The organism is Clostridium sp. SGI.024 (genome assembly GCF_050315195.1).
Lineage (GTDB): Bacteria > Bacillota > Clostridia > Clostridiales > Clostridiaceae > Clostridium.
Genome location: NZ_JBNPON010000005.1, coordinates 1 through 57671, shown reverse-complemented (window position 1 = coordinate 57671; position 57671 = coordinate 1). Strand labels below are relative to the sequence as shown.

54 protein-coding genes, 1 tRNA gene and 2 pseudogenes (1 of these 57 running past the window's edge) are annotated in these 57671 nt (G+C 26.5%); 41 read left to right on the top strand and 16 right to left on the bottom strand.

Features of this window, described 5'->3' with window-relative positions; all coding sequences use genetic code 11:
* Positions 1-232 carry the 5' portion of a PHP domain-containing protein gene (locus ACQRD5_RS02945; RefSeq protein WP_291625703.1) on the bottom strand. The gene continues 605 nt to the left of window position 1, outside the view, so 232 of the gene's 837 nt are visible here — the first part of the coding sequence; it begins with the start codon at positions 230-232; its stop codon lies off the left edge, out of view.
* A gap of 102 nt (positions 233-334) precedes the next feature.
* Between ACQRD5_RS02945 and ACQRD5_RS02940 the strand changes: the two genes are divergently transcribed.
* The 7 genes from ACQRD5_RS02940 to folK are packed head-to-tail and all read left to right on the top strand — an operon-like array spanning position 335 to position 5726.
* On the top strand, positions 335-928 hold the full coding sequence (locus tag ACQRD5_RS02940; RefSeq protein WP_291625705.1) for an anthranilate synthase component II: 594 nt from the start codon (positions 335-337) through the stop codon (positions 926-928).
* The gene (gene pabB / locus ACQRD5_RS02935) at positions 921-2264 is read left to right on the top strand and encodes an aminodeoxychorismate synthase component I (RefSeq protein ID WP_414600962.1); all 1344 of its coding nucleotides are present in this window, start codon (positions 921-923) and stop codon (positions 2262-2264) included. The genes ACQRD5_RS02940 and pabB overlap by 8 nt, the downstream gene beginning before the upstream one ends.
* Positions 2264-3007: an aminotransferase class IV gene (locus ACQRD5_RS02930; RefSeq protein ID WP_291625707.1), complete on the top strand. Its 744-nt coding sequence runs from the start codon at positions 2264-2266 to the stop codon at positions 3005-3007. The genes pabB and ACQRD5_RS02930 overlap by 1 nt, the downstream gene beginning before the upstream one ends.
* 11 nt (positions 3008-3018) lie before the next feature.
* The gene (gene folE, locus ACQRD5_RS02925; protein ID WP_291625708.1) at positions 3019-3573 is read left to right on the top strand and encodes a GTP cyclohydrolase I FolE; all 555 of its coding nucleotides are present in this window, start codon (positions 3019-3021) and stop codon (positions 3571-3573) included.
* Between the two features lie 24 nt (positions 3574-3597).
* On the top strand, positions 3598-4071 hold the full coding sequence (locus ACQRD5_RS02920) for an HD domain-containing protein (RefSeq protein WP_294169291.1): 474 nt from the start codon (positions 3598-3600) through the stop codon (positions 4069-4071).
* Between the two features lie 16 nt (positions 4072-4087).
* Positions 4088-4897: a dihydropteroate synthase gene (folP, locus tag ACQRD5_RS02915; protein ID WP_291625713.1), complete on the top strand. Its 810-nt coding sequence runs from the start codon at positions 4088-4090 to the stop codon at positions 4895-4897.
* 10 nt (positions 4898-4907) lie between these two features.
* Positions 4908-5726 (top strand): 2-amino-4-hydroxy-6-hydroxymethyldihydropteridine diphosphokinase, encoded by an 819-nt coding sequence (folK, locus tag ACQRD5_RS02910; protein WP_291625715.1) that lies wholly within the window; start codon positions 4908-4910, stop codon positions 5724-5726.
* 197 nt (positions 5727-5923) lie between these two features.
* Here folK and ACQRD5_RS02905 read toward each other — a convergent pair whose 3' ends face one another.
* Positions 5924-6412 (bottom strand): DUF4883 family protein, encoded by a 489-nt coding sequence (locus ACQRD5_RS02905; protein ID WP_291625717.1) that lies wholly within the window; start codon positions 6410-6412, stop codon positions 5924-5926.
* Between the two features lie 116 nt (positions 6413-6528).
* On the opposite strand from ACQRD5_RS02905, the gene ACQRD5_RS02900 reads away from it, so the two are divergent.
* Together ACQRD5_RS02900 and ACQRD5_RS02895 are read left to right on the top strand one after the other, a co-directional pair.
* Positions 6529-6972 carry a hypothetical protein gene (locus ACQRD5_RS02900; RefSeq protein WP_291625719.1) on the top strand — a complete coding sequence of 148 codons (444 nt, stop codon included), beginning with the start codon at positions 6529-6531 and terminating at the stop codon, positions 6970-6972.
* A gap of 106 nt (positions 6973-7078) precedes the next feature.
* Entirely contained in the window at positions 7079-8107 is a 1029-nt protein-coding gene (locus tag ACQRD5_RS02895) for a pyruvate kinase (protein ID WP_294363422.1), read from the top strand.
* A gap of 247 nt (positions 8108-8354) precedes the next feature.
* Here ACQRD5_RS02895 and ACQRD5_RS02890 read toward each other — a convergent pair whose 3' ends face one another.
* From ACQRD5_RS02890 to ACQRD5_RS02880, 3 genes are all read right to left on the bottom strand, one after another.
* Positions 8355-8675 carry a DUF1540 domain-containing protein gene (locus ACQRD5_RS02890; protein WP_291625723.1) on the bottom strand — a complete coding sequence of 107 codons (321 nt, stop codon included), beginning with the start codon at positions 8673-8675 and terminating at the stop codon, positions 8355-8357.
* Positions 8676-8688: 13 nt separating this feature from the next.
* A complete protein-coding gene (locus ACQRD5_RS02885; RefSeq protein ID WP_294170442.1) occupies positions 8689-9231 on the bottom strand; it encodes an NADH peroxidase in 543 nt (180 codons plus the stop codon).
* Positions 9232-9358: 127 nt separating this feature from the next.
* The gene (locus ACQRD5_RS02880; protein ID WP_427746505.1) at positions 9359-11110 is read right to left on the bottom strand and encodes an ATP-binding protein; all 1752 of its coding nucleotides are present in this window, start codon (positions 11108-11110) and stop codon (positions 9359-9361) included.
* A gap of 403 nt (positions 11111-11513) precedes the next feature.
* Between ACQRD5_RS02880 and ACQRD5_RS02875 the strand changes: the two genes are divergently transcribed.
* Together ACQRD5_RS02875 and ACQRD5_RS02870 are read left to right on the top strand one after the other, a co-directional pair.
* A complete protein-coding gene (locus ACQRD5_RS02875) occupies positions 11514-12245 on the top strand; it encodes a hypothetical protein (protein ID WP_320900776.1) in 732 nt (243 codons plus the stop codon).
* 208 nt (positions 12246-12453) lie between these two features.
* Positions 12454-12852 (top strand): annotated as a pseudogene (locus ACQRD5_RS02870) (transposase); the annotation flags it as partial.
* Between the two features lie 171 nt (positions 12853-13023).
* Here ACQRD5_RS02870 and ACQRD5_RS02865 read toward each other — a convergent pair.
* Positions 13024-13548, bottom strand: a complete 525-nt coding sequence (locus ACQRD5_RS02865) for a hypothetical protein (RefSeq protein ID WP_320901794.1) — start codon at positions 13546-13548, stop codon at positions 13024-13026.
* Positions 13549-13923: 375 nt separating this feature from the next.
* Positions 13924-14145: a hypothetical protein gene (locus ACQRD5_RS02860; protein ID WP_291625732.1), complete on the bottom strand. Its 222-nt coding sequence runs from the start codon at positions 14143-14145 to the stop codon at positions 13924-13926.
* A gap of 861 nt (positions 14146-15006) precedes the next feature.
* Between ACQRD5_RS02860 and ACQRD5_RS02855 the strand changes: the two genes are divergently transcribed.
* The 4 genes and pseudogenes from ACQRD5_RS02855 to ACQRD5_RS02840 all read left to right on the top strand — a co-directional run bounded on the left by ACQRD5_RS02855 (position 15007) and on the right by ACQRD5_RS02840 (position 19205).
* Positions 15007-15225, top strand: a complete 219-nt coding sequence (locus ACQRD5_RS02855) for a restriction endonuclease subunit S (protein ID WP_367244093.1) — start codon at positions 15007-15009, stop codon at positions 15223-15225.
* A gap of 267 nt (positions 15226-15492) precedes the next feature.
* On the top strand, positions 15493-17154 hold the full coding sequence (locus ACQRD5_RS02850) for a DUF4365 domain-containing protein (RefSeq protein ID WP_291625734.1): 1662 nt from the start codon (positions 15493-15495) through the stop codon (positions 17152-17154).
* 145 nt (positions 17155-17299) lie between these two features.
* Positions 17300-18397 (top strand): annotated as a pseudogene (locus ACQRD5_RS02845) (IS3 family transposase).
* Positions 18398-18554: 157 nt separating this feature from the next.
* Complete coding sequence (locus ACQRD5_RS02840; RefSeq protein ID WP_291625736.1) at positions 18555-19205, top strand: hypothetical protein; 651 nt, start codon at positions 18555-18557, stop codon at positions 19203-19205.
* Between the two features lie 119 nt (positions 19206-19324).
* On the opposite strand, the gene ACQRD5_RS02835 is transcribed toward ACQRD5_RS02840, so the two are convergent.
* Positions 19325-19407: transfer RNA gene (locus tag ACQRD5_RS02835), tRNA-Leu, on the bottom strand.
* Positions 19408-19644: 237 nt separating this feature from the next.
* On the opposite strand from ACQRD5_RS02835, the gene ACQRD5_RS02830 reads away from it, so the two are divergent.
* From ACQRD5_RS02830 to ACQRD5_RS02765, 14 genes are all read left to right on the top strand, one after another.
* Positions 19645-20337, top strand: coding sequence for a hypothetical protein (locus ACQRD5_RS02830; protein WP_320901799.1), 693 nt, complete (start codon positions 19645-19647; stop codon positions 20335-20337).
* Positions 20338-20357: 20 nt separating this feature from the next.
* The gene (locus tag ACQRD5_RS02825; RefSeq protein WP_291625738.1) at positions 20358-21356 is read left to right on the top strand and encodes a GGGtGRT protein; all 999 of its coding nucleotides are present in this window, start codon (positions 20358-20360) and stop codon (positions 21354-21356) included.
* A 668-nt stretch (positions 21357-22024) separates the two neighbouring features.
* The gene (locus ACQRD5_RS02820; protein ID WP_291625739.1) at positions 22025-23725 is read left to right on the top strand and encodes an ABC transporter substrate-binding protein; all 1701 of its coding nucleotides are present in this window, start codon (positions 22025-22027) and stop codon (positions 23723-23725) included.
* 59 nt (positions 23726-23784) lie between these two features.
* Entirely contained in the window at positions 23785-24747 is a 963-nt protein-coding gene (locus ACQRD5_RS02815; RefSeq protein ID WP_320901802.1) for an ABC transporter permease, read from the top strand.
* Positions 24748-24759: 12 nt separating this feature from the next.
* Entirely contained in the window at positions 24760-25686 is a 927-nt protein-coding gene (gene opp4C, locus ACQRD5_RS02810) for an oligopeptide ABC transporter permease (protein WP_291625742.1), read from the top strand.
* A 9-nt stretch (positions 25687-25695) separates the two neighbouring features.
* Positions 25696-26667 carry an ABC transporter ATP-binding protein gene (locus ACQRD5_RS02805; protein WP_291625789.1) on the top strand — a complete coding sequence of 324 codons (972 nt, stop codon included), beginning with the start codon at positions 25696-25698 and terminating at the stop codon, positions 26665-26667.
* A 2-nt stretch (positions 26668-26669) separates the two neighbouring features.
* Entirely contained in the window at positions 26670-27635 is a 966-nt protein-coding gene (locus ACQRD5_RS02800; protein ID WP_308780401.1) for an ABC transporter ATP-binding protein, read from the top strand.
* 14 nt (positions 27636-27649) lie between these two features.
* Complete coding sequence (locus ACQRD5_RS02795) at positions 27650-27853, top strand: hypothetical protein (RefSeq protein ID WP_320628310.1); 204 nt, start codon at positions 27650-27652, stop codon at positions 27851-27853.
* A gap of 133 nt (positions 27854-27986) precedes the next feature.
* Complete coding sequence (locus ACQRD5_RS02790) at positions 27987-28268, top strand: hypothetical protein (RefSeq protein ID WP_291625746.1); 282 nt, start codon at positions 27987-27989, stop codon at positions 28266-28268.
* Between the two features lie 66 nt (positions 28269-28334).
* The gene (locus ACQRD5_RS02785; RefSeq protein WP_291625747.1) at positions 28335-29222 is read left to right on the top strand and encodes a LysR substrate-binding domain-containing protein; all 888 of its coding nucleotides are present in this window, start codon (positions 28335-28337) and stop codon (positions 29220-29222) included.
* Positions 29223-29318: 96 nt separating this feature from the next.
* Positions 29319-30329: a YeiH family protein gene (locus ACQRD5_RS02780; protein WP_291625748.1), complete on the top strand. Its 1011-nt coding sequence runs from the start codon at positions 29319-29321 to the stop codon at positions 30327-30329.
* A gap of 78 nt (positions 30330-30407) precedes the next feature.
* A complete protein-coding gene (locus tag ACQRD5_RS02775) occupies positions 30408-31622 on the top strand; it encodes an NADP-dependent isocitrate dehydrogenase (RefSeq protein ID WP_291625749.1) in 1215 nt (404 codons plus the stop codon).
* 80 nt (positions 31623-31702) lie between these two features.
* Positions 31703-31864, top strand: coding sequence for a small, acid-soluble spore protein, alpha/beta type (locus ACQRD5_RS02770; RefSeq protein ID WP_291625751.1), 162 nt, complete (start codon positions 31703-31705; stop codon positions 31862-31864).
* Between the two features lie 182 nt (positions 31865-32046).
* Positions 32047-32442: an RrF2 family transcriptional regulator gene (locus ACQRD5_RS02765; protein WP_291625756.1), complete on the top strand. Its 396-nt coding sequence runs from the start codon at positions 32047-32049 to the stop codon at positions 32440-32442.
* 130 nt (positions 32443-32572) lie between these two features.
* On the opposite strand, the gene ACQRD5_RS02760 is transcribed toward ACQRD5_RS02765, so the two are convergent.
* Positions 32573-33805 carry an aminopeptidase gene (locus ACQRD5_RS02760; RefSeq protein WP_427746504.1) on the bottom strand — a complete coding sequence of 411 codons (1233 nt, stop codon included), beginning with the start codon at positions 33803-33805 and terminating at the stop codon, positions 32573-32575.
* Between the two features lie 177 nt (positions 33806-33982).
* Here ACQRD5_RS02760 and glsA point away from each other — a divergent pair, with 177 nt between their 5' ends.
* The 4 genes from glsA (at position 33983) to ACQRD5_RS02740 (ending at position 38808) form a co-directional block, all read left to right on the top strand.
* Entirely contained in the window at positions 33983-34900 is a 918-nt protein-coding gene (gene glsA, locus ACQRD5_RS02755) for a glutaminase A (protein WP_291625758.1), read from the top strand.
* Between the two features lie 119 nt (positions 34901-35019).
* Positions 35020-37632, top strand: a complete 2613-nt coding sequence (polA, locus tag ACQRD5_RS02750; protein ID WP_291625760.1) for a DNA polymerase I — start codon at positions 35020-35022, stop codon at positions 37630-37632.
* Positions 37633-37646: 14 nt separating this feature from the next.
* Positions 37647-38249 (top strand): dephospho-CoA kinase, encoded by a 603-nt coding sequence (coaE, locus tag ACQRD5_RS02745; protein WP_291625762.1) that lies wholly within the window; start codon positions 37647-37649, stop codon positions 38247-38249.
* A 10-nt stretch (positions 38250-38259) separates the two neighbouring features.
* Positions 38260-38808, top strand: a complete 549-nt coding sequence (locus tag ACQRD5_RS02740) for a lytic transglycosylase domain-containing protein (RefSeq protein ID WP_291625764.1) — start codon at positions 38260-38262, stop codon at positions 38806-38808.
* A gap of 37 nt (positions 38809-38845) precedes the next feature.
* Here ACQRD5_RS02740 and ACQRD5_RS02735 read toward each other — a convergent pair whose 3' ends face one another.
* The 5 genes from ACQRD5_RS02735 to ACQRD5_RS02715 all read right to left on the bottom strand — a co-directional run bounded on the left by ACQRD5_RS02735 (position 38846) and on the right by ACQRD5_RS02715 (position 43944).
* On the bottom strand, positions 38846-39712 hold the full coding sequence (locus ACQRD5_RS02735; RefSeq protein ID WP_291625766.1) for a 50S ribosomal protein L11 methyltransferase: 867 nt from the start codon (positions 39710-39712) through the stop codon (positions 38846-38848).
* Between the two features lie 79 nt (positions 39713-39791).
* A complete protein-coding gene (locus ACQRD5_RS02730; RefSeq protein ID WP_291625768.1) occupies positions 39792-40370 on the bottom strand; it encodes a flavin reductase family protein in 579 nt (192 codons plus the stop codon).
* Positions 40371-40522: 152 nt separating this feature from the next.
* Entirely contained in the window at positions 40523-41821 is a 1299-nt protein-coding gene (locus tag ACQRD5_RS02725; protein WP_294167252.1) for a D-alanyl-D-alanine carboxypeptidase family protein, read from the bottom strand.
* A 19-nt stretch (positions 41822-41840) separates the two neighbouring features.
* Positions 41841-42569, bottom strand: a complete 729-nt coding sequence (locus ACQRD5_RS02720) for a type 1 glutamine amidotransferase (RefSeq protein ID WP_291625772.1) — start codon at positions 42567-42569, stop codon at positions 41841-41843.
* A 16-nt stretch (positions 42570-42585) separates the two neighbouring features.
* Entirely contained in the window at positions 42586-43944 is a 1359-nt protein-coding gene (locus ACQRD5_RS02715) for a Mur ligase family protein (protein WP_294167254.1), read from the bottom strand.
* 165 nt (positions 43945-44109) lie between these two features.
* Between ACQRD5_RS02715 and ACQRD5_RS02710 the strand changes: the two genes are divergently transcribed.
* The 7 genes from ACQRD5_RS02710 (at position 44110) to ACQRD5_RS02680 (ending at position 54770) form a co-directional block, all read left to right on the top strand.
* Positions 44110-45033, top strand: a complete 924-nt coding sequence (locus ACQRD5_RS02710; protein ID WP_291625774.1) for an alpha/beta fold hydrolase — start codon at positions 44110-44112, stop codon at positions 45031-45033.
* A gap of 382 nt (positions 45034-45415) precedes the next feature.
* Positions 45416-46321 carry an NUDIX hydrolase gene (locus ACQRD5_RS02705; RefSeq protein ID WP_291625775.1) on the top strand — a complete coding sequence of 302 codons (906 nt, stop codon included), beginning with the start codon at positions 45416-45418 and terminating at the stop codon, positions 46319-46321.
* Positions 46322-46599: 278 nt separating this feature from the next.
* A complete protein-coding gene (locus ACQRD5_RS02700) occupies positions 46600-48063 on the top strand; it encodes a nicotinate phosphoribosyltransferase (RefSeq protein ID WP_294362780.1) in 1464 nt (487 codons plus the stop codon).
* 820 nt (positions 48064-48883) lie between these two features.
* A complete protein-coding gene (locus ACQRD5_RS02695; protein WP_320628313.1) occupies positions 48884-50161 on the top strand; it encodes a HAMP domain-containing sensor histidine kinase in 1278 nt (425 codons plus the stop codon).
* Positions 50162-50168: 7 nt separating this feature from the next.
* The gene (locus ACQRD5_RS02690; protein WP_427746503.1) at positions 50169-52181 is read left to right on the top strand and encodes a sensor histidine kinase; all 2013 of its coding nucleotides are present in this window, start codon (positions 50169-50171) and stop codon (positions 52179-52181) included.
* A 62-nt stretch (positions 52182-52243) separates the two neighbouring features.
* Entirely contained in the window at positions 52244-52741 is a 498-nt protein-coding gene (locus ACQRD5_RS02685) for a TspO/MBR family protein (protein WP_294169838.1), read from the top strand.
* A gap of 67 nt (positions 52742-52808) precedes the next feature.
* On the top strand, positions 52809-54770 hold the full coding sequence (locus ACQRD5_RS02680) for a DNA topoisomerase (protein ID WP_291625780.1): 1962 nt from the start codon (positions 52809-52811) through the stop codon (positions 54768-54770).
* A gap of 65 nt (positions 54771-54835) precedes the next feature.
* Here ACQRD5_RS02680 and ACQRD5_RS02675 read toward each other — a convergent pair whose 3' ends face one another.
* Positions 54836-55540 (bottom strand): LrgB family protein, encoded by a 705-nt coding sequence (locus ACQRD5_RS02675; protein ID WP_291625781.1) that lies wholly within the window; start codon positions 55538-55540, stop codon positions 54836-54838.
* Positions 55540-55917, bottom strand: coding sequence for a CidA/LrgA family protein (locus tag ACQRD5_RS02670; protein WP_291625795.1), 378 nt, complete (start codon positions 55915-55917; stop codon positions 55540-55542). Before ACQRD5_RS02670 ends, ACQRD5_RS02675 begins: the two co-directional genes overlap by 1 nt.
* Positions 55918-56249: 332 nt before the next feature.
* On the opposite strand from ACQRD5_RS02670, the gene ACQRD5_RS02665 reads away from it, so the two are divergent.
* Positions 56250-57542 (top strand): GntP family permease, encoded by a 1293-nt coding sequence (locus tag ACQRD5_RS02665; protein ID WP_308779567.1) that lies wholly within the window; start codon positions 56250-56252, stop codon positions 57540-57542.
* The last annotated feature ends 129 nt before the right edge of the window (positions 57543-57671 follow it).

The following is a 57671-nucleotide window of genomic DNA, read 5'->3' as shown; positions in this document are numbered from 1 at the left end:
CTAAAACATGAATTGACTCTCCATTATATTCTGTAGATAATTCAATTCCAGGAATAAAGTTTATATTAATTTTTTTTGCTTCTAAGATTGCTTCATTTATACCAGTTAAGGTATCGTGATCTGTTAGAGAAATATAGTCAAGATTTCTTTTTTCAGCCATTTTAATTATTTCTTTAGGGGTAAATCTCCCATCAGAGCAAATTGAATGAGTATGGAAATCACATTTAAACATTCTTATCTCCTTTCAAAAAAATAAAATATTATGATATAATTTATACATTAAAATTATTTTAACACATATATATTATTTTTAACACAAAACCTGGAGGTAAAAATGCTTTTAATGATAGACAATTATGATTCATTTGTGTTTAATTTAGTAAGATATATTGAAGAATTGGGTGAAAAAGTATTAGTTTACAGAAATGATAAAATAACAATTGATGAAATTAAAGATTTGGAAATAGATGGAATTATAATTTCACCAGGACCAAAATCTCCTAAAGAAGCAGGAATATCATTAGATATTATACATAATTTTAAGGGAATAAAACCAATACTCGGCATATGTTTAGGACATCAATGTATAGGTCATTATTTTGGAAGTAAAATTATAAAAGGAAAAGAACCAGTACATGGTAAAATAAGTTACATAAATCATACAAATAAAGATTTATTTGAAGGGATTAATAATCCATTAAGGGTTACAAGATATCATTCACTTATAATCGATAAAGCAAATATTAACGAGGATTTAGAAGTAACTAGCTATACTAAAGATGATGTTATTATGGGAGTTAGACATAAAAAATATCCTATTTTTGGAGTGCAATTTCACCCTGAAGCTGAAATGACTGAGGATGGACATAAGCTTTTAAAGAACTTTATTGATATAACTAAAAAGTTTAAGGGGGATGGAAATGATTAAAGTTAGAGAAGTAAAAATAAATTTTAATCCTCTTGAAGTATATAATATGTTTAAGGATGAAGTAGACACTATATTATTAGATTCCTCAAAGGAAGATAAAAATTTATCAAAGTTTTCTTTTATAGGAATAAATCCTTTTATGACTTTTGAAGCTAGAGGTAATAATAGTTTTATAGACAATGTAGAAGTTTCAGGAGAACCCTTTGATGTTTTAGAAAAGCTTATTGAAGAATACAAGATTCCACAAGAAATTTATAGTAATATTCCATTTATATCAGGTGCTATAGGATATATATCTTATGATGTATGTAGAATATTAGAAGATATACCAGATACAAGTCTTGATGATTTTAATATTAGTGATATAAAATTTATTTTTTACAATAATATTATTATTTTTGATTTACATAATAATAAGCAATATATAACTTCTTTAAAGGGTAGTGAAGAAGAAATTGACTTAATTATGGACAAAATAAAGAATAGTATAAAAATAGAAGAAAATAAAGTAGAAGGTATAAAAAAGGAGTTTGTCTCTAATTTTAATAAAATAGATTATAAATCAGCTATAACTAAATTGAAAAATTATATAATAAGTGGAGATGTTTATATAGCAAATATGACTCAAAGATTTTATACAGAAAGCACTGAAGATTCCTTTGAAATATATAAGAAGCTTAGAAGCATAAATAAAGCACCATTTTCTGCGTATATGAATTTTAATGATTTTCAAATAATAAGCTCTTCGCCTGAAAGATTTCTTGAAGTTAATAATAGAAAGGTTGTAACAAGACCAATTAAAGGTACAAGACCTAGAGGGCAAACTAAGGAAGAGGATATTAAAAATAGTTTAGAGCTTTTAAATAGCGAAAAAGATAAGGCAGAGTTATTAATGGTAGTTGATTTAGAAAGAAATGATTTAAGTAAGGTTTGTAAACATCATTCTGTTAAAGTAACAGAGCTTTTTAAACTTGAAACTTATGCTACAGTATTTCATTTAGTTTCAACAGTTGAAGGTGAACTTAAGGATGAAGTATCTGCTATAAAATGTATTAAGGAATGTTTCCCAGGAGGATCTATAACTGGAACCCCTAAAATTAGAGCTATGGAAATTATAGAAGAACTAGAAGCTTTGAAAAGAAACATATATACCGGATCTATTGGATACTTTGATTTTAGAGGAAATGCTGATTTTAATATTGCAATTAGAACAATAATTAAAAAAGATAATAAAGCTTATTTTGGAGTGGGTGGAGGCATTACATATGACTCTAATGAAGAAGATGAATATAATGAAACTTTAGATAAAGCAAAGGCTTTAATGAGGGTGCTATAATGAGAAATATTATTTTTAATGAAGAAAAAATAACTTTAGATGATGGATACTTTTTTGGAAGAGGAGTATTCGAAACAATTTTAGTTAAAAGTAAGCCTATATTTTTAAAAGAACATATTGAAAGATTAAATAAAGGTATCAGAATTTTAGAGTTAGGTGATGAAATTTTAATTGAGGATATATTAAATTTAATAGAAAAATATTCAATAAAGAATTGTGTACTAAAAATAGTTGTGTCTAAAAGAAATTTGGTATTAGAAGTACGTGAAAATAAATATAAATCAGGAGATTATTTGAAGGGTTTTTCCTTAAAGCTTTCTAATGTATATAGAAATTCAAAGTCTAAATTAACTTATATAAAGTCAATTAATTATTTGGAAAATATTATTGAAAGAGAAAATATTACAAAACAGGGATATGATGAGGTATTATTTTTAAACGAAAAGGGACTTGTAACAGAAGGAAGTGCATCAAATATATTTATTATAAAAGAAAACAAAATATATACACCAAAGGTTGAAAGTGGATTACTTCCAGGAGTAGTTAGAAAGTTTATTATAAATGAATTTGATGTAATTGAAAAAGAAATTACTTTAGAGGATGTATTAAATGCTGATGAAGTATTTGTTACAAATAGTTTATTAGGTATAATGGGAATAAGTAAAATTGAAGATAAAATTTTTTCGGAAAAGAAACTAACTATAAGCATAAGAGAAAAATATGAATTAGTAATTGGTGATTAGGAGGAACATAAATGATAGATAAAGATAAGATACAAGAAGGTGTAAGACTTATAATTGAGGGAATAGGGGAAGATCCAAATAGAGAAGGATTATTAGAAACTCCTGATAGAATAGCAAGAATGTATGAAGAAATATTTTCTGGAATAGGTAAAAATGCTGAAAGTGATTTATCTAAAACATTTACTGTTGAAGGAAATGATTTAGTTCTAGAAAAAGATATTACTTTTTACTCAATGTGTGAGCATCACCTTGTACCTTTTTATGGTAAAGCCCATATAGCATATATACCAAATGGAAAAGTTGCAGGATTATCAAAATTAGCTAGATGTGTTGAAGTATATTCAAAGAAACCACAGCTTCAGGAAAGGCTTACAGCGGAGATAGCAGATGCAATAATGAAATATTTAGATGCTAAAGGTGTTATGGTGGTTATTGAAGGTGAGCATATGTGTATGACTATGAGAGGGGTTAAGAAGCCAGGAGCAAAAACTGTAACTACAACTTATAGAGGGTGTTTTATAGATGATTATACTTTAAGGAAAGAAGTTATAAGTTTTATTAAGTAATCTAAGTATATAGAAGGTGAAAAATTGGAAAATGTAAATATAATTTTAAATCATCCTAAGTATAAAGCTTTGTTAGAAGAACTTAACTATTTAGAAAAGGATAGAAAGTTTTGTAACCATACTTTAGAGCATTTCTTAGATGTAGCTAGGATAGCTTATATTATGGTTTTAGAAAATAAATTAAATTATAATAAAGAAATAATTTATGCAATTGCATTATTACATGACATAGGAAGAGTTTTAGAGTATAATAATGGAGTAGATCACCATATAGGAAGTGCAAAAATAGCAGAAGAATTATTGCAGTTTACATCTTTTAATAAGGAAGAAAGGACACTAATAATAAAGTCTGTAAAAGAACATAGAAGAGAAAGTGAAGATGAATTATCTAAGATAATACACAAAAGTGATAAACTTTCAAGAAACTGTTTTAATTGCAAGGCATATAGAGATTGTTATTGGAAGGAAGATAAAAAAAATAATGACATAAAGATTTAGCAAAAGGGAGAGAAATATGAAGATAGGAAATAAAATAATTAACTTAGAAGAAAGAACATATGTTATGGGGATATTAAACGTAACACCAGACTCATTTTCTGATGGGGGAAATTATAATAATATTGAAGCAGCAGTTAAAAGAGCTAAAGAGATGGTAGAAGAAGGTGCTGATATTATTGATATCGGTGGAGAGTCTACAAGACCAGGGGCAAATTATGTATCAGAAGAAGAAGAGATAAAAAGAGTTATTCCAATAATAAAAGCTATAAAAAATGAATTAGATGTTTTAGTTTCTGTAGATACTTATAAAAGTAAAACAGCAGAAGAGGCAATTAAAGCTGGTGCAGATATAATTAATGATGTTTGGGGATTTAAAAAAGATAGAAATATGGCTAAGGTTGCAGCAAAATATGATGTGCCATGTATTTTAATGCATAATAGAGAAGAAAAAAAATATTCTAATTTAATGAAGAATGTTTTAGAAGATTTAGTAGATAGTATAAACATTGCATTAGATGCAGGAGTAAAAAGAGAAAATATTATATTGGATCCAGGCATAGGTTTTGCAAAAACTTATGATGAAAACTTAGAAGTTATGAATAACCTTGAAAAAATAGTTAATATTGGTTTTCCAGTTTTACTAGCTACATCAAGAAAATCAATGATTGGATTAACATTAAACCTTCCTGTAGAGAGTAGAGTAGAAGGAACTATTGCTACTACTGTATTAGGAATAATGAAGGGTTGTAAAATTGTAAGAGTACATGATGTTCTTGAAAATAAAAGAGCTTGTGTAATGATTGATAAAATATTAAGCAAAAAGTAGAGGAATAGCTATGGACAAACTATATTTAAAAGATGTAGAAATATTTGCAAATCATGGTGTATTTAAAGAAGAAAAAATTTTAGGGCAAAAGTTTGTCCTTTCATTAGAGTTAGATCTAGATATAAGAGAGGCAGCTATAAGTTGTGATTTAAGTAAATCTGTTCATTATGGTGAGTTATGTCATAATATAGAAAAAGAATTTCAAAGAGAAAGTTATGATTTAATTGAAACAGCAGCTGAAAAGATAGCTGAATATATTTTAAATAATTATAATTTAGTAAATGGAGTTAAAGTTTTACTTAAGAAACCTTGGGCTCCAATTGGAAGACATTTAGATACTGCAGCAATAGAAATTTACAGAAAATGGCATAAGGCATATATATCTATAGGAAGTAATATAGGAAATAAAGAGGAAAATATTAAAAAATCTATAGATAAACTTAAGGAATTTAAAGAAATTAAAGTTACAAAAATTGCAAGTATAATTGAAACAGAACCTTGGGGATATGAAAATCAAGATAGTTTTAAAAATACAGCAATAGAAATAAGAACATTTCTTAATCCAAAAGAGCTTATGACAATTTTATTAAATATAGAGAAAGATATGAAAAGAGAGAGAGTAATTAAATGGGGTCCAAGAATAATAGATTTAGATATTATTTTCTTTGATGATTATGTTACATCTGATGAATATGTAACTATACCTCATCCAAGAATGGAAGAAAGAGAATTTGTTTTGGAACCATTAAATGAAATTGCTCCTAATTTCATACATCCATTAAACAATAAAAGAGTGTTTAGGATGTTAGAAGAACTAAAAAATAAATAAAAAAATAGGGTGTTGTAAAATATTCAATTATTTGCAACATCTTATTTTTTAACAATTTATAAAGAGTTTACCATATGAATAAAGTTCATAATTCCGAATGAAATGAGGAATTATTACCTTCCGTGAGAAGGAGATAAATAGTATGTGACGGCGACTTGGAGCGCATGCGACGGAGCAAGGAATATACTATTTATCTCCTATCCCTCAAAGCCACTTGAAACCTTTTTTATATATTCACAATATTTATAAAGATTATAAAAGTCAGGAACATCATCCATAGAAATTATATCTTCTTTATAAACACCATCCCAAGGATGAATAGATATTAATTTATCATTAAAGGTATTGATAACATATTTAGAATTGGAAAATTCAATTATTATTTTATAATCTGGAGTTGATTCATCATCTAATTCAGCATTATAATTATCCTTCTTTAAAGAATCAATAAATTCAGGTATAATACTATGTTCTTTTTCATTTACTTCATAATATTTATATAAATTTAAATCAAAGATTCTAATTGTATAAGCTTCATCTTCATCTATTTTATCTTTAATTTCACTTGTATAATAATCAACTTTAGGTTTAGAACTAGGTCTTATGTATTGAGATTCATTAAAAGTGCAACTTGTAAAAAAATAAGTAAGAGTAATAAATATAATAATACTAAGTAATTTCTTCATAAAAACCTCCTAGGGGATAAAGTTCTATATTAACATATTCTCTTATTAAAGATTTTAGAACATTTTATAAGAAGAAGAATAAAATGATATAACAATACAATATTTTTGGAGGTAAAATGAAATACGGAATTGATATAAATAGTGAAAAAATTCTAAATTTTATTTCTGAAAGATTAAAAGAAAGAGGACATTTTATTATAGATTTAACAGAAAGAAATAATGTAAATAATGGAAGAGTATTATTAAAAAAAGTATTAATTGCTAATGTTACTAATATAGATTTATATTTTGCAATAGATTTTAAGAAAGAAGCATCCTTTTGTGAAATATTTTTTAATGAGGATGATCATTCTAAAATATTAGGAGAAAAATTAATAAAGATAATAGGAAGTAGATTAGAAAATATAGTATGTAAAAATGGTAGCCACCTATATTTAATTAAAAATATAAAGTCATCTGCTATATATGTTTCTTCTCCAATAGAATACAAGGATATAATAGAGAATTTATTAGATACAAATGAATTAATTGATATATTAGAAAGTAAAAAAAATAATTAGCTTAATTATTAAATATAATTCTTAGTTGAATTATATTTAATTGCTTTGTAATAAAATAGTTGATTTTATAGTAGAAATAAATAGTAACAATGAATAGGAGAATTAAATGGATATTATAGCTACTGTAGGTCCTAAAACAATGGATAAATGGGTAATTAAAGAACTTATAGAAAATGGAGTAAATACACTAAGATTAAATTGTGCACATTTTAATAAAGATGAATTTGAAAGAGTTATAAACTATGCAAAGAGTATAAATAGTGAAATACATATACTTGTTGATTTATCAGGAAAGAAAGTAAGAATATCAAAAAAACTAAAATATATTTATAAAGTTTATAATGATCAAGAAGTATTTTTTTGTGGTGAAGATTATTATAATAGTTTAAATAATAAAGCTTTAGGAGAAAAAAAATTTATTCCTTTAAATATAAATGCTGAAAAGATAAAGAAAAGCAAAATAGAAAATATATCTATTAAAGATAATACTATGAATTTTCATATTTTAGATGTAAAGGAAGGTATTATAAAAACTAAAGTAATGAAAGGTGGAATAATAAGGGCTGGAAAGGGATGTAATATTTCAACTATAAATGATGATGAGAGAATTATTAATAAAAAAGATAAAGATAATATTCTTTGGGCAATTAATAATGATTTAGATATTATTTGTCAATCCTTTGTGGAGTCAAAACAGGACATAGATGAAATAATAAGATTTATAGGATATAAGGAAGAAGAAAAAAAATATGATATTTGGGCTAAGATAGAGACACCAAAGGGAATAAATAATATTAATGATATTATTACAGCTGTAGATACAGTTGTAATAGGTAGAGGAGATTTAGTTGCAGAAGCAGGGATTTTAGAATCTGTACTTTTACAAGAAAAAGCCATAAAAATTGTAAAGAGCAGAAATAAGAGGATTATTATTGCAACACATATATTAAATAGTATGAAGGATGGAAATTTAGCAACTTTACCTGAAATTGAAAGCATATATGAATTTATTAATAAGGGTGTAGATGGTTTTTTGTTAGCAGGAGAAACATCAATTGGAAAGGCTCCAATACAAACTATAAAATTTTTAAAAAATGTTATTAAGTATTATAAGAAGGATATGAAAAGTGAGTAAGGAAAAGTTAATAATTTCAATACTATGGATAATACTGGGGGCGATATTGTTATTTTTGCTATTTTATGTATATAATATATTTATTACTTTTTAGTAAAGAAAAAGAAATAATTTCTTAGTTATTTTGTAACAGAATTGCCACAGACTAAATGTAATATATAAATATAGTTGTTAGTGCTTAACAATTAGTTATTTATCCCCTTAATGAAAAATGATATCCAATTTAGGATATCATTTTTCGTTTTTATTATTTTTTACAAAAACTTTTACAATTTGTTTCACTATATAAATTAGCTCCATAACCTGAAACTTCTATGGATTCAAGAGAGCATAATTGATTTTCATTGTATTTACAACTTTCAACATTACAAACTAAGCAATTGCAAGGATTACCTTCATCAAAAATATTATTTGTTAAAGAACCATAAGTTTTGCTATCTAAAAATGAACTACAACAGGTATCAGAATCTTTATTTGAATTTTTTCCTACAACATTTATTCTGTTAGAATAACAAAGTGTATCTTTGTTATGAGAGCAGTTTACTGCATTACAATTTATTAATTGCATTGTATTCACTCCTTTACTTAAAATATCTATTTAATAGACCTTTAAATGCACATCCATGTCTAGCTTCGTCTTTACACATTTCATGTACTGTATCATGTATAGCATCTAAATTAAGCTTTTTAGCTAAATCAGCAAGCTTTTTTTTACCATCACAAGCACCATATTCAGCTTCAACTCTTGCTTGTAAATTAGCCTTAGTATCTGCAGCCACAACTTCTCCTAATATTTCAGCGAATTTGCAAGCATGTTCAGCCTCTTCATATGCAATTCTCTTGTAAGCTTCAGCAACTTCAGGATAACCTTCACGATCTGCCTGCCTTGACATAGATAAGTACATTCCAACTTCAGTACATTCAGCTATAAAGTTAGACCTTAATGCTTCTAATACTTCAGAGTCAAGATCACTTATAGTTCCAATTTTATGTTCATCAGCCCAAGGCATTTCATTTTCGATTTCTTTAAATTTATCTGAAGTAGCTTTACAAATAGGGCAGATTTCAGGTGGCGTATCACCATTATGGATATAACCACAGATAGTACATACAAACTTTTTCATTAATATACCTCCTATTAAAAAATTAAATAATATATAAAAGACATTAGTATTATTTACTAAAATTCGTAAAAAATACACAAAAAAAGCTTATAAAATATAAAAATATATTTTATAAACTTTTTATTTGTTAAAATAATTCATATATATCTGATAATTCACTTAGAATTTTTTCATCATCTACATAGTATTTATAGCTTTTATCTGTATAAATTCCTATTTGGCTAACCTTTGAAAAAGTAATTACAAATTCACTTCCCTGGTTATAATTTTCATTAAGTGATATTTTACCACCTTGTAATTCAACTAAATCTCTAGCAATAGCAAGACCTATGCCACTTCCTTCATTTCTTCTAGAAAATGAATTATCTACTTTATAAAATCTATTGAAAATTAAGTCTGAATATCCTTTTGGTATTCCAATTCCAGTATCTTTTACTGAAATAGAAACCTTATCATCAAAAGCATTTACCGTTACAATAATATTACCATTAATATTATTGAATTTAATAGCATTAGATAATAGATTTAAAATAATTCTTTCAAAAGCATAGGTATCTATTCTTAAATAAAGTTTTTCTACATTAGTGTCAAATATAATATTAAGATTTTTAAATTTACTATAAGGTATAAGTGATAAAGTTAAATCCTCAATAAAAGGTATTATATCTACTAATACTAAATCAAGTTTAGTCATTCCTGAATCAATTTTAGTTATATCAATTAAATTATTAATTAACCTTAACATACGTAAGCAATTTTGTTTAACACTTTTTTCATACTTAGTAAAGTATTCCTTAAGCGAATGTTGATTTTTATCTTTTAATGAACCCATTAATTGAACAGAAGAATATATTATATTTACTGGTGTCTTAAGTTCGTGATTAAGGTTTGAAAAGAAGTTATTATTTACTGAATTTAAAACAATCTTTTTATTATATTCTTCAAAAAGTTTAATATATAAGTCATTGTTATTATATTTTTTGTAATTATCTAATGTATCTATGTAAGTTTTATAGTATTTTAAAGCTTCCTTATAATTATATATTTTTTCATAATCATTAGAAATTAGCTTATATAAATTACTAGTTTCTTCATTATGAGGTTTATCAGAAAAGAGTAAAGCCTTTTTATGATGAATTAAAGCTTTCTCATAATTAGATAAAGAAAAATATAAATTACCATAAGATATTTCTAGCCAATATTCAAAATCCATAAAGGCAAATTTAGAAAAATTACTCTTATAAATATAACTTGCATTGTTTAAATAATAAAATAAATTAAATAAAGATTTTTTATTATAGGTATTGTTGTTTTCTAAAATACCGTAATGTACAATAAAAAGGTTATATCTAGCAAGATAAGTATCTATATAATAAGAGTCAAGAGTATATATGGCATCCTTATATTTGTCTAACAAGATCTTAACTTCATCAAAATTATAATCAATTTTATATAAGCATCCAAGAATTTTTGAATATATTTTTAGTTTAAATATGTTAGGTAAAGTATTACTATTATTTTTTAAAATAAATTTTAAAATATCAATACCTGAAGAGATTTTCCCCATGGCTATATAAGTACAACCAATATGATATTTTCCTAATATATATGTATTATTCTCATTTTCAGATTTAGATATAGATAAGGATTTATCAAATAAATCTATGGCTATACTATATAATTGTAAATATTTTTGATAGATATAACCAATTGTAATTAAAGCTTGTGATGAATATATTCCATCATAAGAAGTTAAGATTTTTAAGGAATTATTAATATTACTATATAGCAATTCATCAATTTTAAAAACTTCAAGTTTGGTTAAAGAAGTATTTATATGCAAAAATAGTAATAATTCTTTTATATCAGTATCATGCAAATAATTTATGGAGAGATCATAATATTTAATATGTTTATCTATATTTTTTATTTTTAAATAAGATATAGATAGAATTGTATATAAGTATGGAGTTATAAATGAATTAAATATTAAATCTGAGTTATCACATAAATCTTCAAAGATATTATTAGCAGAAAAATATTATAATAACATATTACCATAAATAGAATAAATTGTATAATATTTTAAGGAAAATTGAAATGAAAAATATTTTTTATTAACTTTTTCCTTTATAATAAACTTAATTAATAATAATTAAGTTTATAAGAAAACAAATTTTATTAAGGATAAGATTATTTATAGTTCATATAGTATTTGTATATTATTATAATTATTGTTAGAATATACTGTATAGGGATGGAAAAATGAATAGGAGGCTTATATGAAATTTATAAGAAATATTATTGATTTAATTAAGGATAACTTTAAGATGAAGCTTGGTATATGTATATTACTTACAGTGGTATTAATTATAGTACTTGTATCAGGGACAATCTATTCCAATAATTTAAATAATAAAAATTTAGCTTTTAAGGTTACTAAAAATAAGGAAATTCCAAAAGCTATTGAAACTAATAAAGAAACAAAGGAAGAGAAGGATAAAAAAGAAAAATTAGAAGAGATAAAAGATAAAATAAAAGAATTAGATGCAAATGCAGATTTAAGTTTTACTGGAGCAAATATTGATGATGATCTAACATATTATGAAAAAATGTATAATGAATTATTAAGTAAAGAGGAAGATGAAAAAGAAGATACATACAGTGAAAATGAAAATAATTACATAGAGGGAAATAACAATCAATCTAATAATCACCAAAATACATCATCACCAAATAATTCAGTTACAAATAAACCAGTAACGGATACTCCTACAACTGATGTTCCATCAGAGAGCACAGGAGAAAATACACCAAAACCAGAAGACACTAAAGAAGAAAATAAAGAACCAGCTAAGGAAGAAGAAGAAACAAATAAACCTATAGATTCCACCAACCCACCATCAGGAGATACTCAAGGAGGATCTAATGAAGGCGGATCATCTCAAGGAGGCTCTTCTCAAGAAGGGTCATCTCAAGGAGGCTCTGATCAAGGGGGAGTTAGCAGGCCTTAACTTACTGCTAGTTAATAAGCATATAATTTTAAATAGCTATTTTAGTAAAAAACTATTCTGAAAGTTTATTTGCATTTAAAAGAAAGGCTCTGTTTTAAAATAATGTTGATAATATATTTAATTTAAAAGGAGCTGTTGCACTAAAAATTAGTGCACAGCTCCTTTTTTTAATAAAAAATAAATCCCAAACTCAAAGAGTTTAGGATTTATGATAAAATCAAAAATTTTACAAAAGAATTATACTTTAAATCAAAAGGTTTATCAACTAAAACTTCCTTTTGATATTGATTGCATAATTCCAAGTAATGATTCTGTGCGATTACTAAGCCAGTTTGTGGAGGAGATGGATTTGACTGAGCTATATTCTACTTATTTTAGAATAAGAGAAAATCAAGTATCGCCCATGAAAATGCTAAAAATTATGCTATATGCTTATATGAATGGAATTTATTCTTCACGTGATATTGAAATAGCTTGCCGTAGAGATATCAATTTTATGTTTTTATTAGAAGGTGCTTCCGCTCCGGATCACTCAACAATTGCAAGATTTAGAAGTCTACATTTTGCACCATGTTCTGAAAAAATTTTGGGTGAAATGCTGACTTACGGACAGTTATTATTAAAATTATTGAATAAATTCCATAATAAATTTAGTTTTTAATTATTATGGAATTTACTTTTGGAACTAAATTAATTTTAATTGAATTTAAGTATAAATAAGTAAACAAAATTTTCTATTTTGACTATGTACCTTCTTTCAATACCAATTTTGTTATTATCATTGATATATAGTAAAGCAGGCTTTTAAATAGTATTTATTCCTGCAAGAATAGTAAGCTCTTTTAAACCACTTAATTCCTGTAGCAAATAAACTATAAATTCTAACTTTTTTTCCTTTAAGATTTTTGGTTGCACCTAATAAGTTGTTTTTCTTATCTTTGATACAAGAAACTCCAAGGAAAATTATATAAGAATAAGCTATACAACCACCAAAATATAACATCTTAGAATAGTGAATATCATTACTCCACGTATTTTCTAAATTAAATCCATTACTTTTAAAATATCCAAACATTTCCTCAAAATCAAATCTTTTCTTATATTCCTTTATTGCATAAGGCTCGGAAATATTATTAGCTATAAACCACACATCATCAGCATCTTCAGCTTTGCATACAGCCATGTTACAAATATATTCTTGAGCTGTTACTTTAATATCATAAAAATACTTTTTAGAATTTTTTGTTGGAATTATGTCAAGCAGCTTGTTTATTTTTCTTTTACCGACAATGGATATTCTCAAATCCTTTATACATCTAATACAGTATTTACATTGAAGAACTTCGTCTATGAAATTAAATAAATCAATACTTTAAAATCCTTTATCTGCAAGTATAGTAACACTAAATCCATAAAGTAGTTAATATATTATGTAAGAATTTAATTACTTCCTTTAAATGAATTAAGTCTTTATTCCCATCTTTTTTATATCTAAATAACTTAAACCAAAGTGGAACAGCTCATCTTCCTACCTTTAATGAAAATTTCAGTATTACAAACCTATCATCTATTGTTGTATGATCAAATATTATATAAATATAGTTTGATCTAAATTTATATTTTTTTTAATAACTTATATGCAAAAAACTCATAGTGCTTTTCAGAATTAATTACTTTATTACTTAAAAAGCCTCTGAATTTTTTTCACTTTGCTTGTTTCTGTACCTAGTGAATAAGAATCTTTTAGCTCTTGAGAAATTTTAGATAAAACAACTGATTGACAGCATATTATTCCAATAACAATTGCAATTACATTATTTAAGTGAGGAGCAGATAAAATTATGATTTTCTCTAGTGCTTTTTTCAATTCTGTAGTAAGATATTCTTGATCGTTGATCATAAAAAACACCTTTCTTTTGTAAGTTTTCTGTACAAAATAATTTTACACTAGAAAAAGGTGGTTTTTTATATTTTCATAAATTAGAGTATCTACGAGAAGGAAATAAAAAAGTAATTGAAGAAAAAGTAAAATTAAAAGTGTAAAAAGTTCGTAAAAATGATAATAAGGTTAATAAAATAGGATATGATGTAGAACCTATTAAAAGTAAAGTTAATGTAAAAAGTTCAAAATCGTATATTGAACCTAGTAAAATTAGTGGAAATTTTGAATATATTGCATTTATAGATGGGAGCTATGACAAAAGAAATAAAATATATGGTTCAGGTGTAATTGTATTAAAAGATAACTTGATTGAATATGAAGAGTTTTATGAAGCTGGTTACGATGAGTGGGACTAATGGAATATTGTAGGTGAGTTAGAAGCTACAAAACTTGCACAAAAAAAGCTGAAGAGTCAGGTACTAAGAATATAGCAATATACCATGATTTAAAGAATATATCATTATGGGCAACAGGAGAGTGGCAGGCGAAGAATAGGTATACTCAAGAATATGTTAGATTTATTGAAGAGTATCTTAATAGATTAAATATTTATTTTATTAAGGTGAAAGCACATAGTGATGAAGGTATATATAATGATTTGGCAGATGAAGCATCTAAAAATGCAATAACGAGATATTCTAGTGAAAATAACTAGGATTAATTAGAGATGTATAGTATTTGATTATATATTTAAAGAATGAGTGTATTTAGTAATGAAAATAATCATAAAAGATAAATTAACACTTTAATTTAAGTAAATGATAGTTATAAAAAATGTTTTTATGATAAATGATGTTTAATAATGCATTATAATGTAAAATGATAATAAAGAGAAAAGTGAAGTGCAAAATTAATGAACAAAGGTACAGTTTTTTTAGTTCTAGAGCTCCGATTGGGTATATAGTTATTTCGGAAAATGATATTACTACTAATCAAGGATTCAAGAGTATAGTATGCAATGAGAAGATAATAAATAATAATTATGTTTATTATTATCTTAAATATAATAAAGAAAAGATAGAAAGTATTGCTAATTGATCAACATTTAAGGAGGTATCGGGAGCAACTATGAAAATGCTGGATATTCTAGTTCCATCATTTGATTTATTAAATAAGTTTAAAGATGTTATAGAATCATATGATAATATATTAAGATAAAATTATATTGAAAATGACTCATTAATACAAATAAGAGATTCATTATTACCAAGACTTATGAGTGTAGAAATAAGAGTAGAAGATATAGAAGCTAACCTGTAATGGGTTAGCTTTAAAATAGAGGAAATAAAAAGAGGGGGGTGGGTTATGAGACAAAATGATTGGATGGAAAAAAAAGCAGTAAATTGTATTGAACAAATTTTTCTTAATAATAATTTGCAATATGATTTAAATACTAATGATAAAACTGAGTTTATAGATGGATATGTTTATGTAAAAAATGAAATAGGACAAATATTGGGAATAGATATAGGTAAAATAGAACTTCAAGTTAAAGGTAGAACTAACTCTAAGAAAGTCACATTTAAGAAATCTTTTATGGAATACTGCAAATCAAATGTTGTCCCTGTAGTTATTGTCTTAGTAAATTTAGATTCAGATAAAATGGTAGAAGGAATTTACTATAAATATATACATAGTAGTTTATATAATGATTTAGAAAAAGAAAGCTATACAGTAATTTTTAACGAAGGGGATAGAGTAGTATCTGAAAATATTATTAATGAACTAAATGATATTCAGAATAAACATTGGAATGAGATTATTGGTAATATAAGTAAGATTAATAATCAAATTTTAAATAAAGAAATGTATACCTTCGTTAATAGTATTATAAGAAGTGTTAATGGATTCATATACACATCATTAAAAAGATATATGGATGCTAATTTGGAAAATTTAGCTAGATTTGCAATAGTATATTGCTCTGATGGCTTTAAAGGAATTTCCTATTCAATAATTCCTGTATTTAAAAATAATATATGTAATGATATTATTGAAGTAAATGATACAAAGAGTATGATTGCTCTTGGTATAACAAGAATAACAAGTACAGGAGTAAACTTTACTAGTGAGTATATTAATAAATTTATAATAAAATTATTAAAGGAAGAAATAATACCATCCATAATTAATGAAAAAATATTTTGTAAGTTTAACAAGGAAATGGCTAGTAGGAGTTTAATATATCACTTTAATAGATTACTAACATTAGAAGAAGAAAAACTATCATTTGAAGTAAAAGACAGTTATTTAGCAGAATATAGTGATACATTAAAGGATATTATATTATCTAGATGTGAACAATATGAAATAAATATAGTTAATTCAATAATAGATTTAAATATTAAACTAATAGAGAATAAACTAGATAAAGATATGAAATTTTTTAAATCTCATCATAATATTAATGAAGATTATTCTTTTTACTCTGAGTGTAATGATAATAAGTATATTGTAGATGTCATAAATGGAACATGTACTATTAGGGTTATAAAAGAATCAAAATATTTTATGTTACGAGAGCTGTTAAATATCATTGATGATCAAAACATAGTAGATTTATCAAATTGTTATAGAATAAATGGTTTTTTTAAATTTCTAGATGAAGCTGATAATTATATAAGATTAAAATATAATTGTGTATGTGATTTTTCTAATAAATATTTGAATATAACGCCCATATTATATAAATGGAATTCTGACTTAAGTAAAGTATATAGAGAAAGAGGAGTAGAGTATTGTGAAAGTTATTACAGTTATAAATTTATGCATGAAAAAGATACAACTTTAAAATTTAACAATGATAATTTAAATCGGAGTAATGGATTGAAGAGTGCTAGTAGTAAGGGAATTGCATATTTGGGAAATAATAAAACAGAACATGAACCATTAGTTGTAGAAATATATGAAGAGATAAGCAAAATTTTGTTTGATGAAATTGATAATTGCTTCAAAGATAGAAGATAAAAATGCTAAATGAAATTTTAAATGTGTATGGTGTTAGCATAAAGTAGTGGATATATTAAGTCGAACTAAGTAAAATTATATTTAGTTAAGAAAGGATGTGTCCATTAAGGGTAAGAGCAAAAGATATGATTAAGAATATAAGAACATGATAGTTGATTTATATAAATCAGGAATGAGGTTAGCTGAGCTAAGTAGCGAATATGGTATTGCAAAATCAACAATTAACGGCTGGATTAAAGATGTAAAAGAAGTTAAAGTAGATGAAAATAAAGTTATGACATTGAAAGAAGTTAAAGAATTGAAAAAAGAAATGGCAAGAATTAAAGAGGAAAATGAAATGTTAAAAAAAGCTATGGCCATATTTGCAACAAAAAATTAGATGAAGTAATAGAATTTATAAATAGTAATAAAAGTAAACATAATATTAAAATTATGTGTAACGTTCTAGGCGTAGCCAGAAGTACATATTATAAATCTCAATCTAAAACTAAATCACTAAGAGAACTAGAAAATGAGGAATTAAAATTAGTTATTAAAAGAATATATAAAGAGCATAAAGGTCTATATGGAGCTTCTAGAATTCATCATATATTGAAAAAGAAGGCTTTAATGTATCTTTAAAAAGAGTTCAAAAATGAATGACAGAACTCAAACTTTATGCAATAACTGTGAAAAATACAAGCCTCATTCAAATAAAAATGTGTCAGAAGGATTATAAACGTTTTAAGAAGAGATTTTACAACTACATCTATTAATGAAAAATGGGTAGGCTATATTACATATATTCATACTATCAAAGATGGTTGGTGCTATTGGATTCAGTTCTTGACTTACATTCTAAGAAAATAATTGGTTATGCTTTCGGTAAAAGAATGATGATTTAGTTGTTAAATCTTTAAAGAATGCCTATTATAGTCAATCTCTTGATAAAAATAAGCAATTAATATTTCATAGTGATTTAGGATCCCAATATACTAGTAATGATTTAAAAGAAATAAGTAAGGAATTTAATATCATGCAATCTTTAGTAAGAAAGTCTGCCCTTATGATAATGCTTGCATAGAATCTTTCCACTCTTCAATAAAAAAGAGAAAATTTACAGAAATACATACCGTACCTTTGAAGAAGCTAATATGGCAATATTTAAATACATTGAAGGTGGTATAACAGAAAAAGGCTACACTCTTCAATTAATTACATGACTTCACATCAATGTGAATTATTAGATAGAAGTGCATTATAAAAAAGTTTGACTTTTTGTGTCCAAGATATTGACATAAGACCATAAATTACTAAGAAATGAAAAGGTAATAAGTGTATTTTGTGATATAATTATATTATTAGATATTAATAATAGGTATTGTTTTAGAATAAGTTTAAAATTGGGGGATGTATTAATTATGACTACAAAATTGAACTATAGGGGTGAAGCAAAAGATCTAGTAAATAGTCTTCATAATGGGTTGATGTCGACAAAGTATATTATTGCTTTTACTGAATCAAAGTTATATGATTTTGTTAATGAATCAAGATTTAATAGTGATATAATAATTAGTAATGGGAAGTCAATTCAACTAAGTAAAAATCTTAAGGATTATATGTTTTTTGATGAAGATATAATACAACAATATAATTATAATTTACTATGTGTGCATATTTTTAGTTCATTAGAGCAATTTTTAAAAGGGATTTGTAGTTTATTAAAATATAAGTCTGTTTGTGAAGAGTCAAAAAAAAGTTCTTTAGGAAGATATACTGACATTATAAAGTATAATTATCCTGATTTAGATATTAGTAAAATATATAAAAAGTTAGATAATTGGAGACTAATTAGAAATTCAATTGTACATAATAAATGTATTTTAAAAAAGAATATTGCTATAAAAGTTTCATCTATAGTTGATATTGATTGGACATTAGAGCCAGATGAAATATCATTTATAATTAGAGCATATCATTTAGTAGAATATTTAGACTTAATAAAAGAGTTTTCTATATTAATATGTAAAAATATATTTAAGGATTTTGATAATAGTATTTATAGTTTATAAAAGAATTCTAGAAATAGAGCTCTTTTTTATTAGAAGCACCAAATAAAGTACAAAACAAAGAAAAATGACTTTATCAAAAGGTGGTTAAACCTAGTGATAAAGCCATTTCTTATAGTTATTGGTGCCGGCAGAGGGAATCGAACCCTCACGGTTTCCCGCATGATTTTGAGTCATGTGCGTCTGCCAGTTCCGCCATGCCGACTTACTGCAGGATTAATTATAACAAAAAAAAATACAAATATCAAGAGGGAATATTTATAGGAGAAAAAATTAACTTTTTAGACATAAGTTATTGTTAGGACTTTACTCATCTGTTATTATATAGATAGGACAAATATAACCATATGGGTTTATTTTTGTCCCGATTAATGCAGTCTATATTTTGTGGATATTTAAGTATAATGACTGTGGTAATCTATAATTAGGGAGGAGATATAATATGATGTATTCAAGAGAAGTGGAAGAAATGTGCGTTGTTGCAAAAGGACCAAATCATGGACCTGCACCAATTCCTGTAGAAGGAAGATGGGTACAAGCTAAAGAAGTAAAAGATATTTCAGGGTTAACTCATGGTGTTGGTTGGTGTGCACCTCAACAAGGAGCTTGTAAATTAACTTTAAATGTAAAGGATGGAATAATACAAGAAGCTTTAGTGGAAACGATTGGATGCTCTGGTATGACTCATTCAGCTGCTATGGCTTCAGAAATATTACCAGGAAAGACTATATTAGAAGCATTAAATACAGATTTAGTTTGTGATGCTATTAATACAGCAATGAGAGAATTATTCCTTCAAATAGTATATGGAAGAAGTCAAACTGCATTTTCAGATGGTGGACTACCAATAGGAGCTGGACTTGAAGATTTAGGAAAGGGGCTTAGATCACAAGTTGGTACAATGTATGGAACAGTTGCAAAGGGATCAAGATATTTAGAAATGGCAGAAGGTTATGTAACTAAGATTGCATTAGATGCTAATGATGAGATTATTGGATATAAATTTGTTCACTTAGGAAAGATGATGGAAATGGTTGCTAAGGGAATAGATGCTAATGAAGCAATGGAAAAAGCTACAGGACAATATGGTAGATTTGACGAAGCAGTTAAAGTTATAGATCCAAGACACGAATAATTTGAAGGGGGAACATTATTATGCCATTATTTGAAAGTTATGAAAGAAGAATAAATCAAATCATTCCTGTATTAGAAAAGTATGGAATGAATAAAATAGAAGATGCAAAAACAGTATGCGATGAAAAAGGTATAGATGTTTATGAAATAGTAAAATCAACTCAACCTATCGCATTTGAAAATGCTATGTGGGCATATATTTTAGGTGCTGCTATAGCTATAAAAAAAGGTTGTAAAAAAGCAGCAGATGCAGCTGAAGCTATAGGAGAAGGATTACAAGCTTTTTGTATCCCAGGTTCAGTTGCAGATGATAGAAAAGTTGGTTTAGGACACGGTAACTTAGGAGCTATGCTTTTAAGAGAAGAAACTAAATGTTTTGCCTTTTTAGCTGGACATGAAAGTTTTGCAGCAGCAGAAGGTGCTATAAAAATTGCAGAAAAAGCTAATAAAGTAAGAAAAGAACCATTAAGAGTTATATTAAATGGTTTAGGAAAAGATGCTGCATATATTATATCAAGAATAAATGGATTTACTTATGTAGAAACAAAATTTGATTTCTATACAAGCAAATTAGAAATAGTTAGAGAGGTACCATATTCAAATGGACCAAGATCTAAGGTTAAGTGCTATGGAGCTAACGATGTTAGAGAAGGTGTTGCTATAATGCATCATGAAGGAGTTGATGTATCAATCACTGGTAACTCAACAAACCCAACAAGATTCCAACATCCAGTAGCAGGAACATATAAGAAAGAATGTGTAGATGAAGGAAAGAAATACTTCTCAGTAGCATCAGGTGGTGGTACAGGAAGAACTCTTCACCCAGATAATATGGCAGCAGGTCCAGCTTCATATGGTATGACAGATACTATGGGTAGAATGCATTCAGATGCTCAATTTGCTGGATCTTCTTCAGTTCCAGCTCACGTTGAAATGATGGGACTTATTGGAATGGGTAACAACCCAATGGTAGGTGCTACTGTTGCAGTTGCAGTTGCTGTAGAAGAAGCAATGAAATAAAATTACTAATAATTTTATTTTAACATAGCAATTGAAGAGTAATAAAAATATGATACTTAGTTTTATCAACAGATTGTTAAAGGTTTTATATAGTTTAATATTATGTTGATGTTAATAATAGAGCAACTTAGTTAATAGGTTGCTCTTTTTTTGAGTTATTATATTTTTAGGATTAATTTTAAAATATTAAATTAGTACTTATAGAGAGTATTAGTATAATTTTTTAATAAGAATATATAGAATTTATTAAATATAATATATTAATGATAATTTAGAAAAAATTATCATATTTGATAAAATAAGTGCATATATAAGCTTAATATTACTATATGTTCAAAAAAATACAGAAAAAAATGAATAATCAGAAAAAACATATTGACATTGATTATCATATAAGGTATTATTTTTATAAATTAAACAATGAAGTTGAGCTTAAATACTTATACCTTTATGGGAGTAGTAAGAAATCTCAATTTTATTTTGTTGTGTTTAATTTGTATATTTATATATATAAATTAAACACATTATAAAGAAAAATGTTCATATAAGACGGATTTATATGGATGAGATAATTTATTAGTAATAAAGGGGGTTAATAATAGAGAAAATATTATTTTTATATTTAATATAAACAATTAATAAAGTAATAACAAAAGGGGGAAATATTAATGAAAAAGAAAATGATATCAGTATTAACATTAGCTTTAACTGGAATGTTAGTACTTGGTGGATGTAAAAAAGTAGAAACACCACCTACAACAACGGAAAATACAGAAAGTGCTGTGGAAGGATATATTAAAGCTTCTGATCCTAGTAAGAATCCAGTATCAGAAAGAAAAGATACATTAGTTATTGGTATAGATGCTCCAGAAGAGGTATTTAATCCACTATATGCAGAATCAGCATATGATGTATATGTAACTAGCACTATATTTGAAGGAATGCTAACTGCTGATGAAAATGGTATGCCTATAGAAGCTCTTGCTGAAAAATATTCAATATCAGATGATGGATTAAAATACACATTTACATTAAAAGAAGGTTTAAAATTCTCTGATGGTTCACCATTAACTACAGAGGATGTTGCTTTTACATATACAGTTGGATCAGATGCAACTTATGATGGTCCGACAGATTTTGTAAATTCAACAAAGATTAAAGGTGCTAAAGCATATAAAGAAGGAACTGCATCAACCATTGAAGGTATAAATATAGTAGATGATAAAACTATTGAGTTTACACTAGAAGAACCAAATGCAGACGCAATATATGATTTTGGTGCAGGTATTTTATCTAAAGCATATTATGGTAAAGATTATAAACAAGGTAACTTAGATTATATAAAAGGATTCCACAAGACTCCACTTGGAGCTGGACAATATAAATTAGTTAAAACTGTAGCTGGTCAAGAAGTTGATTTAGTTGCGAATGAAAACTATCATAAAGGAGAACCCAAAATACCGAATTTAATTTATAAAGTTACTTCTGAAGAAACAAGAATGCAAATGCTTCAAACTGGAGAAATTGACATGGATATGGTAACAGTTAACCAAGACAATGTTCAAGCTCTAAAGGATGCTCAATTTATAGATTTACATATATTCCCTACAAATGGATATGGATATATTGGATTTAACTTTAAAAATCCTAAATTCCAAGATCAAAAAGTAAGACAAGCATTAGCATATGGATTAAACAGAAAAGAAGTTGTTGATGCAGTTTATGCTGGTGGATTTGCAGATGTTATTAATGTCCCTCAATCAAAATTATCATGGGCATACTATAAAGGTGACAATGCTTATGAATTTAATAAAGATAAGGCTATTGAATTATTAGAAGAAGCAGGCTGGAAAGTTGGAGCTGATGGAATAAGAGAAAAAGATGGCGTTAAACTTGAAATTAAATTTACTGCAAGTAGCCCAAATCCTGTTAATGATGCATTAATTCCTGTTGCTCAAGCTAACTATAAAGAAATAGGTGTTAAGTTTGAAGCAGAACAAATGGACTTTAATGCTGTTCTAGAAAAAGTTGATAATGGAAGTGTTGAAATGTATTTTATGGCTTGGGGATTAACACCTGCAGCAGATGCTACTGGCGTATTCGGTACTGATGGAGCACAAAATAAGATTTCATATTCAAATGCTAAGGTTGATGAATTATTAGCTAAGGGACTAAGAGAAACAGATATTGAAAAGAGAAAAGAAATATATAAAGAATTATATACAGTTCTAAATGAAGATCTTCCATATATCTTCTTATATCAAAGAAGAGATATGTGGGCTGTTAACTCAAGAGTTAAGGGATTTGAAGATCAAATAACTCCTTATAAAGATTTCACTCAAAGTCTTTATAAATTAACTTTAGAATAAATTTAAATAGTGCTTGGTCTTTAAGAGGCTAAGCACTATTAATATGGAAAGGAGAAAAAATGATTACTTATATAGTTAGAAGATTTCTTCAAATGATAATAGTCTTGATTGGAGTATCTGTAATCGTATTTTTTATAATTGCAAAGGCTCCTGGAGATTATGTTAGTAGTAAAGGAAATGCAAATATGACTGAAGCAAAAAAACAAGAGCTTAGAGAAAGTATGGGTTTAGATCAACCTGTAGTAACTAGATATTTTACATGGATGAAAAACTCTGCAACTGGAAACTTTGGTGATTCATTAAAGTTTAAACAACCTGTTGTTAGTGTAATAAATACTTATGTATGGAACTCATTTTTTCTAGCTTTAGCATCTTTAATTGCTAGTATTATAATTGCCGTTCCAATAGGAGTTGTTTCAGCTACAAAACAATATTCATTTGTGGATGGATTTTTCACGGTTTTAGCATTAATTGGTATTTCACTTCCTTCTTTTTTCTTAGGACTTATGTTCATAAAACTATTAGCTTTTGATTTTAAAATTTTCCCGGTAGGTGGAATGACCACTACTGGAAGTTCTGCTACAGGAATCAAATATTTTCTTGATGTATTATATCATATGGCATTGCCATTCTTAGTACTTACAGTTACACAAGTAGGTTCACTAGTTAGGTACACAAGAACAAGTATGTTAGAAGTTATAAGACAAGATTATATAAGAACAGCAAGGGCTAAGGGATTAAAGGAATCTGTAGTTATTTACAAACATGCATTAAGGAATGCATTAATTCCAATTGTAACAATATTAGGATTATCATTGCCAGGTTTATTTACTGGAGCTATGATAACAGAAACAATATTTGCTTGGCCAGGAATTGGAAAAATAGCTTTTGATTGTTTGAATGCAAGAGATTTTCCGTTTTTAATGGCTTTTAATATGTTAGTTGCTTTACTTACTTTAGCAGGAAGCTTAATTGCTGATATTTCTTATGCATTGGTAGATCCTAGAATTAGATTGAAATAGGGGGTAATGTTTATGAGTACTAAATTAGAAAAAAATAAGCTGGAAGAAGTAGTTATAGATAAATCACAATCATTATCTCCGTGGAGATTGGTTATTAGAAGACTTAAAAAAAATAAGTTAGCAATGGTTGGACTTGGAATATTAATTTTTATGGTTTTATTTTCATTTTTAGGACCATTTTTTACTCCGTATACTTCTGATACAATGAATTTTGCTATGAAAAAACAACCTCCTAGTTCTTATTATTTATTAGGAACTGACATATTAGGTAGAGATATATTAACTAGACTTATGTATGCAGGAAGAATATCTTTGTTAGTTGGTTTTGTAGCTGTTATTATAGAAATAATTATAGGTGGAGCTTTAGGTGCTATAGCCGGATATTATGGAGGCTGGGTTGATACAATAATTATGAGGGTAGTTGATATTTTCTTATGTATACCATTTTTACCTATATTAATCATATTAGGAGCTATAATGTCAGATTTAAATATAGGAGCAGATATAAGAATATTTTATGTTATGTTAATAATTGGAGTTTTATCATGGCCAGGCATAGCTAGACTTGTTAGAGGACAAATTTTATCATTAAGGGAACAAGAATTTATGCAGGCTGCAGAGGCCTTAGGGCTTAGAGACTCAAGACAAATATTTAAGCATTTAATTCCAAATGTAATACCACAAATAATAGTATCAGCAACATTAAGCATAGGTTCTGCTATAATGACAGAATCAGCATTAAGTTATTTAGGAATGGGAGTAACGCCACCAGCTGCTTCTTGGGGAAACATGATACAATCTGTAAATAATTTTATAGATTTAATGCAAAGACCTTGGCTTTGGGTACCACCAGGAGTATGTATTTTCTTAACTGTTATGGCTATAAACTTATTAGGCGATGGTTTAAGAGATGCTCTTGATCCAAAACTAAAGAAGTAGTGGAGGGAGATTATGAAGGATTTAATAGAATTTAAGAATTTAAAAACTTATTTTTATACAGAAGCTGGTACAGTTAAGGCAGTTAATGATGTAAGTTTTAAGATTAAAAAAGGTGAAGTAGTTTGCGTTGTTGGAGAATCAGGATGTGGGAAAAGTGTTACTGCTATGAGCTTAATGAGGCTTGTTGAGTCTCCAGGCAAAATAGTTGATGGCGAGATTATTTATAATGGAAAAGATATATTAAAACTTTCAGATGATGAAATTAGAAGTATAAGAGGAAATGAAATATCAATGATATTTCAAGAACCTATGACTTCTTTAAACCCAGTATTTACTGTTGGTAAACAAATAATGGAATCAGTAATGCTACATAGAAAGGTTAATAAAGAAGAAGCAAAAAAAGTAGCTATTGAAATGATATCTTTAGTAGGAATATCTGATGCTGAAAAAGTTGTTGATAGATATCCTCATGAGCTAAGTGGAGGAATGAGACAAAGAATAATGATAGCTATGGCTTTAAGTTGTAATCCGAAATTATTGTTAGCAGATGAGCCAACAACTGCATTAGATGTTACAATTCAAGCTCAAATTTTAGACTTAATGAGAGACATAAAAGAAAAAATGGATACAGCAATATTATTGATAACTCATGATTTAGGTGTTGTTGCTGAAATGGCTGATTATGTTGTTGTAATGTATGCTGGAAAAGTTATAGAAGAAGGACCTGTAAATGCTATATTTAGTAATCCAAGTCATCCATATACAGTTGGTCTATTAAAATCAAAACCTATATTAAATCAGTATCAAGATAGACTTTATTCAATTCCTGGACAAGTTCCGAGTCCTATAGGGATGCCTGAAAATTGTTATTTTAGTGAACGATGTGAATTTTGTTTTGATAAATGTAAATCAGGTCAACCTGCGTTAAAACTTATAGAAGATGGCCATAAAGTAGCATGTTTTAAATATGAGGGGGAATAAGAATGAATGAAGAAATTTTAAGAGTTGAATCTTTAAAGAAATATTTCCCTATTAAGGGTGGAATAATGCAAAAAACAATTGGTAATGTTAAGGCTGTTGATGGTGTAAGCTTTTCTATTAAAAAAGGAGAAACTCTAGGAATTGTAGGAGAATCGGGTTGTGGAAAAAGTACAACAGGAAGAGTAATACTAAGACTTTTGGATAAAACTGCAGGAAATGTATTCTATAAGGGACAGGATATACATGCTTTAAAGAAAAATGACTTGAGAAAATTAAGGACAGATATGCAAATTGTCTTTCAAGATCCATATTCATCATTAAATCCTAGAATGCCAGTTGGTGAATCAATTGGAGAAGCACTTATTCATCATGGGATTGTTTCTAAAAAAGATATTAGAGATGTTGTACTTGAAACTATGAAGATATGTGGTTTGGCTGAATATCAAATAGATAGATATCCACATGAATTTTCAGGTGGACAAAGACAAAGAATTGGTATTGCAAGAGCATTAGCATTAAATCCATCTTTTATGGTTTTAGATGAACCAGTATCAGCTTTAGATGTGTCTATTCAAGCTCAAATTATAAATCTTTTATCTGATTTACAAGAAAAGAAGGACTTAACTTATATGTTTATTTCTCATGACTTAGGAGTTGTTGAACATTTAAGTACATCAGTTGGAGTAATGTATCTTGGAAATCTAGTTGAAAAGGCGCCGAAAGAAGAAATATATAAGAATCCATTACATCCATATACAAAAGCATTATTTTCTGCTATACCTATACCAAATCCAACAGTTAAGAGGAATAGAATAATACTTACAGGTGATATACCAAGTCCTTCAAATCCACCAAAGGGATGTAAATTCCATACAAGATGTCCATATGCAGAAAAAAGATGCATGGAAATAGAACCAGAATATAAAAATGTTGGTGGAGAACATTTTGTAGCTTGTCATTTAGTGTAAATGAAGGAGAAAGAATGTTTAGACTTAATAATAAAAAAGAAAATATAAATAAAGTAGTAAGACAAAATAAAGAGAATGAATTTAATGAAAAACCTAGGTTTAAAGATTTAGTTTCCATAATGATTTCTCAATATCTTGTTATACTACCAGTTGTATTTGTTACTATGATAGTATTGATGTTGATTGCTAAATTACTATTATTTATATGGGGAAATTAAAAATGAAATAAATAGTATCTATAACCTTTTAAAGAAATATTATATATCTCTTGTTGAAATAATAATTTGCCTATGGTATAATAACTCCAAGGTGGAGAAAAATAATATTATTAAAATAAAGAGGTAAATTAAAATGAATGATAAAATTAAAACGTGGTTATATATTGTTGGCTCTATATTAGTAATTGGTATAGTGGGATATTTAGCAATTAGTCTTTTAGTTTATTTAATTCCAGTTTTAGTAGTAATTTATATAATTTTTAAAGTTAAAGGTTATATAGATAGAAGGAAAAGTACTAACTCCAATAGTAAGTATACTAATGAATATAAATCAAACTATGATAGTAAAATAAGTGATATTGATAATACTATTGGAGAAGTTATTGATGTTGAATATGAAGATGTAAATAAATAAATTAAATAAATTTAGTAAAAACTCAGCCTTTGCTGAGTTTTTACTATATAAAGAGGTAAACAAAACATGAATTTTCGAAAGCTTAAGATATTTTATGAAACTGCTAAGTATTTAAATATGACAAAGGTTGCAAAAGAAATGTATATTAGCCAGCCTTCAATAAGTCAAAGTATAAATGAATTAGAATTAGAATTAGAAGTAAAATTATTTGATAGAATAGGGAAAAAATTATACTTAACTCATGAGGGAGAAGCTTTTTTAAATTATACTAGAAGAATATTAAATTTATATGATGAAAGTGTAAAAACTATTAGAGATATAAATTTAAATGAAAAAGGAAAATTAACAATAGGTGCAAGCACAACCATAGGTATATACATACTACCAGAAATAATAAAGGAATTTTCAAGCAAATTTAAGGATATAGAAATATCATTAATTATTGAAAATACAAAACATATTGAACAGTTAATATTAGAAAATAAAGTTGATTTCGCCTTTGTTGAAGGGGAGATTAATTCTGAAGAAATATCAAAAGAAGTTATATGGAAGGATGAATTAGTATTTATTTGTGGAGAAAAAAATAGCCTAAAGAAATATAAAGAAATTCAAGGAAAAGAAATTGAAAAGCAAAAATTAATTATGAGAGAAGTTGGAAGTGGAACAAGAGAACACACAGAGCAATTTCTTAAGAGAAATAAAATAAAGTTTAATACTTTTCTAGAATTAGGAAGCACTGAAGCAATTAAGAAAACTGTAGAAGCAAACTTAGGTATAGGATGTCTTTCATATACTGTAGTAAAAGATAAAGTTAAAAGTAAAGAGCTTTATATGTTTAGGTTAAATGAAGGTAGGATAGAAAGGGATTTATTTTTAATTTTACATAGTGATAAATTTGTTTCAAATAATATGAAGGCCTTTATTGAATATTCAAAGAAATATATAAGTAAATAGTTATTATAATTATAATATAATAATATTTTTCTTTTAAGCAAATAATATATATAATAATTTTCAGGTAAATAATTGATAAATAAAGAGGTGTTTAGTTTGAATAAAATAAGGAATGTTTTACCTGGTATAATTGTTTGTATTATTATTGGAATAGTAGCTGAAGTACTAGGAAATAATTTTTCAACAGTTGGTGCTGCAAGTTTTGCAATATTTATAGGAATATTTCTTGGAAATACTTTCTTTAAAGAAAAAAAGTATGATAAAGGAACTAAATTTGCAGAAAAGGATCTTTTAAACTACTCAATAGTTTTAATGGGAGCAAATATAAATTTAAGTGAAATATTATCACTAGGATTTAGTGGTCTTATTTTTATTATTTTACAAATGACATTAACGCTATTATTAGCTTATTGGGTGGGAAGAAAGTTAAGTTTCAATAAAGAATATTGTTTGCTTATGGCTTCTGGAAATGCAGTTTGTGGATCTTCTGCCATAGGAGCTACTGCACCTGTAATAAAGGCAAAAGACTCTGATAAAGTTATTTCTATAACTATAGTAAATGTTGTTGGAACAATACTTATGATTTTATTGCCAACAATTACATTAGTATTATATAATCATGAAACTTTACAAACATCTGCAATGATGGGAGGAGTCCTTCAATCTGTAGGTCAAGTAATAGGATCAGCAAAATTTGTTTCTGATGATGTAGTGAAGTTAGCTACTGTTTTTAAAATAATAAGAATAATAATGCTTGTGGCAGTAGTTTTAGTATATGAAAAAATATATTTAAATAGTACTAAAGAAATAAAAGAAAGTGATAATAAAATTAAAGTTAATAAAAAAAGAAAAATAAATATTCCATGGTTTATAACTGGATTCTTTATTATTTGTGTATTATATACAGTTGGATTAATTCCACAACCAATTTCAAAAGGATTTAAGTGGATTAGTGGGAATTTTGAAATAATAGCTCTTGCTGGTATTGGAATGAGAGTTAAAATTTCAGATTTGGTAAAAGAAGGACCTAAAGCTATGGCTTATGGTGGAATAGTTGGAGTTGCTCAGATTACTTTTGCAATAATTCTTATTAGTATATTCTTTTAGAATGTAAAAGATAATTGTAAAAGACTATCTTATAAGGTATAATTTATTTAACAAAAAAGTTAAATAAGGGGGCTAATAATGGAAAAGATTAAAATGATAAATCCATTAGTTGAAATGGATGGAGATGAAATGACAAGAATCTTATGGGGCATTATAAAAGAGGAATTGTTATATCCATTTATTGATTTAAAAACTGAGTACTTTGATTTGGGATTAGAGTATAGAAACGAAACCAATGATGAAGTTACTATTTTAGCTGCAGAAGCTATAAAGAAATATGGAGTAGGAGTGAAATGTGCAACTATTACTCCAAATTCTGCTAGAATGAAAGAATATAATTTAAAAGAAATGTGGAAAAGTCCAAATGGAACTATAAGATCTATTTTAGATGGTACAGTTTTTAGAGCACCTATTATAGTTGACTCTATTAAACCTTATGTTAGAACGTGGGAAAAGCCAATAACAATAGCAAGACATGCTTATGGAGATGTTTATAAGGATGTAGAAATGAAAATTGAAGGCAAAGGAAAAGCAGAACTTGTATTTACAAATGAAGATGGTGAAGAAAAGAGAGAATTAATTCATAACTTCAATGGAGATGGAGTAGTTTTAGGAATGCATAACTTAAATAAATCTATTGAAAGCTTTGCAAGAAGTTGTTTTAATTTTGCATTAGATACTAAACAAGATTTATGGTTTGCAACAAAGGATACTATTTCAAAAAAATATGATCACACTTTTAAAGATATTTTCCAAGAAATATTTGATAAAGAATATAAAGAGAAGTTTGAAGAGCTTAATATAGAATATTTCTATACATTAATAGATGATGCTATAGCCAGAGTTATAAAATCAAAGGGTGGTTACATATGGGCTTGCAAAAATTACGATGGTGATGTAATGAGTGATATGGTAGCTACTGCTTTTGGATCTTTAGCTATGATGACTTCAGTTTTAGTTTCCCCAGAAGGTTATTATGAATACGAAGCTGCTCATGGAACAGTTCAAAGACATTATTATAATCATTTAGAAGGCAAAGAAACCTCAACTAATTCTATTGCAACTATATTTGCATGGTCAGGAGCTTTGAGAAAAAGAGGAGAACTTGATAATAATAGTGAGTTAATTGAATTTGCAAATAATTTAGAAAAGGCTTCTATAAAAACAATTAATGAAGGAGTTATGACTAAAGATTTAGCTTTATTATCTGAATTAGATAATATTAAGGTAAGTAATTCAGCTGAATTTATAAAAGAAATAAGAAATAGATTAGAAAAAATCTATAATATCTAATGGAAGAGCTGTAACAATAGTAACTTTTTCCTAGAATAAAAAATACCTTATCAATTAAAACTATAATTGGAGGTGTTTTTATGTCTCATAAAAATAATAAAAATTCAAAGAAAAATAAGAAAGCTGGACAAAAGACAAAAGCAGAATTAAAAAAGATGAAAGTAGAAACAGCTGATGAAGTTGGTTATTCAAAGGAATCTAGGAAATTAGGAAAAAATAATCCAAGAAGTGAAGACAATTAATTATAAAGTTAAGAGTCAAAAATTTAATATTTAGTTAATGAATAACCTCCTTGAAAAAATTATATTAATAATGTTTTCGGGAGGTTTTATTTTATAAGTAGAAAGTCCAAAAAACAATTGAATGAATTTAAATTGCCTATAACTTAAGAATTATCTATATTGTGATAATGGGGGAATATTATATGTATTTATCTAAGTTTACTTATTATTCATTTAGAGTTTTAATTTGTTTAGCAAAGAATAGAAATAAATTTTTTAGAGTAGAAGATTTATCCAATGAATTAGAAATACCTATTAGTCATTTAAGAAAGGTAGTCTGGAAACTGGCGAAAAGTGGAGTGATTCTATCCACGAAGGGAAGATATGGTGGGATTATCCTTAACATAGAGCCAGAAGATATAAATATATATGATATAGTTAAAATAACAGAAAAAAACTTAAGTATATTTGAGTGTTTTGATAAAGATGAGGTATGCCAGTATATGATATCTGAGTGTAAGATAAAAAGAATAATGAATAATGCACAAAATAAGTTTATTAATGAGTTTTCAAAATATACATTAGAAGATTTAATATAAATTAATATATTGTAGATTCATATAAATAAAAACATTATAAGAAAATATATAAGAAACTACCATAGGAGTTTCTTATATATTTTTACATTTTTATTACTCAATTTAGGGCTTATAGTAGTTTTTTAGTTAATTAGAATGCCCAATTACCCTTAGTAAATATCTTCATTTCCTTATTATCTGAAGTAATACCTGTAATATCTAAATCTTTTGTACCTATCATAAAGTCAACATGAATAATTGAGTCATTAGCTCCTTTATTAATTAACTCTTCAGTAGTTAAATTATCACCATTAACTATACATGTTGGATATGCTTTACCAAAAGCTAAATGACAAGCTGCATTTTCATCAAATAAAGTATTATAGAAAATTATATTTGAATTAGATATAGGAGAGTCAAAAGGTACTAAAGCAACTTCACCTAGATACTTTGAACCTTCATCACTTTCTAATAATTCTTTTAAGGTATCATAGCCTTCTTCAGCTTTATAATCAACTACTTTACCATCTTTAAAAGTTAATGAGAAATTATTAATTAAATTACCACTATAACTTAATGGCTTAGAGGATGTAACAGTACCATTAACACCATTCTTTTTAGGTAATGTAAATACTTCTTCAGTAGGCATATTAGCGTTAAACTCTATTCCAGAATTGCATTTTTCAGAACCACCAAGCCATATGTGATCTTCTGGAAGTTCAATAGTTAAATCTGTTCCTTGTGAGTTTGTATAATGTAATTTTTTAAACTTATATTTGTTTAGGAATTCTAATTTTTTTGCTATGTTATTATTATGTTCTTCCCATGCTTTTATTGGATCATCATTATTTAATCTTACAACATCAAAGATTACGTTCCATAATTTATCTACAGCTTCTTTAGAATTTGAATCTTTAAAAACTTTTAGTGCCCAAGCTTCTGTTGGAACTGAAACAACAGTCCAACGAATTTTATTTGACATTGAATAATCATAGTAATCTTTTAAAGCTAATTGTCTGCTTTTTTGGAAAGCTGATATTTTTTCCATTGGAATTCCTTTATAAGCATCAGGATCTGATGCAGAAACTGAAATTACGCAACAGCCTTCTCTTACATAAGAGTTGTAAGATTCAGCTACCCAATTAGGTACTTCTTTTAATGTATCAATAGATGCATTTTCTAATTTAAGTCTTTGAAGACTTTGATCTCCATAGTGAACAACAACTTCTTTTGCTCCTTCTTCATATCCAACCTTAGCAATAGCTCTTGCAAAATCTACACATTCAATAGGTGCATTTACTAATAAAACTTGATTCTTTTGCAAGTTAACACCTTTTTTTACAGCTAGTTTAGCGTATTTTTCTAACATTTTTGTCATATCCATCGAAATCACCTCATATTATATTATATTATTTATTAGTATTTTTTATATATTTATTCTTACATAATATAGTAAATTAGTCTAGTTAAAATAAATAAGTATAAATTTTCTTGTGTATCATAATAATTATTAATATAATATATATTGCTATAAACGAAAGATAATAAGAGGTGAAATTTAATGTTTAGTTTATTAAATACACTAGTAGAAAAGAATAGAGTATATGGAAAAGAAGGGAATGTTGCATCATATATACCAGCATTGTCAAAGGCAAATGCAGATGACCTTGGAATATATGTTGTAGATTCAAAAGGTAAAGAATATTATTCAGGAGACTATGATAAAAAGTTTACTATGCAAAGTATTTCTAAAATAGTTTCTTTAATTTTGGCTATAAGAGATAATGGAAGATATAATGTATTTAAAAAGGTTGATGTGGAGCCAACTGGAATGGGCTTTAATTCTATAGTTAATTTAGAAGCTAGTGATAGTGGAAAGCCATATAATCCAATGATTAATGCAGGTGCAATAGTTACAACCTCATTAATAGATGGTAGAAATGTAGAAGAAAAATTAGAAAAAATACTTGATTTTATGAGGACAGTAACTAATAACAAATATATAGATGTAAACGAAGAAGTATATTTATCTGAAAAAGAAACTGGAAATAGGAATAGAGCTTTAGCATATTTTATGAAAAGTACAGGAGTTTTAGAAGGAAATGTGGAAGAAATTCTAGAATTATATTTTAAGCAATGTTCTATAGAATTAACAGCTAAGGACTTAGCTAGATTTGGTGCTGTATTAGCAAATGATGGAGTAATTCCTTGGACAAATGAAAAAATAATACCGAAGGAAGTTTGTAGAATAGTAAAAACTATAATGGTTACTTGTGGAATGTATGATGCATCAGGTGAATTTGCTGTAAATGTAGGTATTCCAGCAAAATCAGGAGTAGGTGGCGGCATAATTGCAACTGTTCCAAGAAAGTTTGGAATTGGGATTTACGGACCATCATTAGATGAAAAAGGAAATAGTATTGCAGGACTTAAATTAATTAAAGACTTTTCTAATGAATTGGATTTAAGTATTTTCTAAATTCATATATTAATTAAAATGTAATGATTTATTTTCTTAATAATAGTATAATCTTAATAATAGTATAATTTATATAAAAAATAGCTTTAAGGAAATAATTCCTTAATTTGGAGGAAAAAATGGAGAGATTATTGATTTTAGATTCAAATTCCCTTTTAAATAGAGCATTTTATGCAATTCCGGAGCTTACAACTTCTGAAGGAATTCACACAAATGCAGTTTATGGCTTTGTGAATATGCTATTTAAAATGAGAGATGAATTAAAGCCAAACTATATAGTAGCAGCTTTTGATAAGAAAGGCCCTACTTTTAGACATAAAGAATATCAAGAATATAAAGCTGGTAGGAAGAAAATGCCACCGGAACTTGCTGAACAATTTCCAATAATAAAAGAAATTTTAAATTTATTATCAATAACTATATATGAATTAGATGGGTTTGAAGCTGATGATATTATTGGATCTTTAGCTAAGCATGCAGAAAAAAATAATATAGAAGTATTTATAGTTACTGGAGATAGAGATGCTCTTCAATTGGCTTCAGATAATATAAATGTAGTTATAACTAAAAAAGGCGTTTCAGAAACAGCTACATATAACCATAATAGCTTTATTGAAGAATTTGGAGTAACCCCAACTCAATTTATAGATGTAAAAGGTCTTATGGGAGATAAGTCAGATAATATTCCTGGTGTTCCTGGAATTGGAGAAAAAACTGCCTATAAATTAATCCAAACTTATGGTTCTATAGAGGAAGTATTAAACAATATAGATAGTATTAGTGGTAAAAAGTTAAAAGATAATTTAGAGACATATAAGGAACAAGCAATTTTTAGCAAAAAGCTAGCAACTATAATGACTGAAGTTCCAATAGAGTTTGATTTAGATGATATAAAAAGTCAAGAATCCTTTAATAAAGATGGACTTAAAAAGATGTTTTTTAAATTACAAATGAGAACATTATTAGATAAGTTTTTCAATGGAGAAGAAGAGGATGATAAGGAAAATGAAGAAATAAATATTAAATATATAGATAATTCAAATTCATTTTCACAACTTTCTAATGAATTAGAAGATACTATATATATTTCTTTCGAAGTTAATAATAGTGAAAAGTATTCTGAAATATCATTAAATAACCTTTATATTTCATGTAATAAAGAAAATTATTTTATTAAGTTTAGTGAAATTAGTAGTGGTGATGAGAATTCTGCTAATCTAGCATTAAAGAATATAATGGAGAATAATAAATTAAAGAAAGTTATTCATGAAGGGAAGCCTTTAATTACTATATTGAACAAATTAGGAATATCAATTGCAGGTTTTGAATTTGATACTTCAATAGCAGCATATTTAATAAATTCTGCAAGAAACTCTTATGATCTTCTATCTTTAGTAAATGAATATTTGGGGGAAGATGTTAAGGGAAATGAAGATGATATTAAGTGCAAGGTAAATAGTAAGTTAGAAGACATTTATAATATACTTAATGAAAAAATCAAAGAAGAAAATATGGAAGAATTATATTATAAAGTAGAGCATCCTTTAATTTTTGTTTTATCTTCAATGGAATCCTTAGGTTTTAATGTTAATAAAGAAATGTTAGATGATTTAGAAGTAAAATTTAAAGAAGAGATTAGAAGAACAGAAAAAGAAATATTTAAGCTAGCTGAAGAAGAATTTAATATAAATTCGCCAAAACAGTTAGGTAAAATTCTTTTTGAAAAACTTGATTTACCTGTTATAAAGAAAACTAAAACAGGATATTCAACTAATGCAGAAGTTTTAGAGAAGCTTCAAGATAAGCATGAAATAATACCTAAAATAACTTATTATAGACAAATAACAAAACTTAATTCAACTTATGTTGAAGGCTTAAAAAATGTTATTGATGTTGATGGAAAGATACATTCAACTTTTAATCAAACTGTAACAACTACAGGAAGACTATCTAGCACAGAGCCTAACCTTCAAAATATTCCTATAAAATATGAAATGGGAAGAGAAATTAGAAAAGTATTTATACCTGATGACCAAGGAGATATATTATTATCCTGTGACTATTCACAAATTGAGCTTAGAGTACTAGCACAGATGTCACAAGATGAAAAAATGATTGATGCTTTTAAACATCATAGTGATATTCATAGGAAAACAGCTTCGGAAGTATTTAAGGTTCCAATAGAAGAAGTAACACCATTAATGAGAAGTAGAGCAAAAGCTGTTAACTTTGGAATAGTATATGGTATTAGTGATTTTAGTTTATCTCAAGATTTACACATAACTAAGAAGGAAGCTTCAGAATATATGGAAATATATTTCGATAGATATCCTAATATAAAAGGTTATTTAGATAGTTTAATTGAAGAAGCAAAGGAAAAAGGCTTTGTTATAACTATATTAAATAGAAGAAGATTTATTCCAGAAATAAAATCTTCTAATAGGATAGTTAAAGCCTTAGGAGAAAGATTAGCCATGAATGCCCCTATTCAAGGAAGTGCTGCTGATATAATTAAATTAGCGATGGTTAATGTATATAATAAGCTAAATGAACTTCAGTTAAAGAGTAAGATAATATTACAAGTTCATGATGAGCTTATATTAAATGTTAAGCAAGATGAATTAGAACAAGTTAAAACTTTAGTAAAAGATGAAATGGAAAATGTACTTAAGATGGATGTACCTTTAGAGGTAGATATTAATATTGGTAATACATGGTATGAAGCAAAATAGGGAGGCCTAACATAATGATAAAGATAGGGTTAACTGGAGGAATTGGTTCTGGAAAGAGTACTGTTTCAAAAATGCTAATAGATAAAGGCTTTAAAGTTATCGATGCAGATAATATAGCAAAAGAAGTTTTAGTAAAATATCCAGAAATAATAGATAAGATTAAAATAGAATTTGGAACAGGATTTTTTGATTGGAGAGGTGAATTTAGAAGAAGGGAATTTGGAAATCATATTTTTAGATTCCCAAAACAAAGGAAAAAATATGAAGAGATTATAATGCCTTATATAAAAAATGAGATTTTTAATGAAATTGAAAATTATGAAAAGGCAGGAGAAAGTATAGTAATACTTGATGCTCCAACTTTAATAGAAAATGATCTTCATAAATTTATGGATTATATAATAGTTGTTTGGGTTGATAATAATACTCAAATTGTTAGATTAAAAAATAGAGATAGGTTATCAAGAGAAGAAGCAATAAATAGAATGAACGCTCAATTATCTTTAGATAAAAAAAGAGATTATGCTCATATAATTATTGATAATAATGGAGATTTAATAAAAACAAAGGAGCAAGTAGATGAGGTAATGGGTTTTCTAAAGGTAATTAATAAGTAAGGAGAAAGTAATGAAGTTTAAACGTATAATAACTATTTTAGTTGCAATACTTATATTTTATTTTGGGTTTATGTTTGCAATGAAAAAGTATGTGTATCCTTACAAATATGCAGAATATGTAAATAAATATAGTGAGGAATATGAATTAGATCCATATCTAGTATTAGCAGTAATTAAAACAGAAAGCGATTTTGATAAAACTGCAGTATCTAAAAAAGATGCTAAAGGATTAATGCAAATAATGGATACAACAGGTGAGTGGGTAGCTAAAGAGATAGGAATTAATTACTTTATGACATCAATGATGTTTGATCCAGAGTTGAATATAAAGATTGGATGCTGGTATCTAAAAAACTTAAAAGAGGAATTTAATAATAATTTAGATTTAGTCTTGGCAGCATATAATGGTGGAAGTGGAAACGTAAATAAATGGTTAAGTCATGAAGAATATTCTACAGACGGAGAAAATTTAGATTATATTCCTTTTCCTGAAACCAAGAAATATGTAAATAAGGTGAAGGTTAATTACAATATTTATAGATACTTATATGATAAATAAGGAGCTGTTTTTAAAAACAGCTCCTTATTTATGTCTTTTAATTAAATATTGCAGTAATCCATTCGTTACTTTGATATTTATCTGTTAATTTAAATCCATGGTTTTCAATAATTGCTTGAACCTTATCAAAACTCCATTCAACGAGACCAGATACTAGTAATTTACCATCTGGTAATAAATGTTCTTTTATGAAGTCCATAAACAATTCAGTTTCTTCTCCGCCTATATTAATATATATCCAATCAAATTTATCCTCTATTTTAACTTCACCATTTAGAGCATCACCTACTAAGGTTTGTATATTATAAACACCATTGAGAGAAGAATTAAGCTCAACTTCATCTCTAACATCTCTAATATCTAGTGCAGTTACCTTTGATGCACCTATAATTGCAGAGGCAATAGAGAGTATGCCAGAGCCTGTGCCTATATCTAAGACTTTTTTGTTATGCAAATCTATTTTAGTTAAGATTATATTTAATAAATCTTTAGTTGTTTCATGTAAGCCAGTACCAAAAGCTCCTTGAGATATAAAAGATATTTTATTAATGTTTTTATCACAAATATCTTCATCAGGAGATGCTAGTACCCAATTTTCATTAATATTTATGGTTGGAAAGTCGTATGTATCATAATTATAATTGATTTCTTCAAGAGAAATACACTGACTATTTAGTAATGAAGAGATTTTGTCTTTAAATAAATTTAAATTTTCAAATTGTTCATCATAAGCAATTTTAATATCAATTGTATCAACTTCTTTTTCTAAATATCCATATCCATACTCATCAGTAGTGATTTCTAAAGGACTTTCATAAAAAACATTAAATATATCATTAATTTGCAATAACTCTATTATGTTATCTAAATCACTAAATTTCACATTATAAGTTAATATATACATCTTAAATCCCCCAAATTAATTGATTGTAACATTATTGAGTATAGTTAGATTCTTTATATATGTCAAGAAATTATTAAATTTATTTTTTCTTTCTTTTCTTCTTTATTGAATAACCAAAGGAACCTAAAGGTTTAGCATTTAATCCATAGTATTCTCCATGATTATAGCAAATTAAATTAGCTTTATTAAAACAGATTTTGCCATTTTCATCTATTATATCTTCATTTACTTTAACATTAATTACATCTAATAAAAAAAGATCATGAGTACCAAGAGGAGTAATACTTTTTACTTTACATTCAAGAGCAACTGGAGATAAATCTATTGAAGGAGTACTTATAGATACGCCTTTAGATAATTTATATCCAAAGTGCTTAATTTTATCTATTTTTCTGCCAGAAGTAACACCACAGTAATCAACGAATTTAACCATATCTCTTGAAGGAAGATTAATAACACATTCTCCACTTTCCTTTATGTAATCATATGAAAGACGTTCAGGTCTTACGCCCATGGCTAATACAGGCTCTTTTGTACAAACTGTACTAATCCAGCCTACAGTAAATGCATTAACTTTCTCTTCTTTATTTTTACAAGTAACTATAACAACTGGAGTTGGGTTTAGCATTACACTACCTTTAAAATTTTGTTTTTTCATAATAAATCCTTTCTTTAATAAATTTTTAGTAATAATAATGGAGCTGCCTAAGCAACCCCAAATTTAAAATTTATAATATAAAATGTAGAATTATAGAAGCAAATTTATATTTTTAATTATTAATTTTATGTTTTAATATAGGCTAATTAGTATTAATAATATCTTCTTCTACGGTTTCTCTTGTTAGTACTAATAATTTTTATTAGAAGTATAACTAATATTAAAACTATCACTAAAATAAGAAGTGATAATAAGTATAATGGTAAGTTAGCTTTTACTAACTCCATAGCAGAAACTTTTATAGTTCCCAATACATCTTGTGAGTAGCCAGGAGTTGAATAAGTTAAAGTAACTTCTTTATTTCCACTAAACTTCCATGCATTATTAACTTCACCATTATATGAAATTGATGCATATTTATCATTAAAATCATTTTTATAATACTGAACATCTTGATTTAGATATATAGGAGCAGTTATTTGCTTTTCAGCACCAAAAAATCCAAAAGTCTTATAAGTTAAATCTACAGTTCCAACTTCATCTCCAGAATTTTTGTAGGTTTCTTTTTGGGCTGAATAGCTATAATCTGCTACTTTTTCAGTATCTTTAAATACATTAGTACCGTCCACACCATATTCAGATTTTAAAACAACAGTAACTAAATCTCTACCATCTTTTTCAAAAAATCCAACAAAGCAATGACCAGCTAATACTTCAGTACCAGTTTTTCCACCTATATTATTATATTTACCAAGTATTTTATTCCTAGATTCTAGTTCCATTGGATTACCTGATAATGTTATAGATGTTTTAATATTTTTAGCAGAAATAGTATCTTTTACCCATTCATTTTTAAAAGCAGCTATACCTATTTTAGCTAAATCATATGCTGTAGTTTGATTTATGTTGGTATTGCTTGGGTTTAAAGGATCTATTTCTAATCCAGATGGATTTTCAAAATTAGTATCTGTTAAACCTAACTCCTTAGCTTTTTCATTCATCATATTAACAAAATTATCTACAGTTCCACCTACAGATTCAGCCATTAAATATGCAGCATCATTTGCAGAGAAAATAAGAACAGCTTTCATTGTATCTTCAGCAGAAATTTTATCTCCGGCCTTTACAGATCCATAATTATTTAAAGCAGTTTCTGTTACTTTTAATGATGTATCAGAAAAACTTAATGTATCTGTTCTATTTTTATTTTCTGCAAATAATAGTGCAGTCATTAATTTTGTGGTACTTGCTGGTGAAAGTTTTAAATCTGCATTCTTAGAATAAATAACTTCTCCTGTATCTATATCCATAGTTATTGATGCTTCACCAATAATTTCTGGAGCTTGAATGTTTATATCTTCTGCACTAACTTTATTAGCTAAAGGAGCTAATAATGAAACTGAAAGAGCAAGTGCTAGTGTTTTAAATAAGTTTTTTGCTTTCAAGTTCATATCCCCATTTCCTTAGAATTTATTTATTATTGTTTAATTTGTTAATCATTATATTTTTAGCTTTAAGTTCTAATTCATCATCAAGTTTTTCAAGCTTAATATCACCATATTTTTTACTTAAAGCAATATTTAAGAATCTATCAGCTAATTCAGGATTCTTAGATAGAAGAGAACCATGGAAGTAACTACAATAGGTGTTCTTATAAATACATCCTTCATAACCATCTTCACCATTATTTCCATAACCGTGAATGCATTTACCTAGAGGTTTCAATCCATTAATATAAGTTCTTCCTGAATGATTTTCAAATCCAACGTAAGTTTCATCAAATTCTTCATTATAGATTACTGTATTTCCGATGAAACGAGTATCTCCACCTTCAGTATATATATCTAAGATACCTAAACCTTGGATTTTTTCACCATTTGGTGCTATATAGTATTTACCTAGAAGCTGATAACCACCACAAATTGCAATAACTAATTTACCATCCTCAATATATTTTTCAAGAGAAGGCTTTTTTAAAGTCTTTAAATCATCAGACACTATAGACTGTTCAAAATCTTGACCTCCACCGAAAAATAGTATATCAGTGTTATCAGAATCAAATTCATCATTTAATGATATATTTATTAAGTTAACCTTTATTCCTCTTTCTTCGGCTCTATGTTTAAGTATTAATATATTTCCAACATCTCCATATACATTAAGTAAGTCAGGATAAAGATGACAGATGTTTAATTCCATATATAGGCCTCCTTTCTTACCAAAGCTTTTTTATATAGCCTTTTGAATATAAGTGTTTTCTATAATTTATCATAGCAGTATAAGTAGCTAAAATATAAATTTTATTATTATTACTAGATTTAATTTTTTCTGTTAAGGCATCAAAGTTTTCTTCAATAATAAATTTCTCTTTATTTAATCCAGCAATTTTAAGCCTTACTGCCATATCATAACATCTAATACCAGAAATAAATATTTCATCTATGTTTAAATTATGAAGTTTTTCAAAATCAACATCCCAAATCCAAGATACATCAGTACCATCTGCATAATTGTCATTTAAAAGAAAGGCAGCAGAAAACTTATCTTTATTTAAGCAAAGAGTATCTAAAGCTTGATTATAACCAGCTGGATTCTTAACTAGTATAATTTTAACTTCTTTTCCTTCAATATTTAATGCTTCTTGTCTACCAAAGCTTGAATCTTGATTTTGTAAAGATTTTTGAATAGCTTCATCTTTAATTCCAAGTTCTTTAGCAATAGAATAAGCACATAATGCATTATAAATATTATAAACACCAGATTGACTTATTGTTACTACTAAATCATTAAATTTAACAGTAGAACTATCTGGAGTTAATTCTAATATTTCATTTACAGCATATTTAAGTTGTGCTCTTTTAAAGCCACAGCCTGTACAGTAAAAATCACCTAAATGATTATATGTAATATGATTATATTCATAAGGAGACTTACAGAACTTACAGAATTTCGCATCTGCATTAACATCAATATTTTTATTATCACTAATTTTAGCATTAAAGCCATAAAATACAGTCTTATTAGGTAAATCTAGATTTCCTAAAAGAGATTCATCACCATTTAAGACCAAAGTAGTACTTGGAGATAGAGTTATACCTTCTAAAATTTTGGAAAGAGTAGTATACACTTCACCATATCTATCTAATTGATCCCTAAAGAGATTAGTTACTGTAATTATTTCCGGAGAAATATATTTAGCAATGTATTTTAAATTTGCTTCATCTACTTCAATTATTGCATAGGAATCCTTAGTAGGACTAAAGAATTTGTAATTATCAATAAATGTTGTCACTATTCCAGGAAAAAGGTTTGCACCAGTATTGTTTGTAATTACTTTTTTTCCACTTGCCTTTGCAATATTGTAGATCATGCTAGTTGTAGTAGTTTTACCATTAGTTCCTGTAACTAAAACTACTTTGTAGCCTTGTGATACTTTTTCAAGTATATTTTTATCTATTTTTAAGGCTACTTTTCCAGGGAAGGTAGTTCCCCCTTTTAGTATTGTTTTTGTAAGAAAAATTGTAAATTTTGAAGCTATAATGCTTATTATAGATTTAATACTAATCTTATTCACCACCCTATAATATTTATTCATATTATTAACAATAATATGAATAGATAATCAAATCTTAATATAAATTTTAAATTTTACAATGAATAGTATATCATAACTTTATATACATAAAAATAAAGATATGATAAGATTTTATTAATATTTATTAGAAAGGGGAGTCATTTTTTGGATAAATATAATTTTACTAACAAAGAAGGTTCAAAGATAACATATTATAAATGGGGAAATATTGAAAATCCTAAGGCAATAGTTCAAATAGTTCATGGAATGTCAGAATGGGCAGGTAGATATGATTACTTTGCTGAAAAGTTAGTAGAAGAAGGGTATTTAGTTTATAGTCACGACCATAGTGGTCATGGTAATAGTAGTAAAGGTTATGATGGATTAGGATACATAGGGAATAATAATAGATTTTATTTGATGTTAGATGATATAAAAGAGTTAAATAGTATTATTAAAAAAGAAAATAAAGATGTACCTATAGTATTATTTGGACATAGTATGGGATCTTTTTTAAGCCAAAGGTATTTGCAGGAATATGGTGACACAATTGATGGATTAATTTTATCAGGAAGCAATGGCAAACCAAAATCTTTTACTAAGGCAGGTTTATTGGTATGTAAAATGGAAAATCTAATAAAGGGAAGTGGAAATAGAAGCAAACTTATGGATAAATTATCTTTTGGAGGATTTAATTCCACTGTAAAGAACCCAAAAACAGATTTTGATTGGTTATGTAGTGATGCAAATGAGGTAAATAAGTATATAGAAGATGAGTTTTGTGGATTTATATATCCAACAGAATTTTACTTTGATTTAATTAATGGACTTTGGGATATACACAAACAAGAAAATTTAAATAAGATTAAGAAATTAAATATACCAATTTATATATTTGCAGGAGATAAAGATCCAGTTGGGTATATGGGAAAAGGAATTATAAATTTATATAATACTTATAATAATATTGGTGTTAATGATTTAAATTATAAATTATACAAAGATGGAAGACATGAGATGTTAAATGAAGTCAATAAGGATGAAGTTATAATAGATATAATATCATGGATAAAGAAGCATAATTTTTAAGGGTTAGAAGGTGCTATGCACAATGAAAAATTAATAAGAAAATGTAAAATTATTAAAAATCATTGACTTTAAATTAAAAGAGAGTATTAACGAATTTATAAGTTTAATACTCTCTTTTGATAAATCAAAGAAATTATCCCTTTATATATCTTCATTTCTGTCAACAAGTAAGTTTTTCTTAAATGTAGCACTAAATAAAATTATGCGTATTTTTTAAGTTTTCAATAATGAAATTATATATAAATTGTTTGTTGCAATAAAAATTTCTATAAAATGTTAAATTTGCATTGACAAAGAAGGAATATTCAGATAATATAACAATATACTTAATAACAAAATGTGATTAAGATGCAAATTCTTAATCTTAAGGGGGAGACTAAAAATGTTAGACCACAAAAACTTAATAAATAAAGATGGCTTAACAGAAGAAGAATTTTTAAGGCAATATAGTCCTGGCAATTATGAAAGACCTTCTGTAACGGTGGATATGCTACTTTTTACTGTAGTAGATAAAGTAGTTGAAGATATAAGAAAATTAAATGAAAAAGAATTAAGAATTCTTTTAATTAAAAGAAAAGAACACCCTTATATAGGAGAGTGGGCAATACCTGGAGGATTTGTAAACATAAATGAATCAATTGAAGAAGCTGCTCATAGAGAGCTTAAAGAAGAAACAAACATAGATAATATCTATATGGAGCAATTAGCTACATTTGGTGATGTAGGTAGGGATCCTAGAATGAGAGTAATATCTACAGCGTATATGGCTCTAGTACCTAATAAAAATTTAAATCCTATAGCTGGTGATGATGCAGAGAATGTAGCTTGGTTTACAATAAAGAGAGGCGAAATTACAGAAAGAGAACAGGGAATATCTTTTAATTTAATATTAGAAAATAAAGAAGAAAATATATTAATAAGCTATAAAATTATAGAAAAGTATTCATATAGTGGAGTAACTAAAACAAAAGAAGTTTTATATACTGTAAATAAAGAATCAAATAATGAAATTGCTTTTGACCATGTAAAAATAATAAATATGGCATTAGATAGATTAAAGAATAAAGTAGAATATACTTCAATAGCATTTAACTTAGTTGATGAATATTTTACAATGGCAGATATTCAATCTATATATGAAATTTTATTAAATAAAAAGTTTCATAGAATGGAATTTATGAGAAAGACGAAAAAAATGCTAATTGAAACAGATAAGGTAAATACAGATAAAGGGCATAGACCAGCAAAGTATTATAAATATAATAAAGATTGGACATATGAGTTTTAAGAGCAAATAATAAATAAAAATAAAAGTTATTTTTTTAAAATCACTTAATAACAAAAGGTGATTAAGTGTGAGGGGGAGATAAATTAGATAAAAAGGTAATTATTCCAATAAATTGTGTAGAAACTTATGATTTTGGACATCATAATGCTGAAATTATAAATACTGTTGCACTGTATAGCATGAAACTAGCTGGAATTTGTATTGTAGACGAAATAATATAGCTAATGATTAGTTTTACTGTAGTGATGAATGCCAAAATAAATAATAGGAGAGAAGTTATGAAAAAATTTAATGTGCAAAATGAAAGAAATTTAACTATGCTTATGGACTTTTACGAGCTTACAATGTCTAATGGATACTTTAAGTCAAATAATAAAGATACTTTAGTTTGTTTTGATATGTTCTTTAGAAAATGTCCAGATGGAGGTGGGTTTGTAATAGCAGCTGGCTTAGAACAACTTATTGAGTATATAGAAAACTTAAGGTTTACAGAAGAGGATATAAACTACTTAAGAGGAAGAGACTTGTTTGAAGAAGAATTTTTAGAATATCTTAAAGACTTTAAATTTACTGGAAATATAAGTGCTATTCCTGAAGGAACCCCAGTTTTTCCTGGAGAAGCTATGGTTACAGTTACGGCTAAGGCTATAGAAGCTCAATTTATAGAAACTATGCTTTTACTTACAATAAATCATCAAAGCCTAATCGCAACAAAAACAAATAGAATAGTAAGAGCTTCAAAAGGAAGAACTGTATTTGAACTTGGAGCAAGAAGGGCTCATGGCTATGATGCAGCTATATACGGTGCTAGAGCAGCTTATATTGGTGGAATAGATGGAACAGCTACAACAATAGCTGATATGGAGTTTAATGTTCCAGCAATAGGAACAATGGCTCATTCTTGGGTGCAATTCTTTAAAAGTGAATATGAAGCATTTAAGACTTATGCTAATACTTACCCTGATAATTGCACACTTTTAGTAGATACCTATGATGTATTACACTCAGGAGTGCCTAATGCTATAAGAGTTCATAAAGAAGTTTTGGAGCCAATAAATAAGAAACTTAAAGGAATTAGATTAGATAGTGGAGACTTAGCTTATCTTTCTATTAAAGTTAGGAAAATGTTAGATGAAGCTGGACTTAATGACTGTCAAATAGTGGCATCTAATAGTTTAGACGAATATACAATAGAATCTCTATTAAATCAAGAGGCAGAAATTGATATTTTTGGCGTTGGAGAAAGACTTATAACTGCAAAATCAGAACCGGTATTCGGCGGTGTATATAAATTAGTGGCAGTTGAAGAAAATGGAGAAATGGTGCCTAGAATTAAGGTTTCAGAAAACATAGAAAAGATAACTAATCCAGGATCTAAAGAAACGTGGAGACTTTATGATAGAGATACAAATATGGCTATAGCTGATGTGATAACATTAAAAAATGAAGTTATAGATGATACTAAGCCTTATAATATATTTGATCAAGTTCATATTTGGAAATCTAAAAATGTTGAAAACTTTTATGCTAAGAAAATTCAAGAGCCAATATATGTTGCTGGGAAGTTAGTATATAAATGTCCTTCATTAAAAGAAATAAGAAATTACTGTAAAAATGAAGTTAATACTTTATGGGACGAAATTAAAAGATTTTCAAATCCTCATAAATATTATGTAGATTTATCTAGTGATTTATGGTTCTTAAAGAAATCAATGCTTGAAAAAATAAAGGCAGAAAATTAGCTGAATATTTATAGAGAAAACGTTCAATAAAGGATTACCTTGTGACGTTTTCTTTGCTTTTTTATTCTATAAAATATATTTATTGACAATATGTTACAATTGTATTCACATATAAAAGGAAATGATGTAAAATTATGTAGTAATAATCTTAAGTGAGGGAAAAACAGTGAATTATAATAATTTTAGAGAAAAAATTTATTATATACATTTATTAGATTTTTTATTTCATATTATATGCATTTCATTTATATATTTTTTATTTAACAAAATTTCTTTTTTAAATAAAAACATTGCATTTGATTTATTAAAGTTAAGTGAATTAATAATTTCCATGATCTTATTTATATTTTCAATACATATAAAAAGGATTACTCAAAAAGACATATATGGAATAGTACAATTATTTTTAGTTATTAATTGTAGCATTATTTTAATATTTTTATCTCCAACAGGACAATTTATTTTTTTAAAGAATTTACTTAACAATACAGGGTATAATATTGATTTTTATAATAGTAATATGATAATTTTTTATTATGTTATTTCTAAATATAGGATAAGTGATTATAATAGTAAAAATGCATATGTAGAATACTCAATTTTACTAATTATAAATCTTATTCAGACAAATTTATTAAATATATATAATAATTGGCAATTACAATATATAAATATAATATTTATTTTAATACTTATTATGTTAACATTTAGGAAAATACAAATTATTACTCTAAATTCAAAAAGTAAAATTGATTTAATTAAATTAAGTTTTTTTATTGAATTAATAAGAGTTGTTCTTTTAATTATTTTTTCGGAATTTATGAAAATGAATACAATCAGTAATTTTATTATAGTAAATATGCAAATTATATTATTATCAACTATGGTTGGAATTATTTCTAATATCACTAAAGAAAGCTGTAGATTTCTTTTTGAAGAAAAAATAGAAACAAGTAATTATTTTGAGACTATAAATAGAAAAATTATGAATAACAATTATAAACTAGAAGAGACATATAAAAAATTAAGTGATAAACAAATGGTATATAAAAGTTTTCTGGAGAGTTTGCCTAGTCCAATTGTAATAATAAATAGTAGTTTTAGAATTTCATATTGTAATTTAAAATTTTTAAATGAAATTGGAGAAGAAAATATTAGAGAGGTTGTAAACAGACCTATTTATAAATTTGTAGATTTTAGCGATAAAATTAATAAAGAAATTTGCTTTGATAAAAATTTAAATCCTCGTACAACATCAGTTAAATTAAATAATAAAAAAATAGAAGTAAGGTTTTTTAATTTAAATAATGATGATTCAGAATGTATTTTAATATTTAAAGATTTAACAGAAAAAAATAAATTGTTCTGTATGAAGGAAGAACTTGAAGATGCACAAGGAAGAGAGAAAATAAAAAAGAATTTTTTATCAAATATTTCTCATGATTTAAAATTACCAATTAATGCCATATATTCCACTGTTCAGCTTGAAACAATATTAATAAATAAAAATGATATAGAAAAAGTTAAATCTTACAATGATATTAGTATGGAGAATTGTTTGATATTAACTAAGCTTACAAATAATATAATTGATATAAGCAAAATAGATACAGAGAATTTAGAAATTCATTTAGGACTTTATAATATAGTTGATTTTGTGGAGGATTATTTATTTTCTTTATCTCCTTATGTAAATAATAGTGGAATTGATATTATATTTGATACTAGCGAAGAAGAAATATATATGTATTTTGATAAGGAAATGATGCAAAGAGTTATATTAAACTTAGTGTCAAACTCAATAAAGTTTACTAAAAGTGGAGGTAGTATATTTGTAAAAATAGAGGATTTTAATGAATATGTTTTGATTGAGTTAAAAGATAATGGAGTAGGGATGAGTAAAGAGTTTATTGCAAGAGCTTTCAATAAATCTGAAATGGAAAAAAGAAATAATAATAATTATTCTACAGGCTTTAGAGTTGGATTATTTGTTGTACATAATTTAATAAAAGCTCAAAATGGTGATATAGATATTAAAAGTGAAGAAGGTAAAGGTAATAAATTCTCAATAAAGTTATACAAAAAAAAGGTGGTATAAATATAAAATGATTAAAGAAAATTTAAGATATGAATATAAAGGACTAAAGTCGCAAGTATTTATACCAATAATTATAGCTCTAACAATACTAAGGATTTTTTATGATATAGATAATGAGTTTATTTTTGTAACTGGAGTTTTATGCTTATCTATATCAATATTATTATTTATTATGAGTATGATAAAGGTTAATAATAAAGAGTTAGAAAGTTTAAAATTAATTGGGCGAGGATATTTTTTTATAGCTGTATTAGGATTTATCTTTATATTTATAGTAGATATCAATTCGTTATATAATGTAAATCTAATTTCAACTTTTTTTCAGATGCTAATATTTTTAGACTTTATAAATATAATTATAAGCACAGTAATTTACAATAAAAATTATGCTGAAATTATACAATTTATATTTTTTTTAGTAATATTAATATTATTATTTTGTGTGATAATAAGTGATTATAGAAATTTAGAGCATGTTCATTATTTTTTTAAAAGCAAAATAGGGTCAATAATTACTCTAATATTTGGATCTAAAATGTTCTTAAGTATAGTGGCAATATATAAAAAGAATAATTTAGGAAAAAATGAGATTTTCATATTAGAAATGAGTTTTTTTATATTTTTAAGTAATGATATTTTGTTTTTTAATAATTATTTTCATAAAGATTTTTTATATTTTATATGGACAAGTAAATTAATTTATTCTTTTTTATTATATAATGAATTTGAAAAAAGATTATTATATGATCTATATTCTAATGATTATGAAAGCTTAAATAAATCTAAGGAAATGAAAAAAAATTTAAATAAAAGTTTAAAGGATAGAGAGAAAGAACTTAAAGATTTAAACTTATTATTAAAAAAAAGCGAAAAAAAATATAAAGATGTAGTACAAGCTTTTTCTAATGGATTATTAATTTTCGAAAATGATATATTAATTTACTCATATTATTTTAGAGAAATGTTTGATTTGAATAATAATAAAATCAAATATAAAAAAAATAAAATAACTTTAAATGAAGTTATTAATAAATTAACAGGAAAGTATACTGATGATAAAGAAATTAAAGAGTTTTCAAGTGAAGTTAAGATAAAAGATAAGTTTGGTAAATTAAGAGACTATGAAGTGTATCTAATAAATATTCAAGGAAACAAAAAGTTTCTTGTTTTTTTTGATGTAACTGAAATAATAAAGCAGAGAGAGGAAATAGTAAAAATAGAGAAAAAACTTAAAGAAGAAAATATAAATGATGAGTTTTATTCAAATATTTCTCATGAATTAAGAACTCCAATTAATGTGATTTATTCAGCTCTTCAATTAAATGATATTTATATAAAAGATAATAAATTAGATAAGATTAATAAAAATAATGCCATTATTAAGCAAAACTGTTTGAGGCTTATTAGAACTATAAATAATTTTATTGATAGTAATAAACTTTCAGAAGGTTTCTTGGAAATTGATCTTAATATTTATAATATAGTGGATATAATTGAAAATGTAATATTATCTTGTGATAATTACATGAAAATTAAAAAAAATAATATTATTTATGATCCACAATATGAAGAAATATATTTAAATTGTGATAAAGATTATATAGAAAGAATACTGTTAAATATATTGTCAAATTCTTTAAAGAATGGAAAAGAAAATGGGAATATTCATGTTGAAGTAAAAATTGAAAATAATAAGATAATTATCGAAATACTAAATGATGCAGATACTATACCAGAAGATAAAAGAAATGAGATTTTTGAGAAATTTACAAAGGTTAATACTTCCTTTAATAGACTTTCAGAGGGAAGTGGATTAGGTTTATATTTAACTAAAGGATTAGTGGAACTGCATGGAGGAGAAATTAGTATACATGAAGGACCTTTATATGGAAATTTATATAAAATAGTACTTCCATATAATAAAAATGTAAATGTTAAAGAAAATTATTTGAGTCGTGATATAAAAATAAATAAACTTCAGCAAAAGATAGATATTGAGTTTTCTGATATTTACTTCTGATAACATAACTTTATTTTTTATAGCATATATAATAAAGAATACTTAGTATAGGAGTGTTATCATTGAAAAGTAAAGTTAATAGAAATTTCAAGATTATTCCATTAGTTTTTAATATACTAATTCCAGTACTTGGAGGCTTTTTAGTTTCTTATATAAATAGAAATGCCATAAGTATATATAGTAATACTGTAAAAAAGCCTTTTTTCACACCGCCTAATATGGTTTTTGTTATTGTATGGAGTATACTATATGTATTGATGGGATTTTCATCATATAGAATATACATAAAGAATAAAGAAAATAATAATGACAATGGGGCTTATTTCTTTTATTTGGTACAATTATTATTAAATTTTATGTGGAGCTTTATATTTTTCACCTTTAGATTATATGGAATATCTTTTATATGGATAATAATATTATTTATTTTTGTTGTAATTACTTTTGTAAAATTTATAAGAATTGATAAAACTGCAGGTTTTTTATTAATTCCATATATGCTTTGGTTAGTTTTTGCGGGGATAATAAATTACTTTGTATGGGTTTTTAATGAAATGTAAATTAAGTTGTAGTATAATAAAGTAGACCTTCTATGAAGGTTTATTTTTATTTAGAAAGGAAGTTTCTATGGGTAAAACTTTATTTATTGCAGAAAAGCCTTCAGTTGCTATGGAGTTTGTGAAGTTGTTAAATGTCAAAGGTAAGAGAAACAACGGATATATTGAAGGTGAAAGAAGCATCTTTACTTGGTGTGTTGGACATATGGTGACTATGAGTTATCCAGAGGTTTATAATGAAAAATTAAAATTTTGGAATTTAAGAGACTTACCTTTTTTACCTAAAGAATATAAATATGAAGTGATTCCTTCTGCTTCTCAACAATTTAATATTGTAAGTACTTTGATGAATAGAGAAGATGTAGAAACTATCTATGTTTGTACTGACTCAGGGAGAGAAGGAGAGTATATATATAGATTAGTTGATGATATGGCAGGGAATCCAAACAAAGTGAAAAAAAGAGTTTGGATAGATTCTCAAACAGAAGAAGAAATAAAAAGAGGTATTAAAGAGGCAAAGCCATTATCTGAATATGACTCACTAGCACATTCAGCCTACTTGAGAGCTAAAGAAGATTACATATTTGGTATAAACTTTTCAAGGCTATTAACACTATTGTATGGTAAGACCCTAGCTAATATTTTAAAGAAGGATAAGAATGTAGTGGTGGCAGTAGGTAGGGTTATGACTTGTGTTCTTGGAATGGTAGTAGAAAGAGAAAGAGAAATCAGAGATTTTAATAAAAAGTCTTTTTACAAAATATCTGGTAAATTCTCGAAAGAAGAAGATACCTTAGAAATAACTGCAGACTGGAAAGCTATAGAAGGTTCAGATTATTTTGAGTCTCCTAAATTATATAGTGAGGTAGGCTTTAATAAAAAGGAAGATGCTGAAGAATTAATTACTAAGCTAAGAGATATAGGATTTGGAACTATAAAAGAAGTTAAAAAAACGAAGGAAAAAAAGAATCCACCACTTTTATATAACTTAGCAGAACTACAAAATGAATGTACTAAGAGATTTAAGATTAGTCCAGATGAAACATTAAAAATAGTACAAAATCTTTATGAAAAGAAGATGGTTACATATCCAAGAACTGATGCAAGAGTTTTATCAACAGCAGTTGCTAAGGGTGTTAGGAAAAATATTATTAAACTTAGAAATATGCCTATAGGTGAGGACTTAGCTGCAGTAACAAATGAAATAATAGAAAAAAATTACGAGAAGGGCATATTAAAAAGTAAATATGTAGATGATAGTAAAATAACTGATCACTATGCCATAATACCAACTGGTGAGGGAAAAGATACAATATCAAAGCTATCTAGTTTAGATAAACAAGTATACTTTGTTATATTAAGAAGATTTTTAGCTATATTTTATCCTCCAGCTCAATACAGTAAAATGGCTATAACAATATTAGTTGGAAAAGAAAATTTTATTATAAATAAAAAGGTATGCGTTGATAAAGGATATTTAGTAATACTAGGTAATGATAAAGAAGAAAAAGAAGAGGCTTTTCCTGAAAATTTAAGAAAAGGAACTAAAGTAATAATTAATGATCTAGAAATAAAAGAAGGGGAAACATCTCCACCAAAAAGGTACACAACTGGTTCAATGATAATAGCTATGGAAAATGCGGGGAAGCTTATAGAAGATGAAGAACTTAGAGAACATATAAAAGGAGCTGGAATAGGAACCTCTGCTACTAGAGCTGAAATTCTTAAAAAGTTAATTAATATAGAATATATGCAAGCTAATAAGAAAACTCAAATTATAACTCCTACTAACCTTGGAGAAATGATTTATGAGGCTATAAAAGTTTCTATACCATCACTTTTAAATCCTGCATTGACAGCATCTTGGGAAAAGGGATTAAAACTTGTTAATGACAAAGAAATAGAACCAGATGAATTTATGAATAAGCTTGAAGCTTATACTAGAAATAATACACAAAGGGTACTAAAATCATCTAATATAGGGCTTTTAAATACAAAGTTATTAAAGATAATGAAACAAGAACAGAAATAAGAATGAAAAAATCTCAATAACTTGATAAAATCAAGGTGTTGAGATTTTTTTATATATCTTCTCTTTTATTTTATTAGAAATGATAATAAGGCATAGAAGGTTGGAGCTAGGAATACAGTCATAATACCTGCTATACCAATGGATAAGGAACTCATAGCTCCTTCAGTTTCACCAAGCTCTAAAGCTTTAGATGTCCCAACGGCATGGGATGCTGTACCTATAGCAATACCAATAGCAACCTTGTTATTTATTTTAAATTTTTTGCATAAAAGTGGTCCAAGTATAGAGCCTATAATTCCAGAGATAATTATAGATAATACTGTAACAGGGGCTAAACCACCAAGTTGTTTTGTTATTTCTATACCTATAGGCGTTGTAACAGACTTTGATAATAAAGATATAGTTAATACTTTTTCAAAACCAAAGATATTAGCTAATAAAATTACTGATGATATACCTATAGAACTTCCAAGTAATATCCCAACTAATATAGGTAATAAATATTTTTTTAGTAAATTTAATTGCTTATATAATGGAACTGCTAATACAACAGTAGCTGGGCCAAGAAACATATTTATAAACTGCCCACCTTTATTATATATATCAACATCAATATTAAAAACTAGCAAAAAACTAATTACCAAAGCTATAGCTATTAGCAATGGATTAAAAAGAGGAAATTTAGTCTTTTTATAAATTAATAAGCCAGCTTCAAAGGCTAGAAGTGAAATTATTATTCCAAATAAAGCGTTTTCTGTTAAAATTTCCATTACTTTATATTGCACCCTTTCTTTACTTTACTTTCTTTAATTTTTATTATATATTGAACAATAATGCCAGTAGATATAATAACAATAGCTGTAGTTATTAAACATAAAAGTAAAATAAATATTAGGCTATCCTTAATTACATTAAATGATGAAATCAAACCTACACCTGCTGGAATAAAGAAAAAAGATAAATGATCTAAAAAAAATGCAGATATATTTTCTATCTTTTCAATTTTAATTACTTTTGTACATAATAATACTAATAAAATTATCATTCCTATAATATTACCAGGTAATGGTAAGGAAAAACCTTTAGATATCAACTCTCCAACTAAGTAAATGCCTAGAATAATAATAGCCTCTCTAAATATTTTCATCATATTACCTCCTTTAACTATCATTAATAATTTATCACTATTGAAAAGAGATGTAAATCTAATAAAACATTTACATATAAATAAAAACTAAATTAATTATATACATTATTTTTAAATAATTTTAACATTTATTCATATTATAAGCCATTGACTAATTACTATTCCAACAAAGTTTTATTTAATAAATATTGTGCATTTAAACAAAAAAAATGTCACTTAAACAATATTAACAATATAATAAATATATTATTATGTAAAAGTAAGTAAAGGTTAAATAATTAATAATATAAGTGTGAAAATTTAGTGGTATTAAGATTTAAGGAGGAAATAAAATGGCAGTTATTCATTGGAGTGGAGCAATTATTGGACTAGCAATCGGAATAATATTAATTTTAAAAAAAGTAAATCCTTTTTATGCACTTTTAACAGGTGCTATTATAGGAGGCCTAGTTGGTGGTGCAAGTCTAGCTGATACAACACAAGCAGTTATTGATGGAACTAGTAGTGTAATGGGTGCAGTTATTCGTGTATTATCAGCTGGAGCATTAGCAGGTATATTAATAGAATCTGGAGCAGCAGAAAAAATTGCCGAAACTATAGTAGAAAAACTTGGTGAGAAAAAAGCATTTTTAGCAATAGCTTTGTCAACTATGGTCATTTCAGCAGTAGGTGTATTTATTGCTGTTTCAGTTATCATTGTTGCACCAATAGCAATATCAGTAGCTAAAAAAGTAGGACTTTCCAAATCAGCAACACTTTTAGCTATGACAGGTGGATGTAAGGCAGGTAACATAATTTCACCTAATCCCAATACTATTGCAGTTGCAAAAGGATTTAATTTAGATTTAGTACAAGTAATGATGAATGGATTTATACCTGCAATAGTAGCATTAATAGTAACAGTTTTATTAGCTACATATTTAAATAAAAAATGGGAGCCTATAAAGGCAACTGATATATCAGAAGAAGATTCTAAAACTTCTGAGGACAAGCCAACTTTTGTAAAAGCAGTGGTAGCTCCAATTGTTGCAATTATGCTATTAGCAATAAGCCCTATTGGAAGTATATTAAATATTCCTGCTTTAGCAGCAATTAAAATAGATTCTATGATAATATTACCTGTTTCTGGAATAGTTGGATTGATTGCAATGGGTAAATTTAAAAAGGTTATTCCTTATACAACTTCAGGAATAAATAAAATGACAAGTACTGCAGTTATATTAATTGGAGCTGGAGCAATTGCAGGTATTATTTCAAAATCAAATATAAGTGATGCAGTTGTATATTGTACTCAACAAATAGGGATTTCAGGAGTATTTATAGCACCAATATCAGGAATATTAATGGCAGCAGCTACTGGATCAACATCAACAGGATCAATATTAGCAGTTGGAAGTTTTGGAGAAACAATACTATCTATGGGTGTAAAACCATTAAATGCTGCTATAATGGTTCACACAGGATCAATGGTTATAGACTTTTTACCACATGCTAACTTCTTCCATGCTTCAGCAAATTCTGTAAAAATGGATATGAAAGAACGTATGAAATTAATTCCCTTTGAAGCTGTAGTTGGAGGGGCTATGTGTATTGTAGCAACAATAATATATGGATTTTTAATGTAACATACTAATATTAATAAACTTACAAAAGTAATATACTAAGAAATATTAATATGATTTATTATAACTAAATAAATAGATATAAAGGCATATATGATTTTTGTTATATATGCCTAATTTTATTATTAAAAA

What these genes read in the sequence shown, in the direction of transcription:
- ACQRD5_RS02940 (WP_291625705.1), top strand. Translation starts at nt 335, where the DNA reads ATGCTTTTAATGATAGACAATTATGATTCATTTGTGTTTAATTTAGTA.
- pabB (WP_414600962.1), top strand. Translation starts at nt 921, where the DNA reads ATGATTAAAGTTAGAGAAGTAAAAATAAATTTTAATCCTCTTGAAGTA.
- ACQRD5_RS02930 (WP_291625707.1), top strand. Translation starts at nt 2,264, where the DNA reads ATGAGAAATATTATTTTTAATGAAGAAAAAATAACTTTAGATGATGGA.
- folE (WP_291625708.1), top strand. Translation starts at nt 3,019, where the DNA reads ATGATAGATAAAGATAAGATACAAGAAGGTGTAAGACTTATAATTGAG.
- folP (WP_291625713.1), top strand. Translation starts at nt 4,088, where the DNA reads ATGAAGATAGGAAATAAAATAATTAACTTAGAAGAAAGAACATATGTT.
- folK (WP_291625715.1), top strand. Translation starts at nt 4,908, where the DNA reads ATGGACAAACTATATTTAAAAGATGTAGAAATATTTGCAAATCATGGT.
- ACQRD5_RS02905 (WP_291625717.1), bottom strand. Translation starts at nt 6,412, where the DNA reads ATGAAGAAATTACTTAGTATTATTATATTTATTACTCTTACTTATTTT.
- ACQRD5_RS02900 (WP_291625719.1), top strand. Translation starts at nt 6,529, where the DNA reads ATGAAATACGGAATTGATATAAATAGTGAAAAAATTCTAAATTTTATT.
- ACQRD5_RS02895 (WP_294363422.1), top strand. Translation starts at nt 7,079, where the DNA reads ATGGATATTATAGCTACTGTAGGTCCTAAAACAATGGATAAATGGGTA.
- ACQRD5_RS02890 (WP_291625723.1), bottom strand. Translation starts at nt 8,675, where the DNA reads ATGCAATTAATAAATTGTAATGCAGTAAACTGCTCTCATAACAAAGAT.
- ACQRD5_RS02885 (WP_294170442.1), bottom strand. Translation starts at nt 9,231, where the DNA reads ATGAAAAAGTTTGTATGTACTATCTGTGGTTATATCCATAATGGTGAT.
- ACQRD5_RS02875 (WP_320900776.1), top strand. Translation starts at nt 11,514, where the DNA reads ATGAAATTTATAAGAAATATTATTGATTTAATTAAGGATAACTTTAAG.
- ACQRD5_RS02860 (WP_291625732.1), bottom strand. Translation starts at nt 14,145, where the DNA reads ATGATCAACGATCAAGAATATCTTACTACAGAATTGAAAAAAGCACTA.
- ACQRD5_RS02855 (WP_367244093.1), top strand. Translation starts at nt 15,007, where the DNA reads ATGATAATAAAGAGAAAAGTGAAGTGCAAAATTAATGAACAAAGGTAC.
- ACQRD5_RS02850 (WP_291625734.1), top strand. Translation starts at nt 15,493, where the DNA reads ATGAGACAAAATGATTGGATGGAAAAAAAAGCAGTAAATTGTATTGAA.
- ACQRD5_RS02840 (WP_291625736.1), top strand. Translation starts at nt 18,555, where the DNA reads ATGACTACAAAATTGAACTATAGGGGTGAAGCAAAAGATCTAGTAAAT.
- ACQRD5_RS02830 (WP_320901799.1), top strand. Translation starts at nt 19,645, where the DNA reads ATGATGTATTCAAGAGAAGTGGAAGAAATGTGCGTTGTTGCAAAAGGA.
- ACQRD5_RS02825 (WP_291625738.1), top strand. Translation starts at nt 20,358, where the DNA reads ATGCCATTATTTGAAAGTTATGAAAGAAGAATAAATCAAATCATTCCT.
- ACQRD5_RS02820 (WP_291625739.1), top strand. Translation starts at nt 22,025, where the DNA reads ATGAAAAAGAAAATGATATCAGTATTAACATTAGCTTTAACTGGAATG.
- ACQRD5_RS02815 (WP_320901802.1), top strand. Translation starts at nt 23,785, where the DNA reads ATGATTACTTATATAGTTAGAAGATTTCTTCAAATGATAATAGTCTTG.
- opp4C (WP_291625742.1), top strand. Translation starts at nt 24,760, where the DNA reads ATGAGTACTAAATTAGAAAAAAATAAGCTGGAAGAAGTAGTTATAGAT.
- ACQRD5_RS02800 (WP_308780401.1), top strand. Translation starts at nt 26,670, where the DNA reads ATGAATGAAGAAATTTTAAGAGTTGAATCTTTAAAGAAATATTTCCCT.
- ACQRD5_RS02795 (WP_320628310.1), top strand. Translation starts at nt 27,650, where the DNA reads ATGTTTAGACTTAATAATAAAAAAGAAAATATAAATAAAGTAGTAAGA.
- ACQRD5_RS02790 (WP_291625746.1), top strand. Translation starts at nt 27,987, where the DNA reads ATGAATGATAAAATTAAAACGTGGTTATATATTGTTGGCTCTATATTA.
- ACQRD5_RS02785 (WP_291625747.1), top strand. Translation starts at nt 28,335, where the DNA reads ATGAATTTTCGAAAGCTTAAGATATTTTATGAAACTGCTAAGTATTTA.
- ACQRD5_RS02775 (WP_291625749.1), top strand. Translation starts at nt 30,408, where the DNA reads ATGGAAAAGATTAAAATGATAAATCCATTAGTTGAAATGGATGGAGAT.
- ACQRD5_RS02770 (WP_291625751.1), top strand. Translation starts at nt 31,703, where the DNA reads ATGTCTCATAAAAATAATAAAAATTCAAAGAAAAATAAGAAAGCTGGA.
- ACQRD5_RS02765 (WP_291625756.1), top strand. Translation starts at nt 32,047, where the DNA reads ATGTATTTATCTAAGTTTACTTATTATTCATTTAGAGTTTTAATTTGT.
- ACQRD5_RS02760 (WP_427746504.1), bottom strand. Translation starts at nt 33,805, where the DNA reads ATGGATATGACAAAAATGTTAGAAAAATACGCTAAACTAGCTGTAAAA.
- glsA (WP_291625758.1), top strand. Translation starts at nt 33,983, where the DNA reads ATGTTTAGTTTATTAAATACACTAGTAGAAAAGAATAGAGTATATGGA.
- polA (WP_291625760.1), top strand. Translation starts at nt 35,020, where the DNA reads ATGGAGAGATTATTGATTTTAGATTCAAATTCCCTTTTAAATAGAGCA.
- coaE (WP_291625762.1), top strand. Translation starts at nt 37,647, where the DNA reads ATGATAAAGATAGGGTTAACTGGAGGAATTGGTTCTGGAAAGAGTACT.
- ACQRD5_RS02740 (WP_291625764.1), top strand. Translation starts at nt 38,260, where the DNA reads ATGAAGTTTAAACGTATAATAACTATTTTAGTTGCAATACTTATATTT.
- ACQRD5_RS02735 (WP_291625766.1), bottom strand. Translation starts at nt 39,712, where the DNA reads ATGTATATATTAACTTATAATGTGAAATTTAGTGATTTAGATAACATA.
- ACQRD5_RS02730 (WP_291625768.1), bottom strand. Translation starts at nt 40,370, where the DNA reads ATGAAAAAACAAAATTTTAAAGGTAGTGTAATGCTAAACCCAACTCCA.
- ACQRD5_RS02725 (WP_294167252.1), bottom strand. Translation starts at nt 41,821, where the DNA reads ATGAACTTGAAAGCAAAAAACTTATTTAAAACACTAGCACTTGCTCTT.
- ACQRD5_RS02720 (WP_291625772.1), bottom strand. Translation starts at nt 42,569, where the DNA reads ATGGAATTAAACATCTGTCATCTTTATCCTGACTTACTTAATGTATAT.
- ACQRD5_RS02705 (WP_291625775.1), top strand. Translation starts at nt 45,416, where the DNA reads ATGTTAGACCACAAAAACTTAATAAATAAAGATGGCTTAACAGAAGAA.
- ACQRD5_RS02700 (WP_294362780.1), top strand. Translation starts at nt 46,600, where the DNA reads ATGAAAAAATTTAATGTGCAAAATGAAAGAAATTTAACTATGCTTATG.
- ACQRD5_RS02695 (WP_320628313.1), top strand. Translation starts at nt 48,884, where the DNA reads ATGAAAATGAATACAATCAGTAATTTTATTATAGTAAATATGCAAATT.
- ACQRD5_RS02690 (WP_427746503.1), top strand. Translation starts at nt 50,169, where the DNA reads ATGATTAAAGAAAATTTAAGATATGAATATAAAGGACTAAAGTCGCAA.
- ACQRD5_RS02680 (WP_291625780.1), top strand. Translation starts at nt 52,809, where the DNA reads ATGGGTAAAACTTTATTTATTGCAGAAAAGCCTTCAGTTGCTATGGAG.
- ACQRD5_RS02675 (WP_291625781.1), bottom strand. Translation starts at nt 55,540, where the DNA reads ATGGAAATTTTAACAGAAAACGCTTTATTTGGAATAATAATTTCACTT.
- ACQRD5_RS02670 (WP_291625795.1), bottom strand. Translation starts at nt 55,917, where the DNA reads ATGAAAATATTTAGAGAGGCTATTATTATTCTAGGCATTTACTTAGTT.
- ACQRD5_RS02665 (WP_308779567.1), top strand. Translation starts at nt 56,250, where the DNA reads ATGGCAGTTATTCATTGGAGTGGAGCAATTATTGGACTAGCAATCGGA.